The organism is Profundicola chukchiensis, assembly GCF_029664245.1.
Taxonomy (GTDB): domain Bacteria; phylum Bacteroidota; class Bacteroidia; order Flavobacteriales; family Weeksellaceae; genus Profundicola; species Profundicola chukchiensis.
On sequence record NZ_JANAIE010000001.1, the window covers coordinates 461374 to 519044 of the forward strand.

Annotated in this window: 60 protein-coding genes and 4 tRNA genes (2 of these 64 only partly in view); 39 read left to right on the plus strand and 25 right to left on the minus strand. The window is 34.7% G+C overall.

All coding sequences use genetic code 11. The features are described 5' to 3' along the window. The 5 genes from NLM59_RS01935 to NLM59_RS01955 all read right to left on the minus strand — a co-directional run. Positions 1–1069, minus strand: the 5' portion of a protein-coding gene (locus NLM59_RS01935) for a methylmalonyl-CoA mutase family protein (RefSeq protein WP_304416052.1). 212 nt of this gene lie to the left of the window's left edge; the window shows 1069 of its 1281 coding nt (coding positions 1–1069); the start codon lies at positions 1067–1069; the stop codon falls past the left edge of the window. After that, complete coding sequence (locus NLM59_RS01940; protein WP_304416053.1) at positions 1062–1385, minus strand: FtsB family cell division protein; 324 nt, start codon at positions 1383–1385, stop codon at positions 1062–1064. The genes NLM59_RS01935 and NLM59_RS01940 overlap by 8 nt, the downstream gene beginning before the upstream one ends. Beyond that, complete coding sequence (udk, locus tag NLM59_RS01945) at positions 1385–2005, minus strand: uridine kinase (RefSeq protein WP_304416054.1); 621 nt, start codon at positions 2003–2005, stop codon at positions 1385–1387. Before udk ends, NLM59_RS01940 begins: the two co-directional genes overlap by 1 nt. Before the next feature lie 141 nt (positions 2006–2146). Next, positions 2147–3052, minus strand: a complete 906-nt coding sequence (gene menA, locus NLM59_RS01950) for a 1,4-dihydroxy-2-naphthoate octaprenyltransferase (RefSeq protein WP_304416055.1) — start codon at positions 3050–3052, stop codon at positions 2147–2149. 10 nt (positions 3053–3062) lie between these two features. Further along, positions 3063–3392, minus strand: coding sequence for a hypothetical protein (locus NLM59_RS01955; RefSeq protein WP_304416056.1), 330 nt, complete (start codon positions 3390–3392; stop codon positions 3063–3065). 193 nt (positions 3393–3585) lie between these two features. On the opposite strand from NLM59_RS01955, the gene NLM59_RS01960 reads away from it, so the two are divergent. Then, complete coding sequence (locus NLM59_RS01960) at positions 3586–4773, plus strand: acetate/propionate family kinase (protein WP_304416057.1); 1188 nt, start codon at positions 3586–3588, stop codon at positions 4771–4773. A gap of 11 nt (positions 4774–4784) precedes the next feature. Here NLM59_RS01960 and NLM59_RS01965 read toward each other — a convergent pair whose 3' ends face one another. Together NLM59_RS01965 and NLM59_RS01970 are read right to left on the minus strand one after the other, a co-directional pair. Next, entirely contained in the window at positions 4785–5753 is a 969-nt protein-coding gene (locus NLM59_RS01965) for an isochorismate synthase (RefSeq protein ID WP_304416058.1), read from the minus strand. Positions 5754–5765: 12 nt separating this feature from the next. After that, positions 5766–6200 (minus strand): PaaI family thioesterase, encoded by a 435-nt coding sequence (locus tag NLM59_RS01970; protein ID WP_304416059.1) that lies wholly within the window; start codon positions 6198–6200, stop codon positions 5766–5768. 49 nt (positions 6201–6249) lie between these two features. On the opposite strand from NLM59_RS01970, the gene NLM59_RS01975 reads away from it, so the two are divergent. Then, positions 6250–6798: a thermonuclease family protein gene (locus NLM59_RS01975; protein ID WP_304416060.1), complete on the plus strand. Its 549-nt coding sequence runs from the start codon at positions 6250–6252 to the stop codon at positions 6796–6798. A gap of 41 nt (positions 6799–6839) precedes the next feature. Here NLM59_RS01975 and NLM59_RS01980 read toward each other — a convergent pair whose 3' ends face one another. After that, positions 6840–7583, minus strand: a complete 744-nt coding sequence (locus NLM59_RS01980) for an XRE family transcriptional regulator (protein WP_304416061.1) — start codon at positions 7581–7583, stop codon at positions 6840–6842. Positions 7584–7753: 170 nt separating this feature from the next. Between NLM59_RS01980 and dinB the strand changes: the two genes are divergently transcribed. The 4 genes from dinB (at position 7754) to NLM59_RS02000 (ending at position 12537) form a co-directional block, all read left to right on the plus strand. Beyond that, on the plus strand, positions 7754–8968 hold the full coding sequence (dinB, locus tag NLM59_RS01985; RefSeq protein WP_304416062.1) for a DNA polymerase IV: 1215 nt from the start codon (positions 7754–7756) through the stop codon (positions 8966–8968). Positions 8969–9013: 45 nt separating this feature from the next. Then, a complete protein-coding gene (locus tag NLM59_RS01990; RefSeq protein WP_304416063.1) occupies positions 9014–11974 on the plus strand; it encodes a DNA polymerase III subunit alpha in 2961 nt (986 codons plus the stop codon). A gap of 386 nt (positions 11975–12360) precedes the next feature. Then, positions 12361–12444, plus strand: a tRNA-Ser gene (locus NLM59_RS01995). A gap of 18 nt (positions 12445–12462) precedes the next feature. Next, positions 12463–12537 (plus strand) — tRNA-Pro (locus tag NLM59_RS02000). Positions 12538–12601: 64 nt separating this feature from the next. On the opposite strand, the gene NLM59_RS02005 is transcribed toward NLM59_RS02000, so the two are convergent. From NLM59_RS02005 to NLM59_RS02020, 4 genes are read right to left on the minus strand one after another with little or no spacing between them, the layout of a single operon-like run. Continuing rightward, on the minus strand, positions 12602–13234 hold the full coding sequence (locus NLM59_RS02005) for an SDR family oxidoreductase (RefSeq protein ID WP_304416064.1): 633 nt from the start codon (positions 13232–13234) through the stop codon (positions 12602–12604). 9 nt (positions 13235–13243) lie between these two features. Then, a complete protein-coding gene (locus NLM59_RS02010; protein WP_304416065.1) occupies positions 13244–13930 on the minus strand; it encodes a type 1 glutamine amidotransferase domain-containing protein in 687 nt (228 codons plus the stop codon). A 27-nt stretch (positions 13931–13957) separates the two neighbouring features. Then, positions 13958–14953 carry an NADP-dependent oxidoreductase gene (locus tag NLM59_RS02015; protein WP_304416066.1) on the minus strand — a complete coding sequence of 332 codons (996 nt, stop codon included), beginning with the start codon at positions 14951–14953 and terminating at the stop codon, positions 13958–13960. Positions 14954–14974: 21 nt separating this feature from the next. Continuing rightward, positions 14975–15550, minus strand: a complete 576-nt coding sequence (locus tag NLM59_RS02020) for a TetR/AcrR family transcriptional regulator (protein WP_369426752.1) — start codon at positions 15548–15550, stop codon at positions 14975–14977. Positions 15551–15829: 279 nt separating this feature from the next. On the opposite strand from NLM59_RS02020, the gene NLM59_RS02025 reads away from it, so the two are divergent. The 16 genes from NLM59_RS02025 to NLM59_RS02100 all read left to right on the plus strand — a co-directional run bounded on the left by NLM59_RS02025 (position 15830) and on the right by NLM59_RS02100 (position 30377). Continuing rightward, positions 15830–16492, plus strand: a complete 663-nt coding sequence (locus NLM59_RS02025) for a MarR family winged helix-turn-helix transcriptional regulator (RefSeq protein WP_304416068.1) — start codon at positions 15830–15832, stop codon at positions 16490–16492. A 105-nt stretch (positions 16493–16597) separates the two neighbouring features. Further along, positions 16598–18088 carry a phytoene desaturase family protein gene (locus NLM59_RS02030; protein ID WP_304416069.1) on the plus strand — a complete coding sequence of 497 codons (1491 nt, stop codon included), beginning with the start codon at positions 16598–16600 and terminating at the stop codon, positions 18086–18088. A gap of 3 nt (positions 18089–18091) precedes the next feature. Further along, on the plus strand, positions 18092–18928 hold the full coding sequence (locus tag NLM59_RS02035) for a phytoene/squalene synthase family protein (RefSeq protein WP_304416070.1): 837 nt from the start codon (positions 18092–18094) through the stop codon (positions 18926–18928). Between the two features lie 15 nt (positions 18929–18943). Continuing rightward, positions 18944–19414, plus strand: coding sequence for an SRPBCC family protein (locus NLM59_RS02040; protein WP_304416071.1), 471 nt, complete (start codon positions 18944–18946; stop codon positions 19412–19414). Continuing rightward, positions 19411–19869 carry a sterol desaturase family protein gene (locus tag NLM59_RS02045; RefSeq protein WP_304416072.1) on the plus strand — a complete coding sequence of 153 codons (459 nt, stop codon included), beginning with the start codon at positions 19411–19413 and terminating at the stop codon, positions 19867–19869. The genes NLM59_RS02040 and NLM59_RS02045 overlap by 4 nt, the downstream gene beginning before the upstream one ends. Beyond that, positions 19866–20564, plus strand: coding sequence for a lycopene cyclase domain-containing protein (locus NLM59_RS02050; protein ID WP_304416073.1), 699 nt, complete (start codon positions 19866–19868; stop codon positions 20562–20564). Before NLM59_RS02045 ends, NLM59_RS02050 begins: the two co-directional genes overlap by 4 nt. Further along, on the plus strand, positions 20561–21868 hold the full coding sequence (locus NLM59_RS02055; protein ID WP_304416074.1) for a cryptochrome/photolyase family protein: 1308 nt from the start codon (positions 20561–20563) through the stop codon (positions 21866–21868). The genes NLM59_RS02050 and NLM59_RS02055 overlap by 4 nt, the downstream gene beginning before the upstream one ends. Positions 21869–22045: 177 nt before the next feature. After that, a tRNA-Arg gene (locus NLM59_RS02060) sits at positions 22046–22119 on the plus strand. Between the two features lie 149 nt (positions 22120–22268). Then, a complete protein-coding gene (locus NLM59_RS02065; protein ID WP_304416075.1) occupies positions 22269–22736 on the plus strand; it encodes a hemerythrin domain-containing protein in 468 nt (155 codons plus the stop codon). A 99-nt stretch (positions 22737–22835) separates the two neighbouring features. Further along, positions 22836–23048 carry a CsbD family protein gene (locus NLM59_RS02070; RefSeq protein ID WP_304416076.1) on the plus strand — a complete coding sequence of 71 codons (213 nt, stop codon included), beginning with the start codon at positions 22836–22838 and terminating at the stop codon, positions 23046–23048. Positions 23049–23401: 353 nt separating this feature from the next. Beyond that, the gene (locus NLM59_RS02075) at positions 23402–24313 is read left to right on the plus strand and encodes an N-acetylmuramoyl-L-alanine amidase (RefSeq protein WP_304416077.1); all 912 of its coding nucleotides are present in this window, start codon (positions 23402–23404) and stop codon (positions 24311–24313) included. A gap of 86 nt (positions 24314–24399) precedes the next feature. Continuing rightward, entirely contained in the window at positions 24400–25275 is an 876-nt protein-coding gene (gene prmC, locus NLM59_RS02080; protein WP_304416078.1) for a peptide chain release factor N(5)-glutamine methyltransferase, read from the plus strand. Positions 25276–25527: 252 nt separating this feature from the next. Beyond that, positions 25528–28836, plus strand: coding sequence for a cytochrome c biogenesis protein CcsA (gene ccsA / locus NLM59_RS02085; protein ID WP_456238416.1), 3309 nt, complete (start codon positions 25528–25530; stop codon positions 28834–28836). A gap of 13 nt (positions 28837–28849) precedes the next feature. After that, entirely contained in the window at positions 28850–29425 is a 576-nt protein-coding gene (locus NLM59_RS02090; protein ID WP_304416080.1) for a glutathione peroxidase, read from the plus strand. A 38-nt stretch (positions 29426–29463) separates the two neighbouring features. Further along, positions 29464–30165 carry a bacillithiol biosynthesis deacetylase BshB1 gene (gene bshB1, locus NLM59_RS02095; protein ID WP_304416118.1) on the plus strand — a complete coding sequence of 234 codons (702 nt, stop codon included), beginning with the start codon at positions 29464–29466 and terminating at the stop codon, positions 30163–30165. A gap of 135 nt (positions 30166–30300) precedes the next feature. Continuing rightward, positions 30301–30377 (plus strand) — tRNA-His (locus NLM59_RS02100). A 177-nt stretch (positions 30378–30554) separates the two neighbouring features. Here the strand turns inward: NLM59_RS02100 and NLM59_RS02105 are convergent. Genes NLM59_RS02105 through NLM59_RS02115 form a run of 3 tightly spaced genes read right to left on the minus strand, consistent with a single transcriptional unit; the run spans position 30555 to position 33357 of the window. Continuing rightward, positions 30555–30941 carry a hypothetical protein gene (locus NLM59_RS02105; RefSeq protein WP_304416081.1) on the minus strand — a complete coding sequence of 129 codons (387 nt, stop codon included), beginning with the start codon at positions 30939–30941 and terminating at the stop codon, positions 30555–30557. A gap of 3 nt (positions 30942–30944) precedes the next feature. Beyond that, positions 30945–32276 carry a metallophosphoesterase gene (locus tag NLM59_RS02110; protein ID WP_304416082.1) on the minus strand — a complete coding sequence of 444 codons (1332 nt, stop codon included), beginning with the start codon at positions 32274–32276 and terminating at the stop codon, positions 30945–30947. Between the two features lie 4 nt (positions 32277–32280). Further along, positions 32281–33357, minus strand: a complete 1077-nt coding sequence (locus NLM59_RS02115) for a 3-oxoacyl-ACP synthase III family protein (protein WP_304416083.1) — start codon at positions 33355–33357, stop codon at positions 32281–32283. A gap of 198 nt (positions 33358–33555) precedes the next feature. Between NLM59_RS02115 and NLM59_RS02120 the strand changes: the two genes are divergently transcribed. The 15 genes from NLM59_RS02120 (at position 33556) to NLM59_RS02190 (ending at position 49114) form a co-directional block, all read left to right on the plus strand. Continuing rightward, complete coding sequence (locus NLM59_RS02120) at positions 33556–34395, plus strand: tetratricopeptide repeat protein (RefSeq protein ID WP_304416084.1); 840 nt, start codon at positions 33556–33558, stop codon at positions 34393–34395. A gap of 10 nt (positions 34396–34405) precedes the next feature. After that, a complete protein-coding gene (locus NLM59_RS02125) occupies positions 34406–34876 on the plus strand; it encodes a PH domain-containing protein (RefSeq protein WP_304416085.1) in 471 nt (156 codons plus the stop codon). 22 nt (positions 34877–34898) lie between these two features. Then, complete coding sequence (locus NLM59_RS02130) at positions 34899–36218, plus strand: serine hydrolase domain-containing protein (RefSeq protein WP_304416086.1); 1320 nt, start codon at positions 34899–34901, stop codon at positions 36216–36218. 11 nt (positions 36219–36229) lie between these two features. After that, a complete protein-coding gene (locus tag NLM59_RS02135) occupies positions 36230–36910 on the plus strand; it encodes a metallophosphoesterase family protein (RefSeq protein ID WP_304416087.1) in 681 nt (226 codons plus the stop codon). A gap of 110 nt (positions 36911–37020) precedes the next feature. Then, a complete protein-coding gene (locus NLM59_RS02140; RefSeq protein WP_304416088.1) occupies positions 37021–37539 on the plus strand; it encodes a hypothetical protein in 519 nt (172 codons plus the stop codon). Positions 37540–37715: 176 nt separating this feature from the next. Beyond that, positions 37716–39410, plus strand: a complete 1695-nt coding sequence (locus NLM59_RS02145) for a SulP family inorganic anion transporter (protein ID WP_304416089.1) — start codon at positions 37716–37718, stop codon at positions 39408–39410. A 175-nt stretch (positions 39411–39585) separates the two neighbouring features. Further along, positions 39586–40659 (plus strand): AOC03_06830 family ribosome hibernation factor, encoded by a 1074-nt coding sequence (locus tag NLM59_RS02150; protein ID WP_304416090.1) that lies wholly within the window; start codon positions 39586–39588, stop codon positions 40657–40659. Between the two features lie 247 nt (positions 40660–40906). Then, the gene (locus tag NLM59_RS02155) at positions 40907–41416 is read left to right on the plus strand and encodes a hypothetical protein (protein WP_304416091.1); all 510 of its coding nucleotides are present in this window, start codon (positions 40907–40909) and stop codon (positions 41414–41416) included. A gap of 73 nt (positions 41417–41489) precedes the next feature. Next, entirely contained in the window at positions 41490–42785 is a 1296-nt protein-coding gene (locus tag NLM59_RS02160; RefSeq protein ID WP_304416092.1) for a glycosyltransferase, read from the plus strand. A gap of 131 nt (positions 42786–42916) precedes the next feature. After that, positions 42917–43231, plus strand: a complete 315-nt coding sequence (locus NLM59_RS02165; RefSeq protein WP_304416093.1) for a hypothetical protein — start codon at positions 42917–42919, stop codon at positions 43229–43231. Positions 43232–43238: 7 nt separating this feature from the next. Then, on the plus strand, positions 43239–44423 hold the full coding sequence (locus NLM59_RS02170) for an aspartate aminotransferase family protein (protein WP_304416094.1): 1185 nt from the start codon (positions 43239–43241) through the stop codon (positions 44421–44423). Positions 44424–44587: 164 nt separating this feature from the next. After that, positions 44588–45187, plus strand: coding sequence for an acyl carrier protein phosphodiesterase (locus tag NLM59_RS02175; protein WP_304416095.1), 600 nt, complete (start codon positions 44588–44590; stop codon positions 45185–45187). A gap of 104 nt (positions 45188–45291) precedes the next feature. Further along, positions 45292–47394: an ATP-dependent DNA helicase RecG gene (gene recG, locus NLM59_RS02180; protein ID WP_304416096.1), complete on the plus strand. Its 2103-nt coding sequence runs from the start codon at positions 45292–45294 to the stop codon at positions 47392–47394. Between the two features lie 82 nt (positions 47395–47476). Continuing rightward, the gene (locus tag NLM59_RS02185; RefSeq protein WP_304416097.1) at positions 47477–48760 is read left to right on the plus strand and encodes a DUF819 family protein; all 1284 of its coding nucleotides are present in this window, start codon (positions 47477–47479) and stop codon (positions 48758–48760) included. 21 nt (positions 48761–48781) lie between these two features. Continuing rightward, positions 48782–49114 (plus strand): tRNA-binding protein, encoded by a 333-nt coding sequence (locus NLM59_RS02190; protein WP_304416098.1) that lies wholly within the window; start codon positions 48782–48784, stop codon positions 49112–49114. Here the strand turns inward: NLM59_RS02190 and miaA are convergent. The 10 genes from miaA to NLM59_RS02240 all read right to left on the minus strand — a co-directional run bounded on the left by miaA (position 49103) and on the right by NLM59_RS02240 (position 56589). Next, positions 49103–50023 (minus strand): tRNA (adenosine(37)-N6)-dimethylallyltransferase MiaA, encoded by a 921-nt coding sequence (gene miaA / locus NLM59_RS02195; protein WP_304416099.1) that lies wholly within the window; start codon positions 50021–50023, stop codon positions 49103–49105. The two genes, NLM59_RS02190 and miaA, sit on opposite strands and share 12 nt — an antisense overlap. 84 nt (positions 50024–50107) lie before the next feature. After that, the gene (locus NLM59_RS02200) at positions 50108–50443 is read right to left on the minus strand and encodes a YkvA family protein (protein WP_304416100.1); all 336 of its coding nucleotides are present in this window, start codon (positions 50441–50443) and stop codon (positions 50108–50110) included. 49 nt (positions 50444–50492) lie between these two features. Further along, positions 50493–51086 carry a TlpA family protein disulfide reductase gene (locus NLM59_RS02205; RefSeq protein WP_304416101.1) on the minus strand — a complete coding sequence of 198 codons (594 nt, stop codon included), beginning with the start codon at positions 51084–51086 and terminating at the stop codon, positions 50493–50495. Continuing rightward, entirely contained in the window at positions 51083–51670 is a 588-nt protein-coding gene (locus tag NLM59_RS02210; protein ID WP_304416102.1) for a thioredoxin family protein, read from the minus strand. Before NLM59_RS02210 ends, NLM59_RS02205 begins: the two co-directional genes overlap by 4 nt. Positions 51671–51738: 68 nt before the next feature. Then, entirely contained in the window at positions 51739–53043 is a 1305-nt protein-coding gene (locus NLM59_RS02215) for a dicarboxylate/amino acid:cation symporter (protein ID WP_304416103.1), read from the minus strand. Between the two features lie 152 nt (positions 53044–53195). Next, positions 53196–53834, minus strand: coding sequence for an NAD(P)H-dependent oxidoreductase (locus NLM59_RS02220; protein WP_304416104.1), 639 nt, complete (start codon positions 53832–53834; stop codon positions 53196–53198). Between the two features lie 72 nt (positions 53835–53906). Further along, the gene (locus NLM59_RS02225) at positions 53907–54836 is read right to left on the minus strand and encodes an SRPBCC family protein (protein ID WP_304416105.1); all 930 of its coding nucleotides are present in this window, start codon (positions 54834–54836) and stop codon (positions 53907–53909) included. Positions 54837–54843: 7 nt separating this feature from the next. Continuing rightward, positions 54844–55029, minus strand: a complete 186-nt coding sequence (locus tag NLM59_RS02230; RefSeq protein WP_304416106.1) for a hypothetical protein — start codon at positions 55027–55029, stop codon at positions 54844–54846. Positions 55030–55042: 13 nt separating this feature from the next. After that, positions 55043–55630, minus strand: coding sequence for an acyloxyacyl hydrolase (locus NLM59_RS02235; protein ID WP_304416107.1), 588 nt, complete (start codon positions 55628–55630; stop codon positions 55043–55045). Beyond that, positions 55627–56589 (minus strand): YihY/virulence factor BrkB family protein, encoded by a 963-nt coding sequence (locus NLM59_RS02240; RefSeq protein WP_304416108.1) that lies wholly within the window; start codon positions 56587–56589, stop codon positions 55627–55629. The genes NLM59_RS02235 and NLM59_RS02240 overlap by 4 nt, the downstream gene beginning before the upstream one ends. Before the next feature lie 132 nt (positions 56590–56721). Here NLM59_RS02240 and NLM59_RS02245 point away from each other — a divergent pair, with 132 nt between their 5' ends. Then, a complete protein-coding gene (locus tag NLM59_RS02245) occupies positions 56722–57282 on the plus strand; it encodes a hypothetical protein (protein ID WP_304416109.1) in 561 nt (186 codons plus the stop codon). Positions 57283–57365: 83 nt separating this feature from the next. Continuing rightward, positions 57366–57671 carry the 5' portion of a 3-oxoacyl-[acyl-carrier-protein] reductase gene (gene fabG, locus NLM59_RS02250; RefSeq protein ID WP_304416110.1) on the plus strand. 429 nt of this gene lie beyond the right edge of the window, so 306 of the gene's 735 nt are visible here — the first part of the coding sequence; its start codon is at positions 57366–57368; its stop codon lies beyond the right edge, outside the window.

The window sequence follows — 57671 nt, forward strand, 5'->3', positions numbered from 1 at the left end:
TCTGAATTTTGGCATTTTTCAACCCAGTAATAAAACCTCCTTCTGATTCTAATCTTTTGAAGATTTCCCAAGCTTTTTCAGCCAATTGATGCGTAAGCGATTCTAAATAAAAAGCTCCTTTTAATGGATCAACATAATGATTCAAGAAAGACTCCTCTCTTAAAATAAATTGTTGTTTAAAGCCCAACTCTACCGCTAAGTCCTTTTGTTCAACAAATAACTCATCATATGGATGAACCATTACAAAATCAGCTCCTGCCATAATTCCAGCAGCTGCTTCATATGTAGTTCTAATGATATTGTTGTATCTATCTAATACAGATTTATTTCTAACAGATGACTCCGCTAAGACTTTCAAGTTTGAAGTTGTTTCGTTAGCTTCAGCTAAATTTGCCCAAAGAATTCTCAAAGCACGAAGTTTAGCAATCTCGAAAAAGAAATTACTTCCAACAGCAGTCTTCACCAATACATCAGATAAAATCGCCTTATCTCCTGTCAATTGAACATACTCCTGCCCCACCAACAGCATTAATGCTAATTGCTCTGCGTGATTAGCTCCAGCATTTTGATATCTAGAAATATCAATCGAAATTTTGTTTTTATAATTAGATTGAGCAACTTTTTTCAAGCTCTCAACAGCTGATTCCAATGATTTGTCTGGATAATTACCAAATTGCGCCAAATCACCTAAAAAATCCCAATTGATATAAGTGTTATTATTAATAGCTTCGGTGGCAGGTTGAACATTCGTGTAATCCACAAAAAGCATTTCGTTGGCACTCGCTTGAAAAGCTTCTGTTTGATCAGAATTTAAAAATACGCCATCTACACTACCATAAGAAATGTCTACATCTGGAATAAAAGTAGAAATGATTTTCCAAGTGTTTTCCTTAGACACAAAATTGTCTTGAGCCTTGTCTTTAGATGTATACAAAGGCTTCACTTGGAATCCTTCTGCTGTGTCCCAGCACAAAGTTTTTGTAAAATCAGCGCCTTTTAATTCGGCTTGCACCTGATTTTTCCATTGTTGCTCGTCTGTAGCTTCAAAATTTTTAAATAAATCACTCATACTCTAGACTATCTTTTTTTTCAATTACAAAAATATCTTCATTCTCTTTTTTCATGAGATACTTTTCTCTTGCTAATCGCTCGTACTCTCTTGGATCTTTCTCCATTCGGTCAAGATGATTTTGTTCTTTTTCTATTTCAGCTTTAAAATAAGCTCTCTCTTCTCTCAAATTTACAATGTCATCATCTAAATCCTTGTGTAATAAATAAGAGTTTTGATCAAAAAAAACCATCCACACAACGAAAGCTAGTCCTACAATAAAATATTTATTGAGGAGGTAATTATACCATTTCATTTTAGTGGTTTCTTCTGACATTATTTTTGAGAAATTAATCGATTTTTAATTACGGTTGTCATTACATCAATCGCCACATCATTCTTCTTTTTCTCATTCGGAATGATTAAATCTGCATACTTCTTAGTAGGCTCAATAAACTGCTCGTGCATTGGTTTCAATGTCTTTTTATAACGAGAAATTACTTCTTCTAAATCCCTGCCTCTATCCTGGATATCTCTCTTGATACGTCTGATCAACCTTTCGTCTGAATCTGCATGCACATAGATTTTCAGGTCAAACATCTCTCTAAGTTGAGCATCAGTTAATACCAAGATACCCTCTACAATCACTACATTTTTGGGTGGCGTCACCAATGTTTCATCAGTACGAGTGTGAGTTAAAAAAGAGTAAACAGGTTGCTCAATCGTTTCACCTCTTTTCAACTTTTTTAAATCCTCTACCAAAAGTTCAAAATCTATAGACCTTGGGTGATCGAAGTTGATTTGAATTCTCTCCTCAAAAGATAAATGACTGCTATCATGATAATAATTATCTTGAGAAATCACGATAACATCATCAGATGATAATTGATTTAAAATGTTGTGAACCACAGTGGTTTTACCCGATCCAGTTCCTCCCGCTATTCCAATTATCAGCATAAATAAAGATTTTCACAAAGTTAATAAAAGCATTTAGTAATTGGGAATGATTTATTCTTAAAACTTTAACAAGTTACAAAAAGAAAATTAGATAACTAATTTCCAATTACTTAATAACATTTTAAAGGATTTAAATATAAATTATACAGCTGTAGTCATCAGTATTCCAAAGCCAAAAATCAAAGCAAAAGCCAAGGCTAAAAGTGCCATTTTCTTTAATTCAGCATCTAGCATTTTATACTCTTGGGTATTTCCTACTTTAATCATCAATAAAATAGCAGGAATTAACAATATTAAATAAGCAAACTGAAACCACTCAATCACAGGCTGTTGCAGAATATAAATTAAAGCTAAAACAAAAGGGGTAAACATTAAAAATGCATGATAATATTTAGCATAAAATAAACCTAACATCACAGCAACCGTGTTTTTGTTGGCACGCTTATCCTGCGGAATATCGCGCATATTATTTAAGTTTAAAACCGCAGTGCTCAACAAACCGATCGCCGCTGCCGGCAAAAGTAAAATTGCATCAAAGGTTTTTGTAAACAGCATATAGGTTCCAATCACAGAAACCAAACCAAAGAAAATAAATACAAAAACATCACCTAAAGCTCTATATCCATAAGCTTTGTCTCCAACGGTGTATGAAATTGCCGCCCAAACCGATGCAATACCTAAAACGAAATAAGTCGCAAATAATTCAATATGATCAGGTAAGTAGGCCAATGCAATCAAAGCTAAAGCTGAAATTCCAGACAAAACAGCCATAATCTTAACGGCCTTTTTCATGGATTCCGCACTAATATCTCCCGAAGCAACAGCTCTTTTCTCACCAGTTCGGTCTTTGTCGGTTCCTTTAATTCCATCGCCATAATCGTTGGCGTAATTAGATAAAACTTGCAACAAAAGCGTGGTTACACAAGCCAAAGCAAAAAGTAACCCATCAAATTGACCTTGATATGCAGCCAATAAGCTTCCTAAAAAAATTCCGCTGATAGATAGCGGAAGCGTTCTTAGCCTTGCGGCACTGATCCAATTTTTCATTCAGCAAAAATCATAAATATTTTTCAAATGATAAGCCTGAAACTTGAGAAAGTGGCAAACCATCAAATATCTCTGATATAATTTTCTTGCATTTATTTTTAGTAAAATAACCTTGGTACGAGCCACCTAAGTGCGGTTTTGGGATTTCTATCAACCATACATACTTGTTGTATTTCATGAACTGTAGGGTTTCTTGATGTTCATCTACCAAACCGATATAGCTACCATCGTCTTCAGAAATATTATTAAATATATCTAAAGCCTGCCATACACTAGCCTCTAGAGGAGCGTTCGTAGGCACACAAATGTTATTAGTATAGTCTTTAAAATAAAGTAGCATAGAGCTAATTTAGTAAAAAATATTTTTAATTCAATATTTTTTTTTGCCTTAACTTCTGATAAACAATAAATTGTCAGAATCAAGAGCTTTTCATTATGATTTCTTAAACCATCTGCATTTAATTTTAAAGCTAGATTTAAGTTAAACAAATTTTAACATGTATCTTTGTCTATCATTTTTTTAAAGTAGTCACATGAAGGTATTGGTTATCAATTCAGGAAGTTCGTCTATTAAGTTTCAATTGTTTAAAATGCCCGAACAGGAAGTTATTGCTTCTGGTTTAGTTGAGAAAATTGGTCTTAAAAATGGTGAAATCCATTACAATACCCAGAAGAAATCCGTAAACATCGAAATGGAAATCCCTGATCACGCAGTGGGATTACGCGAAGTTGTAAATTTATTGATGAGTTCTGCTTCCGGAGTGATTTCAAATGTTGATGAAATTGAAATGATTGGACATCGTGTGGTACATGGCGGTAAGGAATTTTTGAACACCGTTGAGATTAATCAGGATGCAATAGATAGAATCAAAAGCTTATTCAACTTGGCTCCGCTGCACAATCCACCAAACCATGTGGGAATTGTAGTAGCTCAAGATATCTTCCCTAATGCGAGACAAATTGCTGTGTTCGACACCTCGTTTCACCAAACGATTCCAGAGAAGGCACACACATTTGCTATTCCATTGAAATTCCGAGATGAACATGACATTCGTTTGTATGGATTCCATGGAATTTCTCATCATTATGTTTCTCAAAAAGCGATTGAATATTTACACAATCCAAAAGCTAAATTGATAGTAATACATTTAGGTAATGGTTGCTCGATGACAGCAGTTAAAGATGGAAAAAGTATTGATCACTCATTAGGATTTGGACCTAATCAAGGTTTAATCATGGGAACCAGAAGTGGCGACATCGATCAAGGTGTTATTTTCTATTTAATGGAGAAATTCAACATGGGCGCTCAAGAGGTTTCTGATTTACTAACCAAAAAGAGTGGAATGCTTGGTCTGACTGGCGACAGTGACTTGCGCGGCATCGAAGAAAGAGCTAATAATGGAGATGAAACTGCTCAATTAGCCCTGGAAATGAATACTTACAGAATTAAAAAATATATTGGTACTTATACAGCCGTATTAAATGGTTTAGATGCTATTGTTTTCACAGCGGGAATCGGCGAAAATAGCGAGTTAATTCGCGCTAAAGTATGTGAAGACATGAGCTATTTCGGAATTGAATTAGATGCTAACAAAAACAGTATCCGTTCTAAAGAAATCCGCGAAATCTCTACAGAATACAGCAGAACAAAAGTATTGGTAATTCCAACCAACGAAGAGTTGCAAATTGCCAAGGAGTGTTTCGCGTTTCAGCAGAAATAATAAATTAAAAACTAAGAAAGTAGCGCCTTAGATTTCCATTCGGTTTCTTGCCATTCTTTTTCAGCATCACTTTCAGCTAAAAGTCCGCCGCCAACATAGGCTGCCAACTTATTAGCAAAGACTTGTGCACATCTTAAATTGACATAAACTTCGGTGTAATCTTTAGATATAACACCAAAATAACCTGTATAAAAACTTCTATCATAGCCCTCATTTTCTAATATAAATTGATGGGCTTTTTCTTTAGGCATACCACAAACCGCCGGCGTCGGATGCAACAAGTTACATATTCTCTCTGGATCATGCTCTTGTTTTAACTGCGCCGAAAACTTTGTTTTTAAATGCTGAATCTCACCTAAACTAATAGTTTTCGTTTCTCCTTTGTTTGGATTAAAATCTTTTAAATAACTATAGACATAATCCACGACCAATTGATGCTCTTTGTATTCTTTTTCTGTCCAATCTCTGTTATCAGAAACAGCTTTTGTACTTGCTAAAGCAACAGTAGTCAATTCATTATTATCGATTTGAACAAGTTTTTCTGGACTTGCTCCCATCCAAGTTTCACCATTAAAATTAGCCAAATAAACCATGGCTTTTGGATATTTATGAGCCAAGTGAACTAATTTCTCACCAAAATCTTCATTAAAATCCGCATATTTAATTCGACTAAAAATCACCTTATCGAGTTCATCATTTTTTAAAGCTTCAATAAAGTAATTACAGCGCTCGATATATTCATCATGTGACTGCTCTTTTACCGATTGATCGATGGGCTTTAAATTTAAATCAAACTCCACCTTTGATAATTCATCATAACTCAAACTAGCTTCATCTTTTTTATATAGACGATGTGTAATTTTGTTATCGAACGAATGAAATACAAAGTAAGTTTCCTCTTCTTTTTCGCCTAAATTCCATAGCTTAAAATGACTTTCGTTGGGCGCTCTAAAAAGGACAAAATCTTGGGTGATTTTCATAGATAATTTAGCTTAAGATTTAGCTGACTTTCTTTTAATGTCAATAATTTTGGTAGTAAGAATTGCATTTGAAATTAAATTATCATTTTCATCATGAACTCTAATATCAATCACATGCATGCCTCTACCTTTTCTAATGAATGATCCTTTGGCAAAAACCTTTCCTTCTCGCACAGATTTTAAATGATAAATATTCAAATTAGTCCCCACAGAACCTTCTTCTTTATCAACACATTGCACCGCCGACAAAACACTTCCAACGGTTTCGGCCAACACAGCAGTTGCTCCACCATGCAAAAGACCATAAGGTTGATGAACCTTTGAATTCACTTCCATAGACGCCGTTAATGTATCGCCCGTAAAATCAATATATTCAATACCAAGTAATTCCATCATGGTATTTTTGTTCGTTGCATTCATCTGCGCTAAAACCTTATCTTTATCCATCTTTTTTATGTTTCTTTAAACTCAAAAGTAATCAAAACTAAGCTATTTTATGCCTTACTTTTCAAAATCATTTTATCACACTACCCTCCTATTTTGTCTTTCTATCTTTTTAATTTCTTGTGAACCCATCGAACAATTTAATTTTCCGTGGAATCAAAATGAGGTAGCAAAACAAACCAAAGAGGATTATACTTTTTATCCTGTGAAATGGGTTTCTGATGGAGATACTTTTTGGATAGACGACGGAAGCGAAAATGGAAAGAAAATAAGATTAATCGGAATTGATGCGCCGGAATCAGTAGATTATGGCAATAAAACCAAGCAAGAATTTGGCGAAGAAGCACATAAATTTGCAGATTCTTTATTGAAAAATAAAAAAGTTAGACTTACTTACGATATCGTTAAATACGATAAATACGGACGAACGTTGGCTTATGCTTATTTAGAAGATGGAACTTTTGTGAATAAGAAAATCATCGAGATGGGCTATGCAGTTGTGTTTAATTATGCTCCCAACCTCAAATACGCCGACGAGTTTATAGAAGCCGAAGATGCTGCATTTGACAATAATAGAGGTTTATGGGCACTAGAAGACTAATGAAATATTTATTATTTAAGCTTTATCTTAATTCATTCCAACTAGCCTATTTTTTTCTTAATATCCTGAATTTCAGAGTAAATTTGATTTAAAGTCACCATATTATTCATCTTTCCAAAGTTCAACTGGGAATGAAATTTCCAAACTTCTACAACATTCTCATAGGGCACTTGCACAGGAGCATACTCAGGGTTTAAAGAAATGAGATTCAATAGGTTATTTTCGATATCTTTTTCAATCATTTTCAATCGGATACTATCCTCCTCTACCACTACATATATATCATTGTCTTTAATTTCTTCTAATTTCTCCACTGCACTACAAATCACCCAACTTTTATCTTGAATCAAAGGCATCATACTATCTCCTTTCACCTCAAAACCTCGGTAGCTGCTATTTCTATATTCAGGTAATGGAATTTGAAACATAGGTAGTTCACCAATCCATTGCGCATCTTCTACATTCTGACCATAACCAGCTGCTGCTTTTTGGCTTACCATAACGATATTCTCGTCACCATCGCCATCAATACTAATCACTTTTGGCATAGTTGAAGCCGAACTCATTCTGATTATTTTTTGATCACTCTCACCAAATAACCAAGAAGGATTAATTTGAAATTGTTGGTACAATTCTTTTACAACAATTCCACTTAGCTTCACTTTTCCGCGTTCTATATCCACGGTAGAACTTCCCGCCCCAATCATTTTAGCAAATTCAATTTGGGTGTAACCTAAGTCCTCTCGAACCTCTCTTAAACGCTGATTCTCTATGGGTATCTGCATGTTTTATTTTTTAATATCTGAATAAATTTTAAACTTAAAAACCTATAATTAAAGTCTAATCTTCAGCATTTTATACAAATATACACTTTCATTGGAATAATTCCATGATATTGGAGTATTTCCATAAATAAGGAATATTTCCATATCTTTGAATCAAATATGGAAAGGATATGAAGAGGAGTATTTTGCATTTAGATTTAGACACTTTTTTCGTGTCTTGTGAACGATTATTAGACAGCAAGTTAAACGGCAAACCTATCTTGGTAGGCGGAACAGGAAGCCGTGGTGTAGTATCCGCAGCAAGCTATGAAGCACGTACTTTTGGCGTTCATTCGGGGATGTCTATGAAGATGGCGCGCATGATGTGCCCAGAGGCTATTGTGATCCGTGGAAATGCTGGAACTTATAGCAAATTCTCTAAAATGGTGACCGATATTTTGCAAGAAAATGTTCCTGTTCTAGAGAAAGCAAGCGTAGACGAATTTTATGTGGACATGAGTGGCATGGACAAGTTTTTTGGTTGTTATAAATACGCCGGAGAACTACGCCATAAAATCATAAAAGAAACAGGTCTCCCAATCTCATTTGGCCTTTCGGAGAATAAAACTGTCTCTAAAATTGCCACCGGAGAAGCCAAACCCAACAACCAACTCAAAATAGACTATGGCATGGAAAAAACATTTCTTTCACCGCTATCTGTGCGTAAAATTCCAGGAGTTGGAGACAAAACTTATCAAACTCTTTGTCATTTAGGCATTAAAGAGGTTAAGGTTTTACAACAAATGCCGAGAGAAATGGTAGAAAACGTTTTGGGTAAAAATGGAAGTATTCTTTGGCAAAAAGCTAATGGCATCGACCACTCTCCCGTGATTGAATACCACGAAAGAAAATCGATTTCTAATGAGCGAACCTTCGGTAAAAACACCACCGACATGGACTTGCTAACTCGCTATATAACAGCTATGACAGAGAATTTGGCTTATTTACTTCGCAGTGGTAATAAAATGACAGCTTGCATTAGCATTAAGATTAGATACTCTGACTTTAACACCTATTCTAAACAGGTCAAAATCCCCTACACTTCCGCAGATCATATTTTGATTCCTACGGCTTTGGAGTTATTCCATAAATTATATGACAAGCGATTACTCGTTAGATTGGTTGGCGTTAGATTTAGTGATTTAACCAGTGGAAGCTATCAAATCTCAATTTTTGAAGACACTAAGAAAACAACCCAACTCTACGAAGCTATGGACAAAATCCGAAGTCGTTATGGCAGTCGTAGTGTGATACGCGCCAATTGCATGGATGTACACAGCATCGGAAATGATTTCAATCCATTTAATGGGGAACCTCCGACGGTTTTAGCGCATAGAAATGCTTAAAAAAGATAATCAACCAATCAAAATATTAAGTCTCAAAACCACACTTTGTACTTAAACAACCACACATATTACAGCCTACGCTACGGAACATTTTCTGAGGAAGATCTTCTGCAAATGGCAGCACAAAATGGTTATGAGAGTTTAGCGATTACAGATATTAACAATACTTCGGTTACTTTAAATTTCTTTAGACTTGCAAAGAAGTATAACATAAAACCCATTGCTGGCATCGATTTTAGGAACGGAGCTGAATCAATGTATGTTGGAATTGCGCACAACAATTCGGCTTATTTAGAGTTAAATAATTTCTTATCCCATCATTTACATCATAAAATCCCTTTTCCAGAAACGGCTCCAGTTATTCCGGATGTTAGCTTTATTTATAGTTTTGAAACGGTTTTAAAACAAGAAAAAAGCACTTTCCGTCCCAATGAACGTATTGGTGTAGATTTAAAAGATTTAAAAAAAATTGCATTTAACCATTTGATTCGTCGGCCAGAATTGTGGGTTTTATGCCTTTCTAATACTTTTAGAAATAAAACAGATTTTAATATCCATCGATTGTTGCGTGCAGTGGATAACAATACTTTGCTGAGTAAACTTGATCCTCTAGAACAAGCTTCTCCTAATGAAATCATGCTCCCAAAGCAGCAACTATTAGAACGTGTAAAGGATTTTCCATTTTTAATTCAAAACACACAAAATCTAATTGATTCCTGTGAAACCAGTTTTAGTTTTAATGCAGAACATCAAAACAAGAAAAAATTTACAGAAAGTAAAGCCAAGGATATTCAATTGTTGAGGCATTTATGTTTAGAAAATTTACCTAAACGCTATCCTGTCGTAACCCCTGAAATTCAACAAAGACTTGAAAAAGAGCTTAAAACCATAGAAGAAATGGATTTCGTTTCTTTCTTTTTGGTGAATTGGGACATCATCAGTTATGCTCAACGAAAAAACTATTTTTATGTAGGTCGAGGAAGTGGTGCGAATTCAATCGTCGCTTATTTACTGCGCATTACGGATGTGGATCCTATTGAGCTAAATCTCTACTTCGAGCGTTTTATGAATGTCTACCGAACTAGTCCTCCGGATTTTGATATAGATTTTTCTTGGCGAGACCGTGAAGACGTTACCAATTATATTTTTGATCGCTACGGTAAAAATGGAGAAGTTTCGCTGATTGCTACCTACTCCACTTATCGACATAGTGCGGCGATGCGTGAATTGGGCAAAGTTTTCGGACTTCCTAAACACGAAATTGATATTTTAAGCGATGGGAAATATGATCCTACTCAACTAGAAAGTTATGCAAAATTAGTTCACCAATATGGGAGATTGATTCATGATTTCCCGAATTTAAGAAGTGTACACGCCAGTGGAATTTTAATTTCAGAAAAGCCTATCCACTATTTTTCGGCCACAGATTTACCACCCAAAGGCTTTCCTACCACACATTTCGATATGATTATAGCCGAGGATGCTGGTTTGTATAAATATGATATTCTCGGACAGCGTGGATTAGGGAAAATTAAAGAAGCCACCGAGATTATTAAGTATAATCAGCCTGAAAAAACTTTACCAGACATTCATGATACCAAGCCTATGTTCACCGACGAAAAGGTGAATCATATGATTAAAAAAGGGAATTGCATCGGTTGTTTTTATGTGGAATCACCTGCCATGCGCATGCTGATTAGAAAACTAGAAGTTGACAATTATTTGCTTTTAGTCGCAGCTAGTTCTATCATCAGACCTGGCGTTGCCCAAAGCGGCATGATGCGAGAGTATATTATGCGGCATAAATATCCTGAAAAGAGAAAAGATGCACATCCGACTCTTTACGAAATTATGCCGGAGACTTACGGCGTAATGGTATATCAAGAAGATGTAATTAAGGTGGCGCATCAATTTGCGGATTTAAGTTTAGGCGAAGCTGACGTTTTAAGACGTGGTATGAGCGGGAAGTTTAGGTCGAGAAATGAAATGCATTTAGTACAACAAAAATTCTTTAATAATTGCTTAAAAAAAGGATATCCAGAGCAACTCGTTAAAGATGTTTGGCGACAGATTGAAAGCTTTGCTGGTTATGCTTTTGCTAAAGGTCATTCGGCGTCCTATGCAGTTGAAAGTTATCAAAGTTTATTCTTAAAATGCTATTATCCGTTAGAATATATGGTTGCCGTAATTAACAATGGTGGCGGCTACTATACACGCGAATTATATTTTCATGAAGCTCGAATGAACGGTGGAATTCTTCACGCGCCATGCATTAACAAAAGCTTTTCCCAAACTGTTATTTATGGAAAAGATATTTATTTAGGTTTTAATTTATTAAATAACATAGACGAAAAGTCTATGGAGCTGATTGAAACTGAAAGAAATGAAAACGGAGAATTCACTTCTTTTCAAGATTTCGTGAATCGAGTTCCTTTGGGCATAGAACAAATGGATATTTTAATTCGGATTAATGCATTTAGATTTACTCAAATTCCCAAGAGAAATTTACTGTGGCAAATCTATTCCTTACAACCTAAAAACAAGAAAACTCAAACTACCAAAGAGCTTTTTCCTCCACCTGAAAGGAATTTCGACATGCCGAATCTAACTTCTAATCCGTTAGAAGACGTTTTTGACCAAATAGAATTGTTAGGTTTTGCGCTTAACGATCCTTTTTCATTGACTGCTGAAAAAGTGCCAGATGGACTTTTGGCGAAAGACTTACCTTTTAATTTAAATAAAACCGTCAGTATTTATGGTTATTTAGTCACCGCCAAATACACGAAAACGCATAAAAAAGAAGTCATGCACTTTGGAACCTTTTTAGATCGCGCAGGACACTGGATAGACACAGTGCATTTTCCTATGGTTGCCAAAAAATATCCATTCCAAGGAAAGGGAATTTATGAACTCACCGGAAAAGTTACCGAGGAATTTGGTTTTTATACGCTTCAAATTTATAAAATGCGAAAATTGGCCTTTATGAAGGATCAAAGATTTGTTTAATCCTCCATTTTGGTGAAATTAAATACTTGAAATTTGAATTTCTCCCTAACTCAAACTCTAATTTTAGACCTCAATTCTAGTTTGAAATTTGAAATTATAGAAAATCTGACTCAAAATGGAAGTAAAAAAACAACTGTTTCAATCCAATTTCGACTGGCTAAAAATCCAAAAAATCTAAAAAACCGAGATTTCCCCACTTTAGACTCAAAAAAGTTTCAAAAATTTTTAAATCGTAACTAATTCATAATAAATGAGAAGCGAAATAAACGTAAAAAAAATGTAAACTTTTTCTCAAAATAATTTTGAAACTTCAAAATAATAGCTACATTTGCATCGCTGATTAAGACAGAAACAGACGTTCTTTCAAACATAATCATCGCAGTGAGGGAGAGGTGCCGGAGTGGTAACGGAGCAGATTGCTAATCTGTCGACGGGTAACCGTCGCCAGGGTTCGAGTCCCTGTCTCTCCGCAAGAAAAAATTATTACTCGGGGCGTAGCGTAGCCCGGTTATCGCGCCGCGTTTGGGACGCGGAGGTCGCAGGTTCGAATCCTGCCGCCCCGACTATACAAAAACCCACTAGTTATCTAACTGGTGGGTTTTTTGTTTTTAATAATTTCCGAAATAATTATGCTCTGATTATTTCTTCTATTTTATCATCTCCTTCAAGAATTTCAAACACTTGATTGGTTCTTACTTTATCATCTAAAGCTTCAACTAATGTCTTAGCTACATCGGCTCTAGATATTCTTCCTTCTAAACTTAAATTCGTTCCTAATGCAATTTTACCTTTAGCTTCATCATTGGTTAAATTACCTGGACGAACTATGACATAATCCAAGTTACTAGACTTTAGATATTCATCTGCATTTTGCTTTGCCTTAAGATAATCTTCTAACTCTCCTCCAATAGATGGATTGTCTGCGCCCATAGAACTCAACATCACAAATTTACTAACCTTGGCCTGCTTGGATGCATCTACCAAACGCTTAGCTCCTTCCTGATCAACTCCCACAACGTTTCTCCCCTTAGATCCCGCCGCAAAGATGACTTTATCTATTCCTTCTGTGGCGTGCGTTAAATCCTCTTCTAAATCCGCTAAAACGACTTTAACATTTTGTTCCTCGAAGGCCTTTTTCTGCTCTTCCTTGCGAAGCATGGCAATGGGTTCATATATCGCTGAATCTTTTAACAATTCAACGATAATTTTCCCTGTTGTACCATTGGCGCCCGCAACTAATACTTTTTGTTTACGTTCCATAATTGGCACTTAAGCTTTCTTTTCTAATTGTTTTAATAATAACTCAGCTACTTTTTCCGATGAAGCCGGATTTTGCCCTGTAATCAATAAACCATCCTCTAAAGCATACTCCTGAAAATCGCCAGCCTTACTATATTCTCCACCATTTTCTTTCAACATATCTTCTACCAAGAAAGGAACCACATCGGTTAAACCAGCCAAAGCCTCCTCTGAATTAGTAAAACCTGTTACTTTCTTGCCTTTAACCAAATATTCTCCATTGGCGTCTTTTGCATGTTTTAAAGCTCCTGGAGCATGACATACAAAGGATACAGGTTTTCCTGATTGATAGAAATCTTCAATTAATTGGGTTGAAACTTTGCTCTCTGCTAAATCCCATAATGGACCGTGACCTCCTGGATAGAAGACGGCATCGAAATCTTTTGCTGAAATCTCTGATAACGGAAGTGTTTTACTCAATTTTTTTTGTAATTCTTTATCTTCCTTAAATCTCTTGGTAGATTCTGTTTGATTTTCTGGCTTATCACTCGTAGGATCAATTGGAGGCTGTCCACCTGCTGGTGATGCCAACGTGATTTCTACACCCTGATCTAATAAATGATAATAAGGTGTTGCGAATTCTTCAATCCAAAAACCTGTTTTATGTCCTGTATCGCCTAATTTATCGTGCGATGTTAATACGATTAATATTTTCATTTGTGTAATTTTAATGTTTGTTATTTTTTAAATCTCAACGATCATTTTTCCTTTATTCCTACCTTCAAATAATTGTAAGAATGCATTTGGAATATTATCAAAACCTTGAACTCTAGTTTCTTCGTAAGTCAGTTTTCCTTCTTGCAACCAAGTCACTAATTGCTTCATTCCTTCTGGGAATTTTTCTTGATAATTTCCTACAATAAATCCTTGCATCAAAGCACTTTGCTTTACTAAGAAACCTTGAACTCTTGGTCCCATCGGCACTTCTGTAGCATTGTACATAGATATTGCACCACACACCACTACTCTACCAAAACGATTGATATTGGCATGAACAGCATCTGAAATCTCCCCTCCTACATTATCAAAGTAAACATCAACTCCGTCTGGACTAGCTTCTGCAATAGCTTTTTGCATATCTTTAGTTGTGTTATAATTGATAGCCTCATCGAACCCGAATTTAGATTTAAGCATTTCTACTTTCTCATCCGTTCCTGCGATTCCAACGACGCGACAACCTAAAATCTTCCCGATTTGTCCAACTACACTTCCCACAGCTCCCGCCGCTCCAGAAACAACAATAGTTTCGCCTGCTTTTGGTTTTCCAATTTCTGATAAACCGAAATAAGCCGTTAAGCCTGTCATTCCTAAAACCCCTAAATAAGCTGACAATGAAACTTGAGACCCATCTACTTTCAATAGATTTTTACCCTCAGAAACTTGATATTCTTGCCAATCTAAATGACCTGAAACAAAATCTCCTACTTTATAATTATCATTTTTAGATTCAACCACTTCAGCAATAGCTCCCGAGCTAATAGTTTTATCTAATTCAAATGGTGGAATATAAGATTTAGCATCACTCATTCGTCCGCGTAAATATGGATCTACAGAAACGAACTTTAACTGAAGCAATACTTCGCCTTCTTTAATTTGAGGCTTTTCAACTTCTTTAAATTCAAAATTGGACAAAGTTGGTTTACCTACCGGTCTACTTTTTAAACTAATTGATTTATTCATAATATTATTTTTTCTTAATTTTTAAATTTTAATGGCATCCCAAGCGCTTTCAAAGGCTTTTTGTCTGTCTTCTTCATTCATGACATAAATATCCTTTTCTTGAACTGCCAATAGAAATGATAGAGGATAAATAGCATAAGCATACAGCACATAATTCGAAACGGGCTTCAAGATTCCTTCTTCCTTACCTCGTTCCCATAATTCAATTAAAGGTTGAAGATGTTTTAAACCTTTTCCTATAATTTCCGGGGCTATCATCGGCGTATTATCACATTGAGATAAAAACGAAGATTCATCTATTTGAGTTAATTTATAATCAGCGATATTATTCCATATGATTTCAAAACCTTGTTTTACAGGCAGCTTTTCATCGTAATTCTTAAATGCATTATCGCTAAACGAAGCTTTCACCTCTAGATAAAGGGAATTAATCAGATCTTGTTTATTCTCAAAATACAAATAAATGGTAGCGGGTGCTACGCCGGCTAATTTTGCGATTTTAGACATAGGTGCTGCATGAAATCCGTTATTCGTTACAAGGTTTAATGTAGCCTCCAACAGAGCGGCTCTTTTGTCTAAAACTTTCTTCTTTTTCATCACAACTATTTATAATTAAACAAGTTGAATCAGCATTTACACTATTGATTAACTTGTAATTTTATGCAAACCTACGACAATGAATGAACGTTCATTCATTGTTTAATTTTTTTAACACGCTTTTGTGAGTAATTATCACTATAAAGCAATTATAAATTCAAAATCACAACCATTGTAACTAATTAATATTAAACCTTCTATAGTAAATAAGCATTATTTTAGTGTAAATTTACACTATTTAGTTATATTAAATGTATATTTGTATACTTATTAAAAGCTATGAACTTCGACTTAGTAAAAGATGTTATGGATCTCGTTAAAGAGTTTCAATCCAAAAACAAAGCAAATCCCGTCTATACCAACGACGTTGATGGCTTTAAGCTATGGATTAAAAATACCAACGAATCTACTCCCGAATTGAATTGGGAAGGAAAAGAATTTGGGAGAACTCCAGACAGTATCATCAATACTCTAATTGTTCACATGAATCATTATGCAAAAGCGTATTCCAAATCGGCGATATATGATTCAAAGTTTTCTACGCAAGATGATTTTATCTTTTTAATTAGTCTAAAAGTTCATGGTCCTATCAAGAAAATGGATCTGGTTAAACTCAATAAACAAGAAAAACCAGTCGGTATTAAAATCATTAATCGTTTGATTGCCAATGAATGGGTAGAGCAAAAAGATTCTAAAACAGATAAACGAAGTAAAATTATTCAAATTACTCAAGAAGGTTTAAAAGCTCTTGAAAGCCAAATGGATAAGATTCGCAAGGCTACTCAAATTGTAACGGGTGATTTAAGCGAATTAGAAAAAATAAAATTGATTGAGCTATTGCAAAAATTGAATGAGTTTCACCAACCTATTTATGATGAGCAACTTGATTCGTCTAAATTATTAGATCATGCTTATGAAACTTATTTGAACAAGCAATCCTAAAATTTATTAACTTAGAAGGACTAAATAACTTAGAATCAAAAATTTAATTCATTTTAAAACTTCTAAACAACAACCACCAAACTACACTTTCACACTTAAAAATATATGCCTAAACCCAATCATAAAAATAAAATAGCCATAATAGGAGCTGGAATTTCCGGATTATCTGCTGCTGCTTACCTAGCGCAAGCGGGCAACGAGGTGCATGTTTTCGAAAAACATCATCAACCTGGTGGACGTGCTCGACAATTTAAAACAGATAATGGTTTTACATTCGACATGGGACCTAGTTGGTACTGGATGCCTGACATTATGGATGATTTTTTCTCAGATTTTGGACATAAAACCTCTGATTTTTTTGAATTAGTTTCATTAAATCCTCAATTCGAAATGATTTTTTCTGATATGAAAATTGATGTTCCAGAATCTTTTGAGGAAATGAAATCCTTATTTGAAAGTTTAGAAAAAGGAGTTGGCCAAAAGTTAGAAGAATTTATGAAGTCGGCCGAATTCAAATACGAAGTTGGCATGAAGGATTTTGTTCAAAAACCTTGTCATAGTTGGCTCGAATTCGTTTCGCCTAAAATTGCTCAATCTGCATTAAAGCTTGATTTACTCAGCAACTTTAGATCTTATGTTGGAAAATATTTCAAACATCCCAAGCTGAGAACTTTAATGGAATTTCCTGTGATTTTCTTGGGAGCATCGCCCAAAAACATTCCAGCTTTGTATAGTCTGATGAATTTCGGTGGATATAAAAAAGGTACCTTCTACCCTATGGGCGGATTTTATCAATTGATTTTGGGAATGCAAAAAGTGGCCGAAAATCAAGGAGCTACTTTTCATTTCAATCAAAATGTTGAGAAAATTAATACAGAAAAAGATAAAGTTAAATCACTATTGATCAATGGTGAAATTCACAATTTCGATGCGGTTGTAGCATCTTCGGATTATCATCACACCGAGACTTTATTAAATCAAGACGAAAGAAATTACACAGAAGATTATTGGAAAAAGAGAACCTTTGCGCCGTCTTGTCTGATTTATTATTTAGGTTTAAATAAGAAAATTCCGAACCTTAAACATCATACTTTATTCTTTGAAAATGATTTAGATGAACATATCGATGCGATTTATGGTGAGAAAAAATGGCCAGATAATCCACTGTTTTATGTTTGCTGCCCATCTAAAACTGACCCAGGAGTTGCACCAGAAGGTTCTGAGAATTTATTTTTATTAATGCCTTTAGCGATTGGTTTAAATGATGAAGAACAAACTAGAGAGAAATATTTAAAAGATATGCTTCTCCGCCTCGAAAAACATACGGGACAAGCTGATTTAGCCGATAATATAGTATACAAAAGAAGTTTTTGTGTTTCCGATTTCATCAAAGATTATAATGCGTATGGTGGTAATGCTTATGGTTTAGCCAACACACTGAAGCAGACCGCCGTTTTAAAACCAAAAATTAAGAACAAGAAAATTAAAAATCTCTATTATACAGGACAACTAACCGTGCCAGGGCCAGGTGTTCCACCGTCTATCATTTCAGGTAAAATTGTCGCAAAAGAACTCATTAACTTAAAAAATGCCTAAGTCATGAAGAAATTATACGACGAATTAGCATTCGATATCAGCAAAAGCACAACAAGAAAATACAGCACTAGTTTTTCTTTGGGGATTTTAGCATTAAGTCCTAAAATCCGTCCTGCGATTTATGCCATTTATGGATATGTGCGATTGGCAGATGAAATTGTGGATAGCTTTCACGATTTTGACAAAAAAACGCTTTTAACACGATTTAAAAACGAAACCTACACCGCACTTGACGAAGGAATTGCGCTTAATCCAATTCTACAATCTTTTCAAGAAACGGTTCGAAAATATGATATCGATAAACACTTGATAGATCAATTTTTGCATAGTATGGAAATGGATTTACACGACGTTGACTATAATTCTGAGCAATACCAGGAATATATTCACGGTTCGGCGGAAGTTGTTGGATTGATGTGTTTGCAGGTTTTTACGGACGGAAACAAACAGCAGTATGAAGAATTAAAACCCTATGCCATGAAATTAGGTTCGGCATTTCAAAAGGTAAATTTCTTAAGAGATTTAAAAGATGATTATCAAATTTTGGGACGAACTTATTTTCCACACATAGAAATGGGCGTTTTTACTGATCAAGTAAAACGAGAAATTGAACAAGAAATTCATCAAGAATTCAAAGAAGCTTTGGTTGGAATTAAATTACTCCCGAAATCCGCCAAATTCGGGGTTTATTTGGCTTATAAGTATTATTTACGCTTATTTAAAAAGATAAAAGGTATTCCGGCTGAAAATATTTTACAAAAACGAATTCGAGTGCCTAATGCAGAAAAATTTACTGTAATGATGCGTAGTTATGTTCGATACAAAGCAGCAATGCTTTAATTTAAATTTAAGAAAATGAAGTTTCAACTCTACAGAGAGCAACAATTAAATTGTGATATAGAAACGGCTTGGGAGTTTTTCTCAAACCCGCATAACCTATCGAAAATAACGCCTAAGGACATGAATTTTGTGGTCTTAACGGATTTACCTAGCACAAAAATCTACGAAGGAATGGAAATCGATTATACGGTTTCTCCTTTGTTGAATATTCCAATGAAATGGAAAACCAGAATCACTCAGGTGGATGAATTAAGAAGCTTTACAGACTTTCAATTAAAAGGTCCTTACAAGCTTTGGAATCATTTTCATGAGTTTATTTCAAATGAAAACGGCGTTTTAGCGAAGGATACGGTGGATTATGAGCTACCTTTAGGATTCTTAGGGAAAATTGCACATTCCTTGTTTGTTAGATCTAAATTGGAGTCTATTTTTAAACATAGATATCAAGATTTAGAAGAAAAGTTTAATAATAAATCAGTGTCATGAATTTATTAATTGTTTTAGCCGTTTTTATCGCTATGGAAGGCGCCACTTGGCTTATTCACAAATATGTAATGCATGGATTTTTGTGGGTTTTACACCGAGATCATCACGATCATAGCACAGAAGGTCCTTTTGAGAAAAATGATTATTTCTTTGTGATTTTCGCGATTCCGGCGATTATTTTAATGTATTTTGGAGCTGAGCAAGAATTTAACTACTTGTTTTACATAGGTCTTGGCGTGACTTTGTACGGAATGGCTTATTTCTTCATTCATGATATTTTTATTCACCAAAGATTGAAGATATTTTCTCGAACAGAAAACCCTTATTTCTTGGCTTTAAGACGTGCTCACAAACAGCATCATAAACATTTAACCAAAGAAAACGGCGAGTGTTTTGGTTTTCTTTACGTTCCTATGAAATATTTTAATATGTACTTTAAAAAGGCTAAAAATTGAAATCCTTTACTTATTTACTCGTTTTATTCTTTACGATTATCATCTGTTTTATTGCTTCATTTGATAAAAGAATCCGGTTCGACAAACATTTTATATCCTATTTAAAAGCTGGAATTCTTGTCGCAATTCCTTTTATAGCTTGGGATATATGGTTTACAGCTATGGGCGTTTGGTGGTTTAACCTAGATTATACCACAGAATTGGTCATCGCGGGCTTGCCAATAGAGGAATGGTTGTTTTTTATCTGCATTCCATTTTCATGTGTTTTCACTTATTTCTGTATCGATAAATTCTTTAACCTTAAATGGTTGGATGGGTTTAATAACATCATTGTTTTTATAAGCATAATTGCAATTTCGGTAGTTGGTTTACTAAATACTGATAAAATGTACACCCTCGTAACAGCTGTCATTACGGTGCTTTCGCTGATATATTTTCATTTTATTGCCAGAATTCCATGGATAAGTAGAGCATCTTTTGTTTTCAGTATCCTTATGATAGGATTCTTTTCTGTGAACGGGGTTTTGACCGGAACAGGTTTAGAAAGTCCTATTGTGAATTATAATCCCGAAGAATTTATGGGCATTCGACTATTGACCATTCCTGTTGAAGACGCTGTGTATGGTTATACCCAATTTTTATGGGTTTTATTCTTCTTTAAATACTTCTCTAGAAGAAAACAAGTGGATATATGAAGGAAAAAGTCAACCTGTTTTGGTTTAGAAGAGATTTAAGATTAGAAGATAATATTGGATTATCCCACGCTTTAAAGGCTGATTTCCCAGTGGTTCCCATCTTCATTTACGATAAAAACATATTAGACCAACTAGAAGATAAATCAGATCGACGAGTTGATTTTATTCATCAGGTTTTACATCAACTTAATCATGAATTGAAAAAACATAATTCAAGTTTAAAAACTTATTATGGTGATCCTTTATCCATATTTAAAGAGTTGGAAAAGGAGTTTGAAATTCAACAGATTTATTGCAATCGGGATTATGAACCTTATGCTATTAAAAGAGATAAAAGTATTTATGAATCTTTAAAGCAAAAGGACATTGAATTTAAGGCGTTCAAGGACCAAGTTATATTTGATAAAAATGAAATTCTAAAAAAGGATGAAACTCCATATACTGTCTACTCCTACTACGCTAAAAAGTGGAAAGAAAAACTTAAAAATCAAAATTTAACACCAGCTGAAATTCATTTTAATCAATTTAAAAAGATTGATTTTGAAGAAATTATTAGTTTAGACCATCTCGGGTTTCAACCGACAGAAATTATCTTTAAGCAGCCAACTTTAGATGCTGACATAATTGATGAATATGATCAGCACAGAAATTTTCCTACTCTTGAGCAAACTACGAAATTAGGCATTCATTTACGTTTTGGAACGATTAGCATTAGAAAATGTGTTGCATTTGCTAGGGAACATAATGAGGTTTGGCTTTCTGAATTGATTTGGCGAGAGTTTTTTATGCAAATTCTATATCACTTTCCACATGTAGCAAATAGGGCTTTTAAAAACAAATACGATAACATTCCTTGGAGAAACAATTTAGATGAATTTGAAAAATGGTGTAACGGAATGACAGGTTACCCAATCGTAGACGCTGGAATGCGACAATTAAATCAAACTGGATTCATGCACAATCGCGTAAGAATGATTGTGGCGAGTTTCCTATGTAAACATCTATTGATTGATTGGCGCTGGGGAGAGGCCTATTTTGCCCAAAAGTTAGATGATTATGATTTAGCTGCCAATAACGGGAATTGGCAATGGGCAGCCGGTACAGGATGTGATGCCGCGCCATACTTTAGGGTGTTTAATCCCTATACTCAAACCGAAAGATTCGATAAAAATTATGAATACATAAAACAATGGGTTCCTGAATATAAATCGAAAGACTATCCAGCACCAATGGTGGAACATAAATTTGCGAGAGAAAGAGCCATTTCTACCTATAAGAATGCTTTAAACCCTGAAAATTCATAAATCCTAAAAATAAATTTTAAAATTTTTAAAATTAATATTCCGCTCATTAATTTAAGATTATCAAAGACTTAAAACCTTGTAAGCCTTTTTTTAGTTGAAGAAAATTAAAAATTATTTGAATTTTACTTGTGTTATTAAGAATTATATCTAAATTTGCACCACTCAAATAGAAAAACAGGTCGCGTAGCTCAGTTGGATAGAGCATCTGCCTTCTAAGCAGACGGTCCCAGGTTCGAATCCTGGCGCGATCACTCTAAGAGTCAGGCACTTACATTTCAAAATGTAGGTGCTTTTTTTATTTAAACTCAGAATAAAATAGTTTCTCCTCTCCACAATCAGATAAATATCATTTCATAAAGCTTTAAGAATCATTATCTTTAAAGAACTAAAATAAAGATCTATGAAAATTTATAAAGCTATTAAAGACGATCACGACATTCAACGTGATTTAATTGAAAAGATTTCTAAAACTTCTGGAGATTCAGAAGAAAGAAACCAACTTTGGAAAGAGCTAAAAAAAGAATTGGAAGTTCATGCAGTGGCTGAAGAAAGGTATTTCTATGCGCCACTCATTGATACAGATGAAATGCAAGAAGACGCCCGTCATGGAATTGCTGAACATCATGAAATGGATGAGTTAATCAAAGAATTAGATCAAACGGATATGAGCTCGCCACATTGGAAGGCAACCATGGATAAATTAGGTGAAACTGTCTTACATCATTTAGAAGACGAAGAGGAAGAATTCTTTGAAAAAGCTAAAGATATTTACAGTCAAAAAGATGCTGAAACCTTAGCTAAGAATTACGAAGATTCAATGAAGGAATATCGTGGCAGTTGGCCAGAAGGAATTCCTGGCAATGAATAAATATTTTAAAGCCAACAACTTAGCATAACATTAACATTTACCATGACTTCTTGGAATAGAAGTTGAACTATTTAAACTACAACTTAAAAATTAATTATTATGAGCAGTTTAGAAGACAAATTAAAAGGGAATTGGAATATCGTTAAAGGTAAAGCCAAAGAACAATGGGGTGATCTTACTGATGACGATTTAACTTTAGCAGAAGGAAAATGGGATCAATTTGTTGGAAACATCCAAAAGAAAACGGGTGAAGCAAAAGAAAACATTGAAGAATTCTTCAATAAAGTTGGAAAAGATTTCGATAAGAAATAATTAATATTTCTATAGAAATCAGAAATCACCTTGGTTTTCCAAGGTGATTTTTTTTTTGTTTTATAAAACTGTAAACTTATAAGAGCCCATCTCATGAATGAAAATTTTATTTCTTCATGAATTTCTTTACTCGGTTTTCATTAGTTTTAATAACATAAACTCCAGGCTTCAAGAAAGAAACATCCACTTGTTTGGTAGTAATGTGAGGCCGTCCGCATGAACTTTTGATAGTAAATTTTCGAATTACCTACATACCTTTATTAGAATACTAAAACATCTTGGTTTCATTCGTTGATTTTTTTATTTTGCAAAGAAGTTTTAATTACATTTGAATTCAAATTAACCACCCTCTTATGAAACATATCCTATGGGCTATAATGCCGATGATTTTCCTTGCCTCTTGCGCAACCCCACAAATTCAGACAAAAGTTGTTGAGAAAGTGATTAGAGACACCGTTTACCTTGAACATGCTCAAGATGCCCAAGGTCATGATATTGAATCTTCTATTCTTAAAAATTATAAAATTTCTAATCAACACTATCCTGCAAAAGGTCAAGATTATCGTCAGAAATTTTTGATTATGCATTATACGGCATTACACAACGATAAATCTGCCGAAGTTTTAACCCAACAAGCTGTGAGCTCTCATTATTTAATAAAAGATTATAATGATGACGAGATTTATGTTTTAGTAGGTGAAAACGAAAGAGCATGGCATGCAGGTGTTAGTTCGTGGTTAGACCGAACTAATATTAATGATTCCTCCATCGGAATTGAGATTGTAAACCTTGGATACAGCACCATTAATGGCAAAATGAGATTTTATCCTTACCCAGAGCATCAGTTTAAAAAAGTAGCTGAATTGGCTCAGGACATTGTTAAGCGATATGAAATTGACCCAACTTTTGTTTTGGGACATAGTGACGTTGCGCCAACCAGAAAAGAAGATCCAGGTGCATTCTTCCCATGGAAAAGATTGTACGAAGAATACGGTGTTGGAGCTTGGTACAATGACGTAGATAAGTACAAATTCTTACCAAAGTACAACGCGAGTGATTATAACAAAAGTTCTTTTATTAAATCTGTTCAAGCCGATTTAGCAAAGTACGGATATGGTATAAAACAAACCGGAACTTGGGATGATCAAACTAGGCGAGTAATTATGGCATTCCAGTTACATTTTAGACCTAGCAACTACAGCGGTCAATTGGACGCAGAGACATGGGCTATATTGCAAGCTTTAAATGATAAATATAGAAAGTAATTTCGCGAGATTCCTTATTTAAAAGTTTTCTGAGAAATGTTAAAACTTGCACGAAATATGCAGGGAATCCAACTAAATATTCAAATATGACAATTCAAGATATTAGAGATAAATTTCAAGAAAGACTTTCTGATTTATATACCAAAGACGAGATAGATACTATTTTCTTCAGCTTGGCAGAAACCCATTTAAGAAAAGATAAAAACATCATTCGTGCAGGATTACACGAAAGTTGGTCAGAATTAAAAGATGCTGAAAAACACTTTGATTTTGCTCTGACGAATTTAATGACGGGAACACCTTTTCAATATGTGATGGGTGAAACTCAGTTTATGGATCATAAGTTGTTTGTGAATCCTAATGTTTTAATTCCACGCCCTGAAACAGAAGAATTAGCTGAGTGGATTATTCAAGATTATACCAATCCTAACAATGAATTCGATGGTAACATTTTAGATATCGGAACCGGGAGTGGCGCTTTAGCCATCGCACTAAAAGCTGCTTTTCCAAAAGCTTCAGTTCACGCTTTGGATGTCAGCCCAGAAGCATTAGAAGTGGCTAAAAACAATGCCATGTACAATCACACGAAAATTAATTTTCATGAGATTGATATCCTGAATACATTCCTAGACGATTTACCTTATTTTGATATAATTGTAAGCAATCCACCTTACATTCCTAGTTCAGAAAAAGCAGAAATGCAAGAACAAGTTAGCAAACACGAACCAGAAATTGCTTTATTTGTTCCAGATGAAGATCCAACAGTTTTCTACAATAAGATTAATCAATTAGCCTTAGATAAATTAAAACCCAAAGGAGCAGTTTATTTAGAGATTCATCAAAACCTTATGGAAGAAACCAAGAAGATTTTTGAGTTTAGTTTTGGGAAGGTAAATGCCAAAAAAGATATTTCTAATAATTGGAGAATGTTGAAGGTTCAACAACCCTTTACGTGTAAATAGTACACTTATTTACTACATACTTGACGATTGCTGACAAAAATCATAAACTATTTGAAATCCATTACTTTGTAGTGGATTTCTTTTTTTAAAGTCGATATCAGTCTAATGTTGAATTAAATATGATGTTTTAAAATTAGCAAACTCACATATAATCAATGCTTTTTAACAGATTTTAAGAATTAAGATAATTGATATTCATCATATTAAATAGTTTTAAATCCTTTATTTTTGTAGGAATTTTTGAACGAAATGATGAAGCTTTTAGATAAATATTTGTTTTCAACGCGAGCTATGACGATGATGTTGTTTTTATATGCTATTTCTATGGCTGTAGCAACATTTATAGAAAATGATTTTGGAACTCCTGCTGCCAAAGCGATTGTTTATAATGCCTTATGGTTTGATATACTTCAAATCCTATTGATTGTCAACTTCGCCATCAATATTAAGCGTTACCGACTTTGGAGAAGAGAGAAATGGGCTGTATTAGCTTTCCATGTTGGATTTATAGTAACTTTTATCGGTGCTGCCATTACTCATATTTTTGCTGTAGAAGGTATTATGAGTATTAGAGAAGGTGATACTTCTAATGAAATTGTTTCATCACAAACTTATGTGAAGATGAGTATCTTTGACCAAGATAGAGCCTTGGCATATGAGTCACCTTACACGATGACTTATTTTAATAAAAAAGATGCTCCTTTCCCTCTAAAACGTCAATTCAAACAAAAATATCAATTTAAAGATCGAGTAATTGCTCTTAAATCCCTAGACTACATTATGTTAGCTAAGGATACCATCATCAGAGGTGAAGGAAAAGAAACTTTAGAGTTGGTGACAACCGGAGAAGGCGGTAGAAAAAGTGCCTATATCCAATCGGGTGAATTAAAAGAGATTGGTGGAATTATGTTTAGTTTAAACAATCCAATTCCAGGAACAGTTCAGATTTTCTCAGAAGGCGATAAACTAATGTTTAAATCTCCACTTGAAGGAGAATATGTTCAAATGCAAGGACAAGCTGTAGGTATGATTACCGATTCGGCTACCTTTAACCAAGGTAAAGGAAAAGTTGCGGTAGATTCGTTACAAGAATTAAGATTAGCTAGCCTATACTCTATTCAAAATGCTCAGTTTGTTGTTCCAAGTGGAACTTTCAAAGGAAGACTTGAATTTGTTCAAGGAGATAAAAACAATCCAGAAGAACAAACTAATTCGAACGTTGTTTTAATGGAATACGACGATGGTCAAGTTAAAGACACGCTAATCCTAAGAGGTGGACAAGGAAGTACATCTTATAGTACAAGAAAGCCTATCAATGGACTTCAAGTTTCTATGGGATTCGGATCTAAAACTATTGAGACGCCATTTGGAATTAAGTTAAGAGACTTCCAATTAGATACTTATCCTGGATCTAACAATCCATCTTCTTTTGCGAGTGAAATTTCAATTATAGATAATGGCGTTGAAAAGGATCATAGAATCTACATGAACAATGTATTAGACTATGGCGGATATCGTTTCTTCCAGGCGAGTTATGACCCAGACGAATTAGGAACTGTTTTATCTGTTAATCAAGATAGACCAGGTACCATTGTAACCTATATCGGGTATATGATGATGTTCTTTGGGATGACATTCGCACTATTCTGGAGAGGAACAAGATTCTTGACATTACAAAAAATGTTGAAAAACATGAAAAAATCAGCAAAAGCTATTGTATTAGCATTCTTACTTCTTCCATTGGGCTTATTTGCTCAAGAAACAGAAGTAGATCCGCATGCAGGTCATGACCACGGTCCTATGGAAACTGTGGATACACTAGCTGCAGCATCCAACCATAAAGCACCTAGATCTCATCCTGCTGCAACCGACAACCACGGGCAAAGCATGAAGATGACTTCTTTAGATAGTATTGCAAAAGTTGTAAACTTCAACGAAGAGCATATCATTAAACTAGATCATCTACAAGTACAAGATGACCAAGGTAGAATTAAGCCTTTAGGAACACATGCTTTAGAATTATTAAGAAAGATTCATAAAGCAGATAAAATTGGTGGCGTAAATGCGACTGCTTGGTTTATGTCATTGCAACAAAATCCGGCCTTGTGGGCAGAAGCTCCTATGATTCGTGTGATGGAGAACAAATTAGGTTCTAAAACAGCGAAAGAATTAGGCGTTGTAGATGGTTATACTTCTTTACTAAACTTAGTAGATCACCGCACAACACAATATAAATTACAGGAAGCTTACAGTAATGCATTCCGTAAGAAACCTTCTGAGAAAACAGAATACGATAAGGAGGTGATTAATATTACAGAGCGTTTTTCAATTATTGATAACATTACCAAAGGTTACTACCTTCGTATTATTCCTATGCAAAATGAAATCAAGGAAACTTGGACCAGTTGGATTCGTCCTACAGAAGAGTTAGAAATTGATTCCATTGCATTAGGACATATTTCTAAATATTTCAACACCCTTGGAGCTGCTCAAAAAACAGGTGATTGGACTCAAGCAAATGAGCAGATTAAAGTAATCGACGATTACCAGCATAAATGGGGTAAAAACGTAATTATTTCAGATACGAAAGTTAAGATTGAGGTTTTATATAATCGATTCAATCCTTTCTTATACTCTATGATTGCTTACGCCATGTTAGGTGGAATTTTATTATTACTAGCATTCACTAAACTATTCTTAGACAAAAAAGCAATTGATTACATCATCAATGTTTTCTTAGGTTTGTTGATAGTGGTTTTAATATTCCAGGGAGTCGCACTCGGAATGAGATGGTATATATCTGGACACGCACCTTGGACGAATGGATATGAAGCTGTAATATTTATTTCGTGGGTAGCTGTATTAGCAGGATTCTCATTATACCGAAACGGAAATGCATTCTTGCCTGCTGCGGGAGCTTTAGTGGCTGTGATTATGATGGGATTCGCTCACGGTTCTTCCCTACTCGATCCAGAAATTACACCATTAGTACCAGTATTAAAATCTTATTGGTTAATTATTCACGTGGCGATTATTACCTCTAGTTATGCCTTCTTTGGTTTAAGTATGGTCATCGCTATATTTAACATGATTCAATTTATGTTGAAACCATCTCATAAGATTGAAAGAAACATTAAAGAATTAACCATTGTAAGTGAAATGTCGCTTACCGTAGGTATTTATATGCTAACTATTGGAACATTCTTAGGAGGAATGTGGGCCAACGAAAGTTGGGGACGCTACTGGAGCTGGGACCCTAAAGAAACTTGGGCTTTCATTTCAGTTATTGTTTATGCTATTGTTTTACACCTTAGATTAGTTCCTGGTTTGAGAGGTAAATTTGTATTTAATATTGCTGCCTTATGGGCAACAGCAGCTCCTATTATGACCTATTTTGGAGTGAATTACTACTTAAGTGGTTTACATACCTATGCTGCTGGGGATAGTATTCCAATTCCGGGATGGGTACCAGGTACGGTGATTTTCTTTACCGTTCTAACAATAATTACTTATTTGTTTAGAAGAAAGTATGCTAAGTCAAATAGTTTCGTTAAATTCTAAAAAATAAGATCTTATGAAAAAATTCTTTTTATCCATCGTTAGTTTAATTACATTAGCTTGTACTAACCAAAAACAAGCTAAAATCGATACAACTACCACGAACCCAAAAGGAAGTATTTACCAATATAGCGTACAGGATATTGACGGAAACGACTTTGAAATGTCTGAATTAGAAGGCAAAAAAGTCATGATTGTAAATACTGCTTCTAAATGTGGATTTACGCCACAATATGAGCAATTAGAAGAAATTTACCAGAAATACAAGGATGATAATTTTACCATTATTGGATTTCCTGCTAATAATTTTATGTCTCAAGAACCAGGTTCTAATGAGGACATCAAAGAGTTTTGTACTTTGAATTATGGTGTAACATTTCCTATGATGTCTAAAATTTCTGTGAAAGGAGATGACATGCATCCTTTATATCAATACTTAACTAAAAAAGACCAAAATGGTGTTTTGGACAATGAAGTTAAATGGAATTTCCAGAAGTATTTAATCAATGAAGATGGTACGTTAGCTCATGTGTTTTATTCTAAAACACTTCCAAACGATGAGGAAATCATACGTTGGATTGAAGCCAAATAAACAGGTTTTGGGATTAAATTTTAAATGATTTTAGAATGATAAAATTAGATATTTTAGCCATGGGTCCACACCCTGACGATGTAGAGTTAGGATGTGGTGGTACTTTGGCAAAGGCTGTAGCTGAAGGTAAGAAAGTAGGCATTATCGACTTAACCAATGGCGAGTTAGGCACTAGAGGCTCAAGAGAGATTAGATTAAAAGAAGCAGAAGCTGCCAAAAATATTTTAGGCGTACACGCTCGAGAGAATCTAAATATGAGAGATGGTTTCTTTTTAAATGACGAAACCAACCAACTTGAAGTCATTAAAGCCATTAGAAAATACAGACCTGAAATTCTAATTACGGGAGCTCCAGAAGACCGTCATCCAGATCACGGTAGAGCAACCGAACTTATTGTTAGAGCTAGCTTTTTAGCAGGTTTACCAAGAATTGAAACAGGACAAGAAGCTTGGCGTCCTAAGAGAATCTTCCATTATATTCAATGGAAACCATTGACCCCAGATTTCGTAGTGGATATAAGTGGCTATTTAGAAACTAAGATTGATTCTTGCTTAGCCTATGCATCACAATTTCATGATCCTAATTCAGATGAGCCAGAAACGGCTATTTCATCAACCAATTTTAAAGAAAGTATCAACTATAGAGCTAAGGATTGGGGTAGATTAATTTGGAAAGATGCCGGTGAAGCCTTTATTTCTGAAAGTATTTTAGGGGTTGACTCCATGGAGGCATTTTTATAAACAAATTGATTATTAAGCTCTTAAATTAATTAAAATTAAAAGCTAAAAAATATTCCTAAAAATGATTAAAAAAATTAGCCTTAAAGCTTTCTAATATTAGAAAATTGGCTATATTTGCAATCGCAATTTCAAATGGTGGTTGTAGCTCAGTTGGTTAGAGCGCCGGATTGTGGTTCCGGAGGTCGCGGGTTCGAATCCCGTCTTCCACCCCATTTAAAACCTGATACAATGTATCAGGTTTTTTTATTTCATATAATTAAATATAGCTATTAAAGCATAGACCAAATGAGCCATTCAACGAATAGCTTTAGCCTTAAATTTAAATGTATATATTATTTATAGAATCTGAGCGAAAGCTGGATTCACCACCCCTCTAGTAATGTAATTGTCTACTTATCTATCGAAGCCTCTTTAAAAGCCTTAAAAAACTGCTCCATTTCCTTTTTCTTACGATGTCTATCCATCATAAACATTAGAAGAATAAAAATACTGTTGGCCACTACAACTAAGTAGATTTTATGATAAGCAGCAAACAATAAAATACCCAACATTAGAATCATAGCTACCCACATGAAATAATCGTGTATGGTCTCATTTTTAGCTTTAACCTCAAAATGATTTTTATTTAAAATACCATAGACAGGCATTCTACGAGTACCAAAGTTACGCTTGAAAATAAAGCCTTTTGTGCCTAAATCTCCAATATAGAGTTTATCATCTAAAAGCTTTTGTAATTTAGCTTGAGTATGAGTTGAGTTTTCTAAAGTATTTTCCAAGGTTTAGACTTTTTTGCGTAGTTCTAAAACCGTAATCTCTGGCCACATTCCTACACGTCCAGGGAATCCTAAGAATCCAAATCCACGATTTACATACAACTTACGACCCTTTTCTTCATAAAGCCCTGCCCAATTGTGATAACGGTATTTCACAGGCGACCATTTAATAATTCCTGGAATTTCAACACCAAACTGCATTCCGTGCGTGTGCCCAGATAAAGTCAAGTGCATTTTCTTTTCAAAATCTATTACGTTATCATGATCTTTTAAATCATGGTCAAAGTGAGATGGATCATGGGATAACAATACATTGAAATCTCCTTCTTGTACTCCTTCAGATGCTTTTCTAAGATCTCCACGTTTAGGGAAGAAATCAGCATGTCCCCAATTTTCTACTCCTACAATATTCAATCGCTGACCGTCGCGCTCTATCGTGTGCATGTCATTATTCAACATCTTAAAGCCAATCTCCTTATGCATATTTTGTAAGTGAGAAACACTTTCAGCTCTTTCTCTATCTGAAATATTAGCATATTCACCATAATCATGGTTTCCAAGAATAGCGAACATACCATCCTTAGCTTCTAATTGTTTGAAAATATCTACATATGGTTCAAGCTCGTCGGCAATGTCATTCACCATGTCACCGGTGAAAACTAAAACATCTGAATTTTGCTTTAAAGCCAGCTTTACACCATAATCTACCTTCTCTTTATCATCAAAACTACCTGAATGAATATCAGATAATTGCGTAATGGTAAATCCTTCAAATGCATCTGGTAAATCATCGAAAAAGACTGTTTTTCTGATTACTCGGTAACGATATTTACCTCTAAATACACCGTCTAATACACCTATAAATGGAATTGCCGCCAAGCCTAATCCAATCCAGGTGGCAACCTTTCTGCGGCTCGGAATGTCAATAGCTTCCGATGTGTCTGCACTTGTGAAGGTATATTGAAACAGCCTAATAAAATCGTCCACCATTAAGGTGAGCGTCAAAAATATCTTAGGTACTAAAAATAAAGTTGTTAATACAACAAGTCGTTGAAAATTAGCAAAATTAAACTCACTCAATTTTCGAGTTGAACTAAAGTAATAAAGCCCTCCGAAAAGTAAGATGTGTACAATAATATATATCCACATCCCAGTTTTGGTGTGGTTTAAGGCTCTAAACGCTTGAAAAGCATAATATTCAATAGCGATTACAACGATCCAGAAATAAGTTGCTATACCGATGCCTCGCGAGATTTTTAATAAAAATCTAAAAAAAACCATATCCACCATGACTAAAAGAATAATCAACGGGATTACGAAAACACGTATAAACTGCATTTATTTATTTTGGAAATTTATATACAATAGCATTGATATTCATTCCTGCACCAACACTACCAAAAACGACATTGTCACCGTCATTAAACTTATGATCACCTAACTCTCCTCTACTAATTAAATCAAACATAGTAGGAACTGTTGCCACAGATGAATTACCTAATTTTTGAACTGTCATAGGATCAATATCATCTGGAAACTCTCTCTTGCCATATAGTCTAAATAAACGTTGAACCATGGCACGGTCCATTTTTGCATTTGCTTGATGCAACAGTACTTTATTTACATCTGTAATGTCTAATCCAGCATTATCAAGCACTCGTTTGATGGCTGCAGGAACTTTTCTCAAGGCATACTCATAAACCTTTCTACCTTTCATAGAAATACTACAAGTTGCTTTAGAGTAACCTGGTTTTAAAGATGGACCATTAGTTAAAAACTCCATTTCCTCTAAGTTATCACTGATCGTGATGTGCTCTAAAACTCCAAATGCCTCTTCGCCTTCTCGCGCTTCTAAAACAACAGCTCCAGCACCGTCAGCAAAAATCATTGCCGATCTATCATGTGGATCAATCGCACGAGATAAGGTCTCTGCTCCAATCACTAATATTTTCTTAGCAATTCCAGCTTTAATCAACTGAGATGCTAAAATCATCGCCTCAATCCAACCCGGACAACCGAAAGTCATGTCATAAGGCTTACACTGATTATTTTTAATTCCTAGTTTATGCTTAACACGCACAGAAATACTTGGCATAACATCCGCAAACTGCGTTACTGGGTCAATGTCGCCGTAATTGGTCGCAACCATTACATAGTCCAAATCTTCCTTATCCACACCAGCATCTTCTAATGCCATTTTACCTGCATAAGTCGCCAAATCAGAATTCATCATGTCATGATTTGCGTAACGCCTCTCCTCGATTTCGGTAATCTCCTTGAACTTCTGAATGATTTCTTCATTCGGTTTATCAATAAACTCTCCCTTCTCATCATAGAACTCATGATTCAAAAAGTGTGTGTTTTTCACCACGTTAGGTGGCATAAAATGACCCGATCCAGTTATTACGGCATTTATCATATCCAAAAATTATTTTACAAATATAAAAAATAGATTATGGATTCTCTAACTGATTAATGCATTTAGATTTTAATTATGATTTAAGTTAAGTTTTTAGCAGCATTGAATGAAAATATTTTAAATTATTAAGTTTTTAGAAGCAAACCTACTTGTCTTGATATTCTTTTAGTAATTTAGATGAAATTATATTTCATATTTATGAAAAGACACATATTCATATATATACTACTGTTTAACCTTATTTCATTTTTCGGACAGAGCCCTCCAGAAGAGTTTTTTATTGGAATTGAGCTTTTAGCTGTGGATAAAGAAGCCGCCAAAGAGAAATTTCAATTGGCACAAGAAAAAGATTCATTGTTTCCGGGAACCTATCATTTTTTAGGTTTACTTTCTTTAGATGAGAATAAAATTGAAGAAGGCAGAAATTACTTAGAAAAATCTCTATTCTTAAATTTAGAAAATAATAACCGAACAAGAGAAATGACTTTTACGCGATTGATTGATTCTTATTTACAAGAACATGATTTCGATAAAGCATTTGAATTGGCCTGGGTGGCTTATCAACAGTATCCTTATAATAATGTAATCTTACATGCACTTCAGGACATCGGTATGTGGGCATTTTATATTAATCATAATGGATTAGACCCAAGCTACCTCACTACAGAGCTACAAAAGGAATACACTGTAAATTCCGTGGCTGAAGAATATTTAATTTTAAGAAATATATTAGTGGATGGAAATTTCCTTTTATTCGAAGGTCAACGTCTAATTAAGAAAAAGCGAAAATATTATGACATCGTAACATGTCGTCTGTCTGATACAGATGAAATCATTGAAGTTAAATTTAGACTTAACTGGGATTTAGAAACCTTTTTAGGAGGTAAAGTGGTAGATACAGACGAAGTTTATCAAAACAAAGAATTGCCTATCCAAGAGAGATTTGGAGCCTTGTTTGTTTCTAATGATGAGATTGATATTAGTCAAGAAATCAAAAAATTATACGACGAGAAAAATGAACTAAAACAGAAATTTTAATAGTTATTTTATGAAAATATATTTGAGTAAAAAGTCGAACTATGTAAAAGCTGTTACCATATTCTCAGCAGTTTTGCTTGTAAGTCTAGCCACGCTTTCTGTATTAAACAATGAAACCTATAGTTTAATCGGCGGCATTATCATTAGCCTCATCATGTTCGGAATCATGTTTTACTTTTATTCCAAATCCTTACGAAAAGTCATTATAGATAAAAATGAAATGATTCTTAAAAAAAACATCGGCAAGATTGTCATCCCAATTTCAGAGATAGAAGCAATTTATCGTTTAGAAAGCTCCAACCTTCCAATGACTTCTGGAAGCATGGGAGTTTTTGGATTTATTGGCAACACAATGGATAACTCTATATGTATGGTCAATGACCGAAAAAATATGATTAAAGTGGTGACAACAAAAGACGAAAAATATATTTTTAGCGTGCGAAACCCGAAACATTTGGTTGAGCATTTAGATCTTCCTTAATTTTAAAGTTTAAATAAAATCTATGTTTCGAATTTATAATTATATCCTATTTATATTTCTTTTAAGTCAAACTGGGATTGCTCAAGATTTCAATAAAGAAAAACTCGATCAATATTTTAAGTTACTCGAAGAAAATGACAAATTCATGGGAAGCCTAGCCTTGGCCAAAGATGGAAAACTTATTTATTCCAAAAACATTGGATTTGCAGACATAGAAAAAGGAATCAAAATAAATGATAATTCGAGGTTTAGCATTGCTTCTATTTCAAAAACCTTTACAGCTAGCCTGGTTTTAAAAGCTGTTGAGCAAAACAAAATCAAACTCGACCAGAAGCTAGCGGACTTTTATCCAGAAATTACAAACGCCGAAAAAATAAGCATCGAGCAAATGTTGAGACATCAAAGTGGAATTCACAACATTACCGATGATCCAGTTTATGGACTTTATTTCACCCAAGCAACTTCACAAAGTGAAATGCTGAAAGTAATTAAAACGGCAGGAAGCGACTTCGAACCTGGCAGCAAAACGGCCTATAGCAATTCAAATTATATATTGTTAAGTTTTATTTTAGAGAAAATTTACAAAAAAGAATTCGCTGAAATCCTGAAAGAACAAATTACCAAACCATTAAAACTCACTAAAACTTATTTCAACTTAAAAACTGGTGAAAACTCAAATGAAGTCAATTCTTACATGAAACTTATGGATTGGCAAATTTCCCCAAAAACTAGCCCTAGCGTATCATTAGGTGCGGGTGGAATTGTTTCTACGCCAGAGGATCTCATTAAGTTCGCGTATGCACTATTTGGTGGAAAGTTATTACAGGAAAAGAATCTAAAATTAATGATGGAAATCAAAGATGGATATGGATTAGGCTTATTCCCAGTTCCATTTTACGACAAAGTTGGATACGGACACACAGGTGGTATAGATGGATTTAGATCGATGCTTTTTCATTTTGAAGATGGCAACTACACCTACGCACTAACTTCAAACGGCTCCGACTTTGATATTAATGAAATCAATATTGCAGTTTTGAGCGCGGTATATAATAAAGAATTTGAACTGCCAGACTTTTCTACTTATGCAGTAGATTCAAGTATTTTAGAATCCTATGTTGGAAATTACTCCTCTGAAATGCTACCTTTAAAAATAAAGGTTTTCACTAAAGATGGAAATCTCATGGCGCAAGCAACTGGTCAATCGGCTTTTCCGTTAAAGGCATTCGAAAAGGATAAATTTAGATTTATACAAGCAGGAATTGAACTAGAGTTTGAAACAAGCAAAAATGAAATGACGCTAAAACAAGGGGGCGCCGCATATTTATTTAAGAAAGATTAATATTAAAAAACATGTCGATTTACGCAATTGGTGATATTCACGGATGCATTACTGCCCTAAAAACAATTTTTAATCAAGGAGTTATAAAGTCAGACGATACAGTTGTTTTCTTGGGAGATTATGTAGATCGTGGTGTTAATTCAAAAGCCGTAATTGATTGGCTTATTGAACATCAGAAAAACTTCAATTTTGAATTTATTCTTGGCAATCATGAAATCATGATGTTAAATGCGAGAGAATCACAAGAGAAGTTTTTAGAATGGCGAAAATATGGTGGTGCAGAAACGCTTGCGTCTTACCAAATAAAAGAATATTCGAATTGGATTAATAAAGTGGATAGCTCTCATTGGGAATTTTTAGAAGCCTGCCAAGAATATTTGGTAATTGACAACTTTATCTTTGTCCATGCAGGACTTGATGCTAATAAAAGCCTAGAAGATCAAACACAAAGTGATCTGTGTTGGAAGAAGTATGAAATACCAACGGCATATAATTCAACAAACAAAGTGATTTGTGGCCACACTTCACGAAAGAATGGGAAAATTGCAGATTTTGGACACACAATTTGCATAGATACTTATGCCTATGGCGATAAATGGTTGACTTGCTTAAATGTTGAAACCGGTGAGTTTTTAAAAGCAAATAATGACGCAGAACTTAAAAAGGGAAGATTAGAAAGCTTTATGAATTAAATAAGTCTAAAATCAGTAATGCATAATTCTTAAGGTCTTAAATTCTTTTAATTCAATGATTTTCATTAATTTTAAGTTTAAATATTTAATTCAACCTAAAACTCAATAACATGAAAAAATTAAGCTTACTCCTTCTGATTATTACTATTTTTAGCTGCGACTCACCACGACAAATCATGGATTCAGAAACGGCTCAAAAAGAAACTTCTGAGCGAAGAACATCACCTATCGCCCAAAAAATCAATACAAATGTTGCGGTTGATTTCTTAAACTCTTATATCGAAAGCAGTCAATATTTCGAGGATCAATATGGCATTGTACATTGGGCAAATGCCTCTCCCATGGCAACTCAAGATTTCAAAAATAAACTTGAAAAAATGGTGAGAGATGCTTTTGAGGCAGATCCACAAATGGGGTTAGGAGCCGACCCAATCTTTGATGCACAGGATTTCCCGATGCAAGGTTATGAAGTTTATAGCGCCAATTACGATACTGGCTATGTAACGGTCAACAATACAGAATGGGATGGATTCCACGTTTTAGTAAAATTAGTAAATCAAGGTGGCAAAACTTTAGTAGATGGCTGCGGTGTTGTCAACATTCCAGAAGCGGATCAACTTTCAAGATAATTTGTTTACATCATAAACTGACAAAACTTAGCCTGATTCCTTTCTAAGCTATTTTAATAATCCTTAAATTTCGAATTATTAAAAATATTATTGAACCCTAAAAAATAGTGTAAATTAACTTAGCAAAAATTAATTTACACTATCTTTAGACTAGTCTATTTAAAAGCATTTTCATTTTGAGCAAGAAAAACAAACGTGAATTTGTACCTAAGTTTTTTTCACTTTTAAAAGCGGGAATCACTAGAAAACAACTCACCAATGATGTCATGGCTGGTATTATTGTGGGTATTGTTGCGCTTCCATTAGCCATTGCATTTGCTATTGCCTCTGGAGTTTCACCAGAAAAAGGACTCATTACAGCGGTGATTGCTGGTTTAGCGATTTCAGTCTTAGGTGGTAGTCGTGTGCAAATTGGCGGACCTACGGGTGCATTTATCGTTATTGTCTATGCAATTGTTCAAGATCATGGAATCAGCGGACTGACCATTGCCACATTTATGGCGGGATTCATAATAATTGGACTCGGTCTCGCGCGCTTAGGTAATTATCTGAAATTCATTCCCTATCCGCTCATTGTAGGATTTACAAGTGGAATTGCACTGATTATTTTCTCCTCACAAATCAATGATTTATTTGGTTTAAACATTGAAAATGTACCCGCTGACTTTGTCAAGAAGTGGCGAATTTATCTTCAAAGCTTTACTGAAGTCAACTGGATTGCCTTTGGAATTGCTTTAGCAACCATACTTATTGCTTTAAATTTCAACCGAATAAGCTCCATAATTCCAGGCTCTATTGTTGCCATTGTTTTGAGCACATTAGCAGTTTACTTCTTAGATTTACCGGTAGATACCATTGAGTCTAAATTCGGTGAAATACCAAGTAGCATTCCTGCTCCATCTATTCCATCTATTGATTTCGAAACAATACAGAGTTTAATTCAACCAGCCATTGCTATTGCACTTTTAGGGAGCATTGAATCACTCCTATCTGCTGTGGTGGCTGATGGTATGATCGGTGGCAAACATCGATCTAATATGGAACTTGTAGGTCAAGGAGCTGCCAATATTCTTTCGGGTTTATTTGGCGGAATCCCAGCTACGGGAGCGATTGCTAGAACGGCTACCAACATTAATAATGGCGGTAGAACACCCATTGCGGGGATTGTTCATGCCATTGTTTTGCTATTGATTATGTTGGTTTTTGCTCCTGTGGTTAAACTAATTCCTTTGGCTTGTCTTGCCGGAATTCTGGTAGTTGTTTCCTATCACATGAGCGAATGGCGTCATTTTGTTTCTCTTTTTAAAGGCAATCGACTAGACACCATTGTTTTATTATCAACTTTTCTATTGACCGTATTTTTTGATTTAATTATCGCTATTGAAGTGGGTGTCATTCTTTCGAGCTTTATTTTCATGAAGCGCATGAGTGAATCTACTTCTATTAAAGATGTTGAAAAAATCTTCAATGACAGTGATAGCCAAGAACACGAATTAATCTTTGACGAGGAATTTATCGAGATTCCTAAAGGTGTGATTTTATACGAAATCAACGGTCCTATGTTCTTTGGTGCTTCTCAAAAGTTCCAAGAAGTGCTCACAGACTTTAATCGACAACCTGAAGTTTTAATTTTAAGAATGCGAAATGTTCCTTTTATTGACGCAACAGGTGTGAATAGACTAAAAGAAATATGCTCTTATCTTCAAACCAAGGGTACAAAAATCATTATTTCAGGCGCCAATCATGATGTGAGATTAGAGCTTTTAAAATCTAATGTCTATGATTTAATTGGAAAGTATAACGTTCACGCGAATATTGCAGAAGCTATGAAACGTGCTCATGAAATCCTAAACGCTAATAATGCTAAGTAATTAGATGTGATTTTACTATTAAAAGCCATCATAAAACTAAATAATTTTAACATATAGCTCTCCAAAACTTAACTTAGACTTAAATAACTGTTTTTCAGCGAGTTTAATATGACAAAATTCGTTAATGTCATTTAAATTCCTTATATTCTAAAAAGAATTTTAAAACAAGGTATTTATGAGCATCACATTAAAGAAATTGAGGAATGTTTCATCAGAAACATGTGTAACAATTATTTTAAACACACACAGAACAGGTCCAGATAATAACAAGGATCCTTTAACTTTAAAGAACTTGATTAAAGAAGCAGAAAACAGATTATCTGCAGATTTTGACAAAAAGTATGTTCAGAATTTCACTGAGAAATTTCAACAACTAGAGGAAAGCATTGATCACAAGATGAATCTAGAAAGTTTAATTCTTTTTGTGAGTAAAGACATCGCGGAATATACTCGTTTGCCTATCAAGGTTGAAGATCGTGTGGTGATTGACAATACCTTCCATACACGCGACTTGATGAGAAGCTTACATATGGACAAAAACTATTATATTTTAGTTTTAAATCAACAAAAAGTTCGACTAATTGAAGCGTCTAGCGATAAGCTTGTCCGAGAAATTGGAGATCCATTCCCGATAGAAAACATCCATTTCCACCCTACCAATCAGAAAGAAGCTTCTTTTGCAGGACGAGAAAGGAATTTAATCACGGAATACTTTAATAGAATTGATAAAGATGTAAATAAGATAAGAAATCAGCATCCATTACCTGTATTGATTAGCTCCACCGAACCAAACTATCATTTATACCTAGAAGTGGCTGACAAGAAGCATTCAATTATAGATAAATTTATTCCACAAACTGATGCAGATGCAAGTGCAAGTCATTTTGTAGAAGAAGCCTGGAAGGTAATGAAAGATTATATTATTGAGAAGAATAATGCTAGAAAAGAGGAGTTATTAGAAGCTGTAAATAGCGGAAAATTCTATAGTGATGTGAATGACATTTGGAGAGCTATCCACCGTGGTCAAGTGAAAACCCTATTTATTGAACAAGGTTTATTTCAGCCGGCTATCATTGAGGAGGACACAGTTTCCTTCGTTTCAGCTGATGAACGAACAGACAAGGAAGTTATTGATGACATCTACGATGAAATGATTGAATATAATTTAGATTTTGGAGGCGATGTAGTTTTCTTACCAAAAGGTGAATTAGATAAATTCAATGGTTTTGGAGCTATTCTGCGTTATTAAGAATGTATAATACAATAAACTAATTCATACTCATAACTAAAGCGAATTTTTAGCATATACTAAAAATTCGCTTTTTTTAAAATACCTTAATCTTATTGTCTAAGCTCATTTTTATCAAGTTCATTAAGCATGTTAAATAACTGTTTTTAAGTTAGTTAAACTTAAAGTAAAACAAAACATGATACTTAGTCAAGAAAGATTATATACCTTTGCCCGCTGCTTAATGCGAGAATGAAAATATTTAAAAATGCAACTTAAGTTTATCCTAGTTTGTTTGGTTTTTATACAACTGATTATCAGCTGTAAGACAGATGATCAAATTACCATTGAAACGGAAGATTATAGCCTATCTTATCCTTCTAATCTTGAATTAGTAGAGGTGGATGGTGTAGAGTTTCTACTTTTCACAGAATTAAAGAGTGGAAACGATGACTTTATTGAAAATTTAAATTTAATGGTGCAAGATGTTACGACCTTAAATTTGAGTCTTCAAGATTATGTTGAGCTTTCTGAAGGTCAAATCGCAAGTGTTGGCGGCGAATTGATGGAGAGTAAACTGGTAGAAGAAGACGATGGCACACAATACCAAAGAGTTATTTATACAAGCAGGGCAGACAATAAGGATTTAAAATACTTGCAACACTATTATTTAGTGAATCATAAGGCATATGTATTAACCTTTACCGCTGCTGAAAGTGAATTTGCAAGTTATGCACACGATATGGAGTTGATTATGGACACCTTTGAAGTTCATTAAATTCCAGTTGCATTAACACAAAAATAAGCTGTTAAATTTGAATGCTCATCTTCTTATTTACTAACTTAGCCTAATGTCTAAGGCAAAAAAAGTTTTACTTACATCCTATTATTGGCCTCCCGCTGGTGGTGCTGGTGTACAACGATGGCTAAAAATGAGTAAAGTAATAGCCGAACAGGTAGAGTTAAGCGTTTACCACCCCAAGAATGCTGATTACCCCATCTCCGACCCTAGTCTTAATAAGGAAGTCCCTGAGCAAATTAAAAGCATCAGTTTACCCATTAGAGAACCTTATGCTTTAGCTAAAAAAATCAATCCCAAGAATAAGAATTACCAAAAAGGAATGATTGAAGACGAAAGCAAACAATCTCTTTTATCTAAAATCTCTCTTTGGGTCAGAGCCAATTTATTTATACCAGATGCGCGTTCAGGATGGATTCAACCTTCCTATAAATTTCTTAAAAATTATTTACAAGAAAATCCCCAAGATGTAATCATTAGCACAGGACCACCACACTCTATGCACATGATCGCATTGAAACTAAAAAACACATTTCCAGATATAAAATGGATAGCAGATTTTCGTGATCCATGGACAGCTATAGACTATTTCGATAAATTACCCTTACAATCTTGGGCACTAAAAAAACATCAGTCGCAAGAAAAGCAAGTTCTTCTAAAGGCAGATGCTGTAACTACCGTCTCTCCTACTTGGGCAAAGGATTTAGGTAAATTAGGTAATCGTAAGGTAGAGGTGATTTATAACGGCTTCGATAAAGAAGATTTTGTAGAAAAGCATCATCCTTCTGACGATTTTGTGCTTACCTACATCGGTTCTTTAAATGCTGATCGCAATCCTAAAAATTTATGGACAGCTTTAAATCAACTTTGTGAAAATCAAGAGTTTTATAATGACTTTAGATTAAGACTCATAGGTTCAATTGCACCCGAAGTCAGAGAAAATATTGCAGAACATCCATTACTGGAATCAAAAACGGAATATGTAGCCTATTTAGAGCATCAGAAAGCCGTAGAGGCCTTACAAGAATCTCAGGTTTTATTGCTTTTAATCAATCAAACAGCCAATGAAAATGGCATTATCCCCGGAAAATTCTTTGAATATCTTGCCGCCGAAAGAGTTATCATGTGTATTGGCAAGAAAGATTCAGATATTGCCCAACTCTTGAATGATTTATCCGCGGGAGTGGTTATTAATAGAGACGACAAAGAAGAAATGTTAAGTGTTTTGAGGATTTTATTTCATGAATATCAAAATCACTTATTAAATCGAAATAAGAAATTCAATATTTCGACTTATTCTAGAAAAAATGCTGCTTTTCAATTTTTAAAATTAATTGATAATCTTTAAAATCATTAAATTTCGTCTTTGAATCAGATAAATTAGCTCGATTCAAGTTTAATTTCGAAATATATTAATTACTTTTAGTCCAAATTTTCTAATACATGAAGTTTTCATTCCTAATATTAATTTGCATTTTTTTGAGTAGTTGCTATGTCTATCGCCCGCTAGAAGTAGCCGAAGACGAAGAATTACCTACTTTGAAGGAACAATTACAAAAAGATAAATTCTACACCATTTCATCACAAGGCGAAGAATACAAAATCAAAGCAGTGCAATGGCAAGGAGATTCCTTAGTAGCTCACGTGAATTTGAAGGAAGATCAAGAAATGAAATTTCACAAAAATGATATCTCAACGGTGAATCATCGCGTATTCTCTCGAGGAAGATCAGACGCACTTACCGTTGGTGCATATGCAGGCGTATTAGGTTTAATATTTTTCTTAACACAGTAATCTTAAAATGTCTCATTTACAAGAAGATTTTTATCGCTATCAAGCGCAAACAACCGCATTTGCATCCGCTTTTGAGGTTTCACACGCTAAAGGCAGTTATATTTATGGTAAAGACGGTAAAGCCTATTTAGACTTTGCTTCTGGAGTTTCTGCTAACACTTTAGGTCATAGTCATCCTAAGATTTTAGATGCTTTACGCGAACAAATCGACAAGCATTTGCATGTGATGGTATATGGTGAGTATGCTCAAGAAAAACCAGTTCAACTTTGTAAGAAATTAGCTGAATTACTTCCAGCCCCTTTAGACACCACCTATTTAGTGAATTCTGGCGCAGAAGCAATTGACGGCTCTATTAAGTTAGCTAAACGCGTAACTGGTAGAAATCAGATTATTTCTGCTAGAATGGCCTATCATGGGAATACGCATGGAGCTCTATCGGTTTCCGGAAATGAAGATTTCAAAAGAGCTTTTAGACCCTTATTACCTAATGTAGATTTTATTGAATTCAATAATTTCGATGATATTGAAAAAATAACTACCAAAACCGCTGGTATTATCCTAGAAAGCATCCAAGGTGCCGCTGGTTTTATTCAACCTAAAGATGGTTGGTTAAAAGCTGTAAGAAAACGTTGCGACGAAGTTGGCGCTCTGTTGATTTTAGATGAAATTCAACCTGGTTTTGGTAGAACAGGAAGCTTATTCGCTTTCGAGCATTACGATGCTATTCCAGACATTCTCGTGATGGGTAAAGGAATGGGTGGCGGAATGCCGATTGGAGCTTTCACTGCTTCTTATGAGCACATGAAACATCTTCAAGCTAACCCTAAGTTGGGTCATATCACAACTTTTGGAGGAAATCCTGTTGTAGCAGCTTCAGCGTTAGCAGTTTTAGAAGAAATTACAACTACGGATTTAATTCCACAGACCTTAGAGAAAGAAAAACTCTTTAGAGAACTCTTAGATCATCCTAAGATTTTATCCTTCCCTGGTAAAGGATTAATGCTTGCTCCTGAACTAGCCTCTGCAGAATTAACTTTAGATGTTGCCAAAAAATGTATGGACAGAGGTTTAATTGTTTTCTGGTTACTCTATGAAACACAATTTTTGCGCATAACACCTCCACTGACTATTTCAGAGGAAGAAATTAGAAAAGGATGCGCCATTATTAATGAGGTTTTAGATACAATTTAATTTTTAACAACATTAAAATTTATATTTAAGTAAGCATGCTTTACAATTGATATTCACCTAATTGAATTATAAATAGAATTATCATAAAATTTAATTTTCATTCTTGATACATAAGAAACAAACGCATAAGAGCTATTCCAAATACATTTCACTACCTTTAACTTATGAATCTAGTAATGCATCAATTATTGTCATTTGATAATCCTGCTTGGCAAGTAGGAAATCACTTGGGCGAAATTGTTAAAGGCAAAAAACACGAGGAATATCCAGACGATTTACAAAAAGGAATTCTACTGCATCGTTTTATCGACAGTTTTTCTGATTCGCATGACATGGTAAAAAATAGCACATCTAAACTTCACAAGAATTACAGCAAGTTCTCGCCTATTATTGTGGATGTTTACTATGATTTTTTACTCATCAAGAATTGGCATCTATTTTCTCAGCAAACTTTTGAGGAGTTTAAAGACAATTGTTATCGCATTTTACAGGATTCAGAACATTTATACCCTCCTAAGCTATTAAAGTTTACCCAAGCCTTAATTAAATACGATTGGTTTGAAAAATACAGCACATATGAAGGTCTTGAAATCACTTTAAGCAATATGAGTTCTCGAACTACTTTTGAAAATAATATGCATATGGCAGTGAGAGATCTATATTTAAATGAGGCTCAATTTGAAGAGGATTTTCTAAAGTTTATGCCAGACATCGTTCAAGCTTGTGAGGAATTCCTAGGAATTGATAATACTACTACAGCTTAAATACATTGTTTAAATAAACTATATATTTAATTGTTGTTCAATAAATTAAATACAATTATATTCAGCATTAAAATCATCTAAATCATTCTCTTTATATTTGTAAGGTGAAGAATCCACTTTTACTTTCCATAGAATATTTAAAAGGCGTTGGTCCGCAACGAGCCGAAATTCTTCGGTCGGAATTTGGGATTTTCAGATTCAGAGATTTACTATATCATTTCCCCTTTCGCTATGTCGATCGAACTAAGTTTTATAGAATCTCAGAAGTCACTTCAACAGCAACTGAAATTCAGATAAAAGGAAAAATCACATCGCTTAGAGAAGTGGGTGAAGGAAGAAAAAAGAGATTAGTCGGGAATTTCATCGATGACACCGGCGAGGTTGAGCTAGTTTGGTTTCGCACCACAAAATGGCAAGTAGAGAAATTTAGGTCTTTAATTCAAAAACCTATCACCATCTATGGAAAACCCAACCTATTTAACAACAAACTTAGCTTTACCCACCCAGAAATTGAAGAAGAATCTTCAGAAAAAAGCAGCAACGGACTTCTTCCGGTATATAGTAACACCGAAAAAGCTCTAAAACGAGGCATCAACACGAGGGTTTGGCAGAAGATGCAAGCTGAAGTTTGGATTCAAGTTGGAAATTACATCAAAGAAAATCTTTCTGAGGAATTATGCCGTAAATATGGTTTAACTTCCAGAAAAGCAGCTTTTAAAAACATTCATTTTCCAGATTCAACTGAAGCTTTAGAAGCCGCAAGAAAACGCCTAAAGTTTGAGGAATTCTTTTTCCTACATTTATCATTACAAGCACAAAAAGCGCATGGAAAGCGAAGCTTCAAATCATTTGCTTTTACTCAAATTGGAAATTATTTCAATGATTTCTATAAAAATCATTTAGGATTTGAGCTAACTAATGCTCAAAAACGTGCGGTTAAGGAAATTCGAGCAGATTTAGGAAAAGAAGTTCAAATGAATCGACTTCTTCAAGGTGATGTAGGAAGCGGAAAGACTATCGTAGCCTTTTTGAGCATACTTATCGCCGCCGACAATGGTTTTCAATCTCTATTGATGGCTCCAACTGAAATTCTTGCGCAACAGCATTACAATGGCTTAAAGGAAGAAGCAGACAAAATCGGGCTCAATATCGCATTACTAACTGGTAGCACGCCTAAATCAGCCAGAAAAATTATACACGAACAATTAGAAAGCGGAGAATTAGATATGCTGGTTGGCACACACGCCTTGATTGAGGACAAGGTTCAATTCAAAAATTTAGGATTGGCCATCATCGACGAGCAGCATAGATTTGGTGTAGCCCAACGTGCAAAATTATGGCGCAAAGGCAAGCGACCGCCTCACATCTTGGTTATGACGGCAACACCTATTCCAAGGACCTTAGCAATGACCATTTATGGAGATTTAGACGCCACCGTAATTGATGAGCTACCTGCCGGAAGAAAACCCATAAAAACCGTTCACAGAAAGGACAAAGACCGCTTAGTTGTTTTCAAATTCATTAAAGACGAAATCCAAAAAGGCCGACAAGCTTATATTGTTTATCCATTGATTGAAGAATCAGATAAAATGGACTACAAGGACTTAATGGATGGCTACGAGAGCATTACACGCGCTTTTCCCCTACCCGAATATGCCGTTAGCATTGTTCACGGACAAATGAAACCCACTGACAAAGAGTATGAAATGCAGCGATTCGTGAAAGGAGAAACCCAAATCATGGTCGCAACTACGGTTATCGAAGTGGGCGTCAACGTTCCCAATGCTTCTATCATGGTAATTGAAAGCTCAGAGAAATTTGGATTATCACAATTACACCAATTACGAGGTCGCGTAGGTAGAGGCGCCGAGCAGAGTTATTGCATTCTGATGACAGCTGATAAATTGAATGAGGTTGCCTTCAAAAGAGTTTCCACCATGTGCGAAACCAATGATGGATTTAGAATTGCCGAAGTAGACTTAGAATTACGCGGACCAGGGAATGTTATGGGAACTCAACAAAGTGGTTTACTTGACTTTAAAATTGCAGATTTAAAAGCAGACAAACCTATTTTCTTAGCAGCTAAAAATGCCGCAGAATGGCTTATAGAAACAGACCCAAGCCTTTCACACCCTAGCAATCAGCACATCAGAGCATTCTTTGATGCATTTCATAAAAAACAATTGAGCTGGGCTTTGATTAGTTAATCACAAGCTTTCTCGCGTATTTGTTGATTAAACTTATTAAATTCTACTTTTAGCTATAAAATCTTTTTTTATATTCGCTTTCATGGAAGAATTAGAAAAAGCTGCACCATTTTTTGAAAATGACGCGATTGTTTTAGGCTTATTAATGGCCGTTTTAGCAGGTATTTTTTACTTAGAATCCTCAGGTAAAAAGTTTTGGGAAAAATTCTTTACTTACGTTCCCGCCCTGTTATTGTGTTATTTTTTACCAGCTTTACTCAAGTGGCCACTAGGATTGGTGGATGGAGAAGTTTCTAATTTATATTTCGTTGCATCTCGCTTTCTTTTACCTGCCGCTTTAACTCTCCTATGTTTAGGTATTGATTTTAAGGGAATTATGCGTTTAGGACCAAAAGCAATTATCATGTTCCTAGCCGGTACTTTGGGAATTGTTATTGGTGGACCTGTTTCACTTTTAGTAATTGAATATGTTTTTCCGAGTTTAATTCCAGGAAATATAACGCTTGACGAACTTTGGCGTGGAATGTCGACCATTGCAGGAAGTTGGATTGGTGGAGGTGCTAACCAAACTGCGATGAAAGAAGTGTTTGAAGTTTCGGACAACATCTTCGGTATAATGATCGTGGTGGACGTGATTGTAGCGAATATCTGGATGGGCTTTTTACTTTACGGAGCCAACATTAGAGACAAAGCCAATAAGCTCTTAAATGCAGATAATTCAGCTATTTTAGACTTAGAAAAACGAATGGAAGACTATCAAGCTTCTGTAATGAAAATACCAACGACTGTAGAAACCTTTACTTTAATGGCAGTTGCTTTCGGTGGAGTTGCCTTAGCGCATTGGGGTGCGGATGTAATCTCGCCTTTCATGGAAAGCCACAATGAAACCTTGGTTTCCATGAACCTACAATCCCTGACCAGTAGTTTCTTTTGGTTGGTGATTATTTCCACCACAGTAGGTTTGCTTTTATCATTTACCAAGGCAAGAAAACTAGAAGGAATTGGCGCAACACGCTGGGGTTCTATTTTCATTTATGTTTTAGTAGCCACCATCGGTATGAAGATGGATTTAGAGCAAATATTTCAAAAAGACAACATTGGTTTGTTCGTAATTGGTCTTACATGGATGTTAGTACATGTGATTATCCTATTAATCACCGCTAAACTCATCAGAGCTCCGTTCTTCTTCGTGGCCGTAGGAAGTCAAGCGAATGTAGGAGGAGCTGCGAGCGCTCCGATTGTTGCATCCGCCTTCAACCCTAGCCTTGCCTCAGTAGGTGTTTTAATGGCTGTTTTAGGCTATGCTCTGGGTACTTATGGAGCTTTATTCTGTGCTATCCTAATGGAAATGGTTGCGGTAGGTTAAAGAATTTAAAAATCAACATTTATGGAAATCTCTTGGTCAGACTTTGAAAAAGTAAAAATGCATGTTGGGACCATCATTGAAGTTAATGATTTTCCTAAGGCGAGAAAACCTGCCTATCAACTTAAAATAGATTTTGGCAAGTTCGGCGTTAAGAATTCATCGGCACAAATTACAGCGCATTACAACAAAGAAGATTTAATAGGAAAGCAAATCATTGCTGTATTAAACTTCCCTCCTAAACAGATTGCTAATTTCATTTCAGAATGTTTAGTTATGGGAATTTATGACACCCATGGAAATGTGGTTTTAATGACACCAGATAAAAAAGTGGACAATGGAGATTTAGTTGGTTGATGCGTTGATTTGCTTTTCTATAAACTCAATCACTTCTTGTTTTTCCTTGGGATTAAACCAAGTTAATTGCTCGTCTTTTCGATACCAAGTCAGCTGACGTTTAGCAAATCTACGTGTATTTTTCTTGATTTCAGAAACTGCAAATTCTAAATCCCACACTTCATCTAAATAGTTAAATAACTCAGAATAACCAACTGTATTTAAAGCATTTAATTGATTTAAACTATATAGATTTTTAACCTCTTCCAATAGACCTTCTTCCATCATTAAATCAACTCGTCTATTGATACGATCATAGATTTCTGAACGTTCTAAAGTGAGTCCAATCTTAATAATTTCGAAGTTTCTTTGCTTAGAATTTTTAGATAAAAAGGATGAAAATGGTTTACCAGTTCCTCTTATAATTTCTAAAGCTCGAATGACTCTATGTGGATTTTCTAAATCAATTTCTTCGTAATAAGAAGGATCAGCCTCTTTTAACTCTTCTTGCAATTCAGTTAAACCTTTTAAATCTAACTCATCATTTAGTTGCTTTCTAATCTCAGAATCTACTTCAGGAAACTCATCTAAACCTTGAGTAACGGCTTTTTCATACAACCCAGAACCACCAACCATCACCAAAGTGTTATGGGTTTTAAAATAATCATCTATAAAGGCGATTGCATCTCTTTCGAAGTCGCCTACCGAATAAGCTTGATGTACGCTTAAATGTTGAATAAAATGATGTTTAACAGCGGATAATTCCTCTTGGGAAGGAACTGCCGTACCAATTTGCATTTCTTTGTAGAATTGACGACTATCCGACGAAAGAATCTCGGTATTGAAATGCTTTGCTACTTCAATCGCCATGGACGTTTTACCAATCGCAGTTGGCCCTACAATTACAATCAGATATTTTTTATTCGACATAAAGCAAATGTAGGATTTAAATTAAATTCAAAAAAAATCCTGTGAAAATTCACAGGATTCTTGTTTCTTATTTATGGGTTATAATTAGTCAATATAGATAATATTGCTTTGTTGCTCCTCCCACAATAGGAAGTTTACAACCTCTTTGTCTAACCTTCTGATGGCGAATAAAAGAATTGCAAAGTCGTCTAATAGACCAAAAGGACCTAGTAAAAGCTCTGGAACGATGTCTAAGGGTGAAATGATATAGGCAAGAGCTGCAACTCCTAAAAATAAATTTCTTTTCTTCTTAGGTTTATATTTTCCTTTAAACATTAAAGGAATCATTCTCGTATATGCCATTAATTTTTCACGTGTAAACACGCTTTCGTATTCTTTTTTATTTCTCCAAAAGTTGGTTATCATTGATAATCTGCTCATAGCTTAGTTTTATACTATATAACCAAATATTATTCCAAATCCTAGAGTCTTACTGTGCAAGCAGTTCGTCTAACAATTCACGTACTTGTGGAGCGTTCCAATCCTTGGCTCCTACATCGCTAATTCTAATCTGTCCTTGCTTGTCTAAAATAATCGTTGTAGGGAAGGCTCTAGGCTTCATTTCAGTTACAATAGGAGAAAGAGCCGTATAAACAGGGAAAGTATAACCTTCTTTCTCGATATAAGGAACATGAGCTCCTTGTCTTTTCTCCATCGCAATCATCACGAATTCAACTTTATCTCCATAGTCGTCGTATAAACTTTGAATACTTGGCATTTCCATTCTACATGGAGGACACCAGCTTCCCCAGTGATTCACAAAAACAACTTTACCATGGAAATCTTGAACATTAGCGTCTGGCACACCATAACCCTTTAATTCAATATCCATATAAGATGGAGCTCCTGTTGATGACGTAGTTGCTGCTTTATCTTCTTTTTTAACCGGTGTTGCTTTAACACCTTCAATAACTTGCTCTTTTTTAGCCTCCTCGGTGGTAGTTGTTTCCACCTTAGACTCTTCTTTACAAGCGCTTAAAAATGAAACAATTAAGACAAAGTAAAATAGATTTTTTAGCTTCATGATTCTAATTTTGATAATAATTCATCGACAATGGCAGCGCCTTTATCTTTGTTATATGCTTTTTGTAATTCTAATTGAAATTCTTCTTTTGTAATTTCTTCGGCTTTAAACTTCTTTAACAGAGCATTTCCAAATTCAGGTCTTGGTCCCCATCTGAAGATATGTTCACCGGTTGCTGAGTCCATACCAATCACAATTGGAATAGATTTACCACCATTGGTTAAGTAAGCATCCATTAAATCTGGATTCTCATCTCTATAAACCAATCTAGCGTCTAAATTATCAGAGGCTTCTACAATTTTCTGCACTACTGGCAAACTTTGAGCAGCATCTCCACACCAACCTTCTGTAATAATAAGGAAAGTGATTTTTCTATTAATTTTAGATAATCTCTCTTTTTGTTGATCGCTTAAAGTAATTTTTTTCTGCAAACGATCCATTCTTTGAGCGTTTAAGACATAATAAGAATGAAAATCTACCTCATTCTCATCTTTTCCAGCTACTTCTTTAACTTCTTTATAATATGTTTCAAAACTGATACCTTTCTCGGCATAAGATTTCAAATCTACTGTATTTGACTGCATAATTAATTTTTCAAGTTGTAAATTTAAGCCCTTTGCAGGGAATGATATGTAATATAAATTACATTAACTTATTTTTTAGGATAGTTGTCATCCCATTCTTTTACATCAGGTACTAATAATTGACCTTCTGATTTAGCGATTAAGGTAGAAACCATGGCGTCTGATGTTACGTTAACTACTGTTCTACACATATCTAGAGGTCTATCAATAGCAAAAATTAATGCTAAACCAGCTTCTGGAATTCCTGCTTGACCTAAAACAATTACCAACATCACCATTCCTGCACTTGGAACCGCTGCAGATCCAATGGAAGCTAAAGTTGCGGTCAAAACAATCATAATTTGCGTTGCTAAGTCTAATTGCATTCCAAAAGCTTGAGCAATAAATATAGCCGCTACAGCTTGATACAAACTTGTACCATCCATATTAATCGTAGCACCCAATGGTAAAACAAAACTTGCAACTTCCTCATCTACACCTAGATGCTCTGTCACTCTCTCCATGGTCACTGGAAGTGTTGCCGCACTAGAACTTGTAGAAAACGCAACTAATTGCGCCGGAGCAATCGCCTTTAAAAAGTCAAAGTAACTATGTTTGGTTATAATGGAAACCATTAAAGAATAAATCACAAATATCAAAACAGCTAAACCTGCTAACACCGTTAAGGCATAAACTAATAAGGCTTGGAGAACAGAAAAACTCGGAATTTCTACCAAAATTGCTGCTAATAAAGCAAATACACCAATCGGTGCTATCAACATGATAATATCAATGATTTTAAGAATCACCTCATTTAAACCCGAAAAGAATTGTGTAACAGGTCGTGCTTTTTCTTCGGGAATTAAAATCAATCCAATTCCTACCAAAATGGTAAAGAAAATCACCTGCAACATTTTTCCGTTGTCCGTAAGAGATTTAAAGAAATTATCTGGAACAATATCCACTAAAGGTTGTAATGGCCCTTGTTCTTTTTGACTTTCGGCCTCTAAAATTTTCCCGCCAGCATCTGAAGCGTATTGAGCCATCAATTGATCTCTTGAAGCTTCATCTATAAATGTTCCTGGTTGGATGATATTTGCAAGCGTTAAACCTATCGTAACGGCTACAACAGTAGTCATTAAATAAAACCCGATGGTCTTACCTCCCATTTTAGAGATTTTGGAAATGTCCTTTAATTCAGCAATTCCCGTAATCAGAGAAACTATGATTAACGGCACTGCAATCATTTTCAATAAATTAATAAAAACAGTTCCGAAGGGTTTAATCCAATCAATAACGAATTGATTCCAATTCATTTCTGCGGCAAAAAATCCAAATAATATACCTAGCACCATACCAATTAGTATCTGCCAATGTAGACCGAGTTTTTTCATATCGAAAATTTCTCGAATATAATAAGAATCTATGAAATAAAAAGAAAACCCTGTATTAAGAATTAAGACTTATACACAGCCTTAAAACAAATAATTCACTCATTATGAATGGACTATATATATTACTAATAAATTTAAAAATTTTAAGTCGATTACATTCGAATTACCATCTCATCCAATGGTTTTCTAACTTTTTCTGTACGGGCATATTTATCCTCCTCAGATCGGTAACCCATAGGTAACATTAAAACTGAATTTAAGTTCTTCTCCTCTAGCCCCAAAATTTCATCTACTAATTTAGCATTAAAACCTTCCATAGGACAAGCATCAACAGCATGTAATGCACAGGCAGTCATTAAATTACCAATTACAATATATACCTGCTTAGCCAACCAATGATTTTTCTTATCCTCGTCTAAGGCTTTTAAGAAATTCACGAAACCTCTTTCATAACCAGCTAATGCACCTTCTTCTAATCCACGAACTTGCTCCATATAAGCGGCATGTTCTTTAATATAAGCTGAATCTAAATCTGTGCGATGCGCCAACACCAAAAGATGACTACAAGTTTGTACATTTTTTTGATTGAATGTAGCAGATTCAAGCCTTTCTCTCCATTGTTTACCTTCCAATAAAATCAATTGATAAGCTTGTGCCCCAAAAGCAGTGGCCGTTAGATTTCCTGCTTTTAAAATATCTTGCAAAACTTCTTCCTCAATAATTTGAGTTTCATCAAATATATTAGTGGCATAGCGCCATTCTAAAGCCTCTAGCAATGAATTATATTCCATAGCTGCAAAATTACTAATTGTAAAAGGATATTAAAATTAATGCTATCTATTTTAGTCTACAAATAGCAAAACTTAACCTTCAGATTCCAACTTAATGTGATTCAAAACACGTTTATGGATTCTATGAATAATAAAATCTGACCAAGTTTTCCAATAAAGCTCTGGTGTTATATCCACTGTATACCAAGTGGTTCCTTCTAATTCCGTTGTGTTATCATCGATTTTATTTAACTTAAACTGACCTTTGTGAGAAACAAAATAACCGTCTAGATGCTTTGGAGCTACATCCCAAAATGGATTAAACTCATTCATTGGAGTGGGTTGTTTAGCAACATCAAATTGTAATAAAGTTGGTGCATTCCAAGTTGTGATAGGCTCAACAAAACTGCCGGTAGTAAAATTACAATATCTAATCGCTCCTACTCCGTGACCTTCTATGGTTGCATCGGTTGGATAAGAAATTCCTGTTTTAAATAACCAATCGGTGGGTTCTTCAATCTTATCAAAAGTCACAACATTTTCCCAAACCTCGTCTATAGGCGCATGAACAATGACTGAAGTTCTAACAGGAATTAAGTCTTTGGGTTCGTTAACATAGTCAAAACTCAAAGTTGATATTGAAATCAAAATTAAAATAAGTCCTAAAGTTTTAGTTTGCAACCACTTCTTTTGATTTAACTTAAATCCGAGATAAGCTCCGAGCATATTACACAGAACAAATATTGGCAGTCCCATAATAATGCAAACCAAACCTTCAATTGCAAAAACTAATAAACCAAGTGCCGCCAACAACAAAGTAGATAAACCTAGTAGGTAGCTTCCCGTTAAATCCATTTTAGACGACCTACTAACCCAATAAACCGGAATAAAACCTGTTAAAAAAGGAGAAATTAAAAATACAGTCCAACCATAATTTCCTAAAACTTCTATGGATAAATAACCTAGCACTCCCACAATAAGAAGGCTAGTAATTACAGAAATTGGTCGAATATACTTTTGCATGCTTTACTTAGTTTTCATCTCTGAAGCGCTTAATCAATCTTGGCAAAGCAATAAGCAGAGCGAAGGAAAGTGCGCCAATTCGGATATAATCTGTCAACTGATCTTCAAAATTCATCATTCGGTAAATCAACAAACCAATGATGACCAAAGCAATGACCAATTGAAAATATTTATTGCTTAATAGATCGCTCATTTAGACTAATGTATTAAAATTTTTCTATTTTTTTGTTAGGAATTTGAATCCCCAATTCAATAAAAAAGACCTCTAAACCTCTGTTTAAGGGATAAAAATTAGCATTTGAAATATGCATAGCGCCGATATCTATGAAACTTTTCATTCTAGGATTTAGATTAAATCCAAGCCCTAAATTTAATTTTTCGGCAAAGTAAACTCCCTTTTCTAAACGCTGATAATAACCCGATTGATAACCTGCATTTAAACCAAATCTCGCATGTAGAGCCAGTTTTCGCAACTCTTTTTCGAATTTAATTCCACCGCCTAAACTCGCTCTGTAAATGTCTTGTTCGTGATCATCCACCAAGAAAGTATATTGACCATAATTTATTTTAGGTTGCAGAAACCAATGTTTTTTGATGCTTTTATCTGCATTTGATTTCCACGCAAAATCTTTTATCGCAAAAACTCCAAATTCGGTGTTCTTGTAATTATAATGACTAGCATCGTCTTTTCTAAAAATATCGCTCGTCCCATATGATACACCCACGTATATATCATTTTGGGCTTGAACCATATTAAATAAGCTTAGGATAAAAATTAAATAGAAATTCCTCATTCATTAGTTTCGTTCGGATGTTGCTTTGGCAAAACATCCACATTCTTCTCCTGCTCTATAACTTTTAAATAAACAGCATGTTCGCTCGGCTGAATTCCACCGCCATATTTCTCGGCATAAACTTGTGTAAACTCAGCGCCCAAATATACGATGATTGAGGTATAATAAACCCAAACCAAGAGCGCAATAATAGAGCCGGCAGAACCAAAGTTTAATCCTGGCTGAAATTGCTGTAAATAATATCCAATTCCAATTTGACCTAATGAGAACAATATAGAAGTGAAGATCCCTCCTGCCATCGCATGTTTCCATCTCAGTTTTACATCAGGTAACACCTTGAACATAAGCGTAAAAACCGCAACGGTGACCATAATACTGACGACCTTATTAATATAGAAGAAAAAGACATCGAAGGTGACATCATACTCCATAAAGAGTTCTATAAAAAAATGCCCAAATCTTCTTACAATCGTATTCAACAACATGGAAACCAATAAGATAAATGACAAAGAAACGATGATAGAAAAAGATAAAACCCTATCTCTCAGAATCTTTAACCAACCATTTTTAGGCTTTGCTTTCACCTGCCAAATAAAGTTAAGACTATCTTGAACTTCTGCAAAAACAGCCGTTGAAGCCACAAACAGCACCACCAAACCGGTAATTAATGCAATATCACTTTTACCCGTTAAGGAAGAATTAATAACAAATTGTTGCACTTCTTGCGCCAAATCATGTCCGATCAAACCATTTAATTCTGTATAAATTTTATTCTCAATCGCGTCCTTTTTATACAACATACTGGCCACTGAAATGATAATCATTAAGATAGGTGAAATAGCCAATACCGTATAATAGGCTAATGAAGCGCTTAATTTAAAAACTCTGTCTTCAAAAAAAGCATTCATAGTTGCCTTGGCAATGTTGAAACTATCTTTTAGAATTTTCTGTACTGACATGGTTTCTAAAATTTTATGCTAAAATAGAATTAATTCTTGTCATGAGGATGACTTCATACTTTAATATAGCTATATAAATTATCTGATTTCAATATTTAGTGTAATTTTAATCTTTTAAACGAAACAGCATTCATGAAGAAAGTTTTAATCTCTTTATTTCTTATTCTAAGCATTATTTCCTGCACAAAAGAAAGTGCTAACACAGAGAATTCAAATAGTGAAACAGAATTAGCACAACCCTTACCCGTAGAAACCAAACTAACAGAATCTAAAAAATTGACTTCTGAAAATTTTTCGGGTGCTGCATTTGAAGCCAAAGTTCCATTGGAATTTATGGCAAAACCATCGGTTGGTTCAGGAGAAGATCTCAATCAATATGATAGTTATTTTTTCACTTCAGCAGATAGTTTGGTGCAGTTTTATGCTTATGCCACTACGGGAAACAAAAGACCGAATGACATTATTTTCCCGAATGAACGTATTGAAAAAGAAACAACTCAAGTTGGCGATACACTTATTACCACTTGGAAATTGAACTTAAATCAACAAATAGGTTATATAAGAGAGTTTAAAGAAAAAGCTTATCCTAACGGAAGCATCATTACTGGTTTTTATTATAAAACTCCAGAAGCTTACGAACAATACAAAGACGACTTTCAACAGTTTGAAAAGAGCCTAAAAGCCAAAAACTAGATACAAAATCCAAAAATCATTTAATCCTAAGTTATTGCAACTTAGAACGCATTTTATATCTTTACTTTTTAACACATGACTACATGAATTTACTAGAAGGAAAAGTTGCTATTATTACAGGAGCAACACGAGGAATCGGAAAAGGAATATTAGAAACTTTTGTTGCAAATGGCGCTAAAGTAGCATTTACCTATGCCTCTTCGGCCGAAGCAGCTAAAGCGATAGAAAAAGAATTTGAAGGCGTAAAAGGTTATCAATCAGATGCAGGAGATTTTGATGCTGCACAAGAATTGGTAAACCAAGTTTTAGAAGATTTTGGACAAATTGATATCGTTATCAACAATGCTGGAATCACAAAAGACAACTTATTAATGAGAATGAGCCACGAA

What these genes read in the sequence shown, in the direction of transcription:
- NLM59_RS01940 (WP_304416053.1), bottom strand. Translation starts at nt 1,385, where the DNA reads ATGTCAGAAGAAACCACTAAAATGAAATGGTATAATTACCTCCTCAAT.
- udk (WP_304416054.1), bottom strand. Translation starts at nt 2,005, where the DNA reads ATGCTGATAATTGGAATAGCGGGAGGAACTGGATCGGGTAAAACCACT.
- menA (WP_304416055.1), bottom strand. Translation starts at nt 3,052, where the DNA reads ATGAAAAATTGGATCAGTGCCGCAAGGCTAAGAACGCTTCCGCTATCT.
- NLM59_RS01955 (WP_304416056.1), bottom strand. Translation starts at nt 3,392, where the DNA reads ATGCTACTTTATTTTAAAGACTATACTAATAACATTTGTGTGCCTACG.
- NLM59_RS01960 (WP_304416057.1), top strand. Translation starts at nt 3,586, where the DNA reads ATGAAGGTATTGGTTATCAATTCAGGAAGTTCGTCTATTAAGTTTCAA.
- NLM59_RS01965 (WP_304416058.1), bottom strand. Translation starts at nt 5,753, where the DNA reads ATGAAAATCACCCAAGATTTTGTCCTTTTTAGAGCGCCCAACGAAAGT.
- NLM59_RS01970 (WP_304416059.1), bottom strand. Translation starts at nt 6,200, where the DNA reads ATGGATAAAGATAAGGTTTTAGCGCAGATGAATGCAACGAACAAAAAT.
- NLM59_RS01975 (WP_304416060.1), top strand. Translation starts at nt 6,250, where the DNA reads ATGCCTTACTTTTCAAAATCATTTTATCACACTACCCTCCTATTTTGT.
- NLM59_RS01980 (WP_304416061.1), bottom strand. Translation starts at nt 7,583, where the DNA reads ATGCAGATACCCATAGAGAATCAGCGTTTAAGAGAGGTTCGAGAGGAC.
- dinB (WP_304416062.1), top strand. Translation starts at nt 7,754, where the DNA reads ATGAAGAGGAGTATTTTGCATTTAGATTTAGACACTTTTTTCGTGTCT.
- NLM59_RS02005 (WP_304416064.1), bottom strand. Translation starts at nt 13,234, where the DNA reads ATGGAACGTAAACAAAAAGTATTAGTTGCGGGCGCCAATGGTACAACA.
- NLM59_RS02010 (WP_304416065.1), bottom strand. Translation starts at nt 13,930, where the DNA reads ATGAAAATATTAATCGTATTAACATCGCACGATAAATTAGGCGATACA.
- NLM59_RS02015 (WP_304416066.1), bottom strand. Translation starts at nt 14,953, where the DNA reads ATGAATAAATCAATTAGTTTAAAAAGTAGACCGGTAGGTAAACCAACT.
- NLM59_RS02020 (WP_369426752.1), bottom strand. Translation starts at nt 15,550, where the DNA reads ATGAAAAAGAAGAAAGTTTTAGACAAAAGAGCCGCTCTGTTGGAGGCT.
- NLM59_RS02025 (WP_304416068.1), top strand. Translation starts at nt 15,830, where the DNA reads ATGAACTTCGACTTAGTAAAAGATGTTATGGATCTCGTTAAAGAGTTT.
- NLM59_RS02030 (WP_304416069.1), top strand. Translation starts at nt 16,598, where the DNA reads ATGCCTAAACCCAATCATAAAAATAAAATAGCCATAATAGGAGCTGGA.
- NLM59_RS02035 (WP_304416070.1), top strand. Translation starts at nt 18,092, where the DNA reads ATGAAGAAATTATACGACGAATTAGCATTCGATATCAGCAAAAGCACA.
- NLM59_RS02040 (WP_304416071.1), top strand. Translation starts at nt 18,944, where the DNA reads ATGAAGTTTCAACTCTACAGAGAGCAACAATTAAATTGTGATATAGAA.
- NLM59_RS02045 (WP_304416072.1), top strand. Translation starts at nt 19,411, where the DNA reads ATGAATTTATTAATTGTTTTAGCCGTTTTTATCGCTATGGAAGGCGCC.
- NLM59_RS02055 (WP_304416074.1), top strand. Translation starts at nt 20,561, where the DNA reads ATGAAGGAAAAAGTCAACCTGTTTTGGTTTAGAAGAGATTTAAGATTA.
- NLM59_RS02065 (WP_304416075.1), top strand. Translation starts at nt 22,269, where the DNA reads ATGAAAATTTATAAAGCTATTAAAGACGATCACGACATTCAACGTGAT.
- NLM59_RS02070 (WP_304416076.1), top strand. Translation starts at nt 22,836, where the DNA reads ATGAGCAGTTTAGAAGACAAATTAAAAGGGAATTGGAATATCGTTAAA.
- NLM59_RS02075 (WP_304416077.1), top strand. Translation starts at nt 23,402, where the DNA reads ATGAAACATATCCTATGGGCTATAATGCCGATGATTTTCCTTGCCTCT.
- prmC (WP_304416078.1), top strand. Translation starts at nt 24,400, where the DNA reads ATGACAATTCAAGATATTAGAGATAAATTTCAAGAAAGACTTTCTGAT.
- ccsA (WP_456238416.1), top strand. Translation starts at nt 25,528, where the DNA reads ATGAAGCTTTTAGATAAATATTTGTTTTCAACGCGAGCTATGACGATG.
- NLM59_RS02090 (WP_304416080.1), top strand. Translation starts at nt 28,850, where the DNA reads ATGAAAAAATTCTTTTTATCCATCGTTAGTTTAATTACATTAGCTTGT.
- NLM59_RS02110 (WP_304416082.1), bottom strand. Translation starts at nt 32,276, where the DNA reads ATGCAGTTTATACGTGTTTTCGTAATCCCGTTGATTATTCTTTTAGTC.
- NLM59_RS02115 (WP_304416083.1), bottom strand. Translation starts at nt 33,357, where the DNA reads ATGATAAATGCCGTAATAACTGGATCGGGTCATTTTATGCCACCTAAC.
- NLM59_RS02120 (WP_304416084.1), top strand. Translation starts at nt 33,556, where the DNA reads ATGAAAAGACACATATTCATATATATACTACTGTTTAACCTTATTTCA.
- NLM59_RS02125 (WP_304416085.1), top strand. Translation starts at nt 34,406, where the DNA reads ATGAAAATATATTTGAGTAAAAAGTCGAACTATGTAAAAGCTGTTACC.
- NLM59_RS02130 (WP_304416086.1), top strand. Translation starts at nt 34,899, where the DNA reads ATGTTTCGAATTTATAATTATATCCTATTTATATTTCTTTTAAGTCAA.
- NLM59_RS02135 (WP_304416087.1), top strand. Translation starts at nt 36,230, where the DNA reads ATGTCGATTTACGCAATTGGTGATATTCACGGATGCATTACTGCCCTA.
- NLM59_RS02140 (WP_304416088.1), top strand. Translation starts at nt 37,021, where the DNA reads ATGAAAAAATTAAGCTTACTCCTTCTGATTATTACTATTTTTAGCTGC.
- NLM59_RS02150 (WP_304416090.1), top strand. Translation starts at nt 39,586, where the DNA reads ATGAGCATCACATTAAAGAAATTGAGGAATGTTTCATCAGAAACATGT.
- NLM59_RS02155 (WP_304416091.1), top strand. Translation starts at nt 40,907, where the DNA reads ATGCAACTTAAGTTTATCCTAGTTTGTTTGGTTTTTATACAACTGATT.
- NLM59_RS02160 (WP_304416092.1), top strand. Translation starts at nt 41,490, where the DNA reads ATGTCTAAGGCAAAAAAAGTTTTACTTACATCCTATTATTGGCCTCCC.
- NLM59_RS02170 (WP_304416094.1), top strand. Translation starts at nt 43,239, where the DNA reads ATGTCTCATTTACAAGAAGATTTTTATCGCTATCAAGCGCAAACAACC.
- NLM59_RS02175 (WP_304416095.1), top strand. Translation starts at nt 44,588, where the DNA reads ATGAATCTAGTAATGCATCAATTATTGTCATTTGATAATCCTGCTTGG.
- NLM59_RS02185 (WP_304416097.1), top strand. Translation starts at nt 47,477, where the DNA reads ATGGAAGAATTAGAAAAAGCTGCACCATTTTTTGAAAATGACGCGATT.
- NLM59_RS02190 (WP_304416098.1), top strand. Translation starts at nt 48,782, where the DNA reads ATGGAAATCTCTTGGTCAGACTTTGAAAAAGTAAAAATGCATGTTGGG.
- miaA (WP_304416099.1), bottom strand. Translation starts at nt 50,023, where the DNA reads ATGTCGAATAAAAAATATCTGATTGTAATTGTAGGGCCAACTGCGATT.
- NLM59_RS02200 (WP_304416100.1), bottom strand. Translation starts at nt 50,443, where the DNA reads ATGAGCAGATTATCAATGATAACCAACTTTTGGAGAAATAAAAAAGAA.
- NLM59_RS02205 (WP_304416101.1), bottom strand. Translation starts at nt 51,086, where the DNA reads ATGAAGCTAAAAAATCTATTTTACTTTGTCTTAATTGTTTCATTTTTA.
- NLM59_RS02210 (WP_304416102.1), bottom strand. Translation starts at nt 51,670, where the DNA reads ATGCAGTCAAATACAGTAGATTTGAAATCTTATGCCGAGAAAGGTATC.
- NLM59_RS02215 (WP_304416103.1), bottom strand. Translation starts at nt 53,043, where the DNA reads ATGAAAAAACTCGGTCTACATTGGCAGATACTAATTGGTATGGTGCTA.
- NLM59_RS02220 (WP_304416104.1), bottom strand. Translation starts at nt 53,834, where the DNA reads ATGGAATATAATTCATTGCTAGAGGCTTTAGAATGGCGCTATGCCACT.
- NLM59_RS02225 (WP_304416105.1), bottom strand. Translation starts at nt 54,836, where the DNA reads ATGCAAAAGTATATTCGACCAATTTCTGTAATTACTAGCCTTCTTATT.
- NLM59_RS02230 (WP_304416106.1), bottom strand. Translation starts at nt 55,029, where the DNA reads ATGAGCGATCTATTAAGCAATAAATATTTTCAATTGGTCATTGCTTTG.
- NLM59_RS02235 (WP_304416107.1), bottom strand. Translation starts at nt 55,630, where the DNA reads ATGAGGAATTTCTATTTAATTTTTATCCTAAGCTTATTTAATATGGTT.
- NLM59_RS02240 (WP_304416108.1), bottom strand. Translation starts at nt 56,589, where the DNA reads ATGTCAGTACAGAAAATTCTAAAAGATAGTTTCAACATTGCCAAGGCA.
- NLM59_RS02245 (WP_304416109.1), top strand. Translation starts at nt 56,722, where the DNA reads ATGAAGAAAGTTTTAATCTCTTTATTTCTTATTCTAAGCATTATTTCC.